Origin of the sequence: Virgibacillus senegalensis (assembly GCF_000821245.2) — a bacterium.
GTDB classification, from domain to species: domain Bacteria; phylum Bacillota; class Bacilli; order Bacillales; family Amphibacillaceae; genus Sediminibacillus; species Sediminibacillus senegalensis.
Genome location: NZ_LN611425.1, coordinates 688,883 through 736,952, shown reverse-complemented (window position 1 = coordinate 736,952; position 48,070 = coordinate 688,883). Strand labels below are relative to the sequence as shown.

Genomic DNA, 48,070 nt, shown 5'->3' with positions numbered 1-48,070 from the left:
ACACTAAGAAAAGAAGCCCTTACAGGGCTTCTTTTTATTGGAACGATTATTTTGGCCTATAAACAGTGAAGGCGTGAAAATCAACAAGCAAGAATCGCCTGTGTTAAAATGAAGTTTGGATAGAAGGGAGCAGATCGAATTGGCATATATCGAGAAAGATAATAGATCAATTACCCAACAACTAGAACAATGGACAACGATCAGTCAACCGCCCCCATTTACTGAAGTAGAGGTACTTCGAATCATAAATGATTGGCAGCAGGGAGAGCAGGAGATTTCAACATATCATAAAGCAATTGCTTATATGAATGTTGCCTATTATCGTTTGCAACGGAATAAGGAAGATGATCACATTGTCGATCTTCTTCTGAAAGAAACAGCTTCAGTAAATGAGCAGCCACAGGTTTTGTATGAATTAAAAAATATCAAAGCCTATTTGAATTTTCATGCAGAGTTGGAAAAACTTCCTTTGGCGGAGTGGGCTATTCGGGAAACCGATTTTGATCCCGCCAAATTAAAAAAGATACGCGAACTCGAAGAGAACATAGAAGAATTTTTGGAAACAAGTCGTTCGATTCAGGAGAAAAATGATGGGGAATCTTTTCAGCAGATTGGATCACAAATCGTGGAGCGATTACAGCAATTGCTGGACATGCTAAAAGAGTCCGGGTATGCGATTGAAAATAAAAAAACCGGTCTTCCGGTTCATCAATTAAACCAGCAAGTGAAAGAGATTGTTGAATGGAGGATAGAGTTATCCACCCATTTTCCTGATGTCTTTAAAAGGGATAAGCAACAGGATCCCTTGAAAATACTGGATGATTTAATTGGGTTGAAAGAAATAAAACGATATATTCACCAATATTATCATTATTTAAAATACCAAAAAGAGCGAAAACAGCTTGGCTTCCATATGGTAGATGAACCGGGTTTGCATATGATCATTAGTGGAAATCCGGGAACTGGCAAGACAACAATCGCCAGACTTCTGGCGGCAATATATCATGAACTGGGATTGCTGGAAACAAACCATGTCACAGAAGTAAACAGAGCACATCTGGTCGGTTCCTATGTCGGACAAAGCGAGGAAAATACAATCAATTATGTACGTCAATCGATAGGCGGGGTATTATTTGTTGATGAAGCCTATAGTTTGAAACGGGAAGGGCAAAGCGGCAGTGACTATGGACAAGCGGTTATTGATACGTTGGTTTCCAGTATGACCAGCAAGGAATATGCAGACCGGTTCGCAGTTATTCTGGCAGGCTATCCTGAAGAAATGCGGCAATTTCTATGGGCGAACCCTGGATTACGCAGTCGTTTTCCGGAGCCAAACCATATAACGCTTCCTGATTTTAAAACTGATGAATTATTACAGATTGCTGAAAAAACGGCGTTGAGCAATGATTACTTCTTTACCGAGAAGGCTCTGCGTAAGCTTGAAGGATTAATAGATCAAACCCGGGTAGATGAAACCTTTGGTAACGCAAGAACGGTGAGAGATTTAGTATTAAAGGCAATATTTCAAAAAGGAGCATTTGAACAGCGGACTTCCGTCGAAAACTGGCTTGACCATATGCGGATTGATACGAAGGATTTAGAGGATTTGAATGACCATTCTGATGATCAGCATCCTATGCAGCGGTTGGATAATCTTATCGGATTGGAAAACGTGAAAGAAGAAGTCAAAAAGCTTTCTTCTTTTGTCAGGATGCAACAACAGCGAAAACAACATGGAATGCCGACCGTCCCGATCCAATTACATGCTGTGTTTTCCGGAAATCCCGGAACAGGGAAAACAACCGTTGCCAATATTTATTCCAGGATATTGAATGAATGTGGATTGTTAAAAAGGGGACACTTGGTCGTCGCTTCACGAAGTGACCTTGTCGCTGGATTTGTCGGTCAAACGGCCATCAAAACAAAGCAAAAGGTCAGGGAGGCACTTGGCGGTGTTTTGTTTATCGATGAGGCATACAGCTTATATCGTGGTGATAAAGATTTTGGAAAAGAAGCTATTGACACGCTTGTGGATGAGATGACCAAGCATAATGAAAATTTAGTCGTTATTCTTGCTGGTTATAGTCGGGAGATGGAGCAGTTCATTGCCAGTAATCCGGGACTGGAATCCCGTTTTAAAAAGTACTTTCTTTTTCCGGATTATCAGGCAGAAGACTTAATGAAAATAACCAAGTTACATCTGGAGGATTATCATTACCAATTGGATAATGAAGCAGCTGATTATTTGAACGAACAATATCAGAGCCACGAGATTGACGGAAACGCCAGGTTCGCAGTTAATCTGGTCGATGAAGCTGTCCAGTTTCAAGCTATGCGAATAATGGAAACACAATCATCAAGTGCCGAAATTGACCAGCTATTGAAAAAAGAAGACTTCACGAAAGCTTGGAATGCTATTAGGGGGAAAAGAACATGAAAGTAGTAACAATGCCGATAAAGGTAAGATACCAGGAAACAGATCAAATGGGAGTCGTTTACCACGCCAATTATTTAGTATGGTTTGAATTGGGCAGGACTTCTTTTATTGAAGAGTTGGGATTTAAATATCATGAAATGGAGAACCTAGGTGTAGTTTCCCCAGTGGTGGACGCCGATTTATCCTTTCAACAACCAATTCGTTATGGCGAGGATGCCTATATCGATACATGGATCAAAGAATATGATGGAATAAGGGTGTCCTATGGATATCGTATCTATAATGCAGAAGGGCAAACAGCGGTCACGGGTTCTACAAAACATGTAGTGGTGAAAAAGGAATCATTCCGACCGGTATCCATAAGAAGATCGCTTCCGGATTGGCATCAAGCATACCTTCATGCCATGAAAGGAGAATAAACAGTGGCATTTGGATTAAAAAGAGAAGAGCTTAACCAATGGAAAGTAGATGTTGCGAACGGAGAAATTGCTTTTCTGACTCATTATTGGCTGGATTCCAGATTTCCCGGGTGCGATACGGTAACGAAAGTAGGTTGCGCTGACTTGGATAAATTGATCAAGTGGGGGAACAAATACGACCTTGACCCTCGCTGGATCCATCGTGATGAGAAGTATCCCCATTACGATTTATTTGGGGAAAGGCAAAAACAAATATTGACTTCCGAAAATCAATGGGGTCAATTGAAAAGATTCCGTATCTAACCCAATTTCTTTGTTTGTTTAAAAACCCTATCATCTATTTCAGTATAAATATCAAGAATCCCCTTTTTTAGCGAGAAAGGGGATTCTATCAATTCCGCTCTTTAAACACAAGCCTCAAACAGGGAGCCACTAACTTCTATTACTTATACAGAAACTCCGGTTCCTCTTGTTCCTTTTCTAATTGGACGAATAAATCTGCTCCATCGAAATACCACAAATCTTCATTTTCAATGAAAAAAAGTACACCGTCCATGTTTGTTTCAGCGGCAGGATTTTCCGGTTTCTCATTGGCAACACCGAGCGAAAATCCTGGCTGGTGACCGCCGATACCTCCATAACGTACAAAAAAACGAACATGATCATTTTCCTGCAACTCCAATTCATCTACATACCATTGTGCTGCCGAATCCGACATTTGCAACTTCATAACAAACAACTCCTTTCCTCTACCATATCATATATATGGACTTCAGCACCTGCTGTAAAACTTCTTTTCCAATTTTGAAGCCCTTTGTAGAATATTGGATAAATGGAAGGAAATAAAGCGGAAAATGGAGAAATACTTTAAGAACAGATTTATTCGTCCTGTCTGATCCTGCTTTGTAAAGTTGAAAAACATACTAGTCATGTTGCCTGTCTTTCCACTATGCTTTAAGAAATAAATGAGCGAGAAGAAGGTGGCGTTTATTTTTGAACTCTCTTTATTGCAATGGATGATTGTCATTCTTTGTGCGCTTTTCATCGGTTTTGCCAAAGCTGGAATTCCCAGTTTAGGAATCTTGGTTGTAACCGTTATGATGTTTGTGTTTCCTGCTAAACAATCTGTTGGTATCCTGGTTCCGATGTTGATTATCGGGGATATTTTCGCTGTTACGTACTACAGGAGAAACGTTGTTTGGAAGTACTTGCTTTCCCTACTCCCATGGGTAATGGCAGGGATTTTGTCAGGGTATTTTGTCCTGGATTACATCAATAGCGATCAACTAAAACCGTTGATTGGCGTAATCGTTCTTTCCATGGTGATTTTGCATCTTTTCCAAAGTAAAATGGGGGAAAAATTCAATCAAATGCTGCCTGAATCGAAATGGTTTACGATATTTATGGGGATGCTGGGAGGATTCACAACCATGGTTGGAAATGCGGCTGGGGGTGTAATGGCTGTTTATTTATTGGTGAAGGGTCTGCCGAAGCAGGAATTCATTGGAACAGGGGCTTGGTTTTTTCTAATTGTCAATCTTATCAAGATCCCTTTTTATATATCTTTAGGTTTAATAACAATCAACTCGGCACTTTTCAATTTATGGATGGCAGCAGCAATTATTGTCGGTGCATTTTTAGGTGTTTATTTAATAAAGCTAATTCCCCAGAAAACCTTTCAATTTCTCGTCTTGTGTTTTGCCGGTCTTGGAGCGGTTCGCTTGCTGTTTTAAAAGCCGGGAAGCGAAACAGAATTAACCGGTATTTATATTAAAAGGAGCAGTTTAGGATGCCTTTTCGAAATTATCGTGGAAGCAATTATGTTATTAAAAAAGAAGGAAAAGGAAAACCGGTGATTTTTTTACCGGCAGCAGGTTTTACAGGAATAGAAGGGTTGAATATTGCAGAAACACTTGCTCCATCATGTTCTACCCATCTGCTGGATCTTCCTGGATATGGGCAAAGTGCTGGCATTATGGAAAAATGTACATCTAAACAGCTGGCAGACTGGCTGAAGTTTTATCTGGATCATCAAAACATCCAGACAGCAGATCTTGTAGGCCATTCGCTGGGTGGAGCAATTGCTTTATCATTCTCTGTTCACTATCCAGAGAGAGTAAAACAGCTTATTTTATTGGATGTTGGTCATAAACCTTTTCCCCGAATACCTTTCCAAGAATTCGGACCATTCGCCATTCTCTTTCCAGTTTTAAATTTGGGCTACCATATTGCAGGCAGAACGTTTTTGAAAAGACTGACAGGGGTTTTCTCCGACGGCAGTCAAAATGAGAAAAAGGAAGAAGCCAGGATAGAGCAGTTTTGTGAGATTGTCGGTATCGATAACAGCAAATATGTCCGGGAGGCTTTTCAGCAATCCCCTCAGCTGACGGCTACCGGATTAAACCTGCTGTTCGGTTATTATAATTTAAATCTTCCTGAGTTGACGAAGAAATTGACCGTACCGACTACTCTTCTATACGGGACGTTTAAAAACCGAAATGAGAAGGAATATAAATGGACAAAAAGAGGAATCAAAAAGCTTCAAAAATACAAAGAACTTCCGATTGAATACGTTCCCGTTGATAGCGGGCATTACGTACACTGGAGCAGTGATACGGTGCTCCGCAAAATTTCTGATGTCTTGGGAGAACCGTATAAAGTGGGCAGTTTGTAGAAGCATTCGGGATGGATTGTTTTGTTATTTTAAAGGGCAAAACAAATTCATTCTCTCAGAAATAAGAGAATGAAAAAACCTCCGCAAACGGGAGGTCAATGTTTCTTTCTGCTATGTTTTTCGGGAACTGGATCAAAACCACCGGGGTGAAAAGGGTGGCATTTCAACAATCTTTTTATCGTTAAAAAGCCCCCTTTGATAAGACCAAACCGCTCGAGTGATTCCAAACCGTATTGCGAACAAGTAGGATAGAAACGGCAGGTCGGTGGTTTTATCGGACTGATTACCTTCTGATAAACTTTAATAAAAAAGATAAACAATCGTTTCATTGTTACCCCTGAATATCTTTGGTTTTGTCATAGGTTAACGACGCTATCGCATCGTGTAAATGGATTGATTCCTCGTTTCGACAGGAAATCGTGAATTTGTCCACAAAGGGAAGCTCGTACAGATCTGCTGCTACTAGTCTTACGATATCCTCCACGAAGCGCGGATTTTCGTACGCTTGTTCTGTCACCATCTTTTCATCGGGACGCTTTAACACAGGGTGGATTCTCGCACTGGCATTGCTTTCGGCAGCTTCTAACAACGCTTCTTTCCAGTCTGTTTGACTTTCATCAAATGATTCCGATAGAACAGCACTCATTTCTACACGGCCGCGTTGGTTATGGGCACTATACTCACTTATCTCTTTCGAGCATGGGCAAAGCGTCGTAATGGTGCCAGCCAAAGATACCTCAACGTGATGGCCAGTTTCCTGATCGTATATAACTTTTATACCTGCATCGGCATGATTTAGTCCGGATAGTTCCGAAGAAGGTCCCTTCCGTTCAAAAAACCAAGGGAATTGAACTTCCATTTGGGCATCCTTTTGTTTTAATCTGGTTGCTAAGTCCTTAGTAAATGTTTTTAACGTCTGGATATCGAGTGTGTAATTATTTTGGTAATATGCATCAAGCTGTTCCGTAAAACGGCTCATGTTCGTTCCTTTACTGTCCTTGTCGATACGGGAGGTGAATCGGAAAGTACCAATGGTTGTCTGGTTGTTTGGTCTTAATTGGCTGGAAATATTAATAGGATTTTTAACATTGGCAATCCCGACCGCATCTATATCAAACAAAAAGTCCTTTTTAGAATTTTGAAGGTCAGCCATTTTTTCTTTTTCGACCGGTTTGGTTTTCGGTCCAGGTTCAACAGATCCGAATAATTTATGTCGTTCAGCCTTGCTTGGCAATGTCTTTTTGGTTCTCAATTCTGTATTGTTCATAGCAGTGGCTCCTTTCAACCATTTCAGCTAACAAAAGTATAGTAAATGGAGGGTGATTATTCAATTTTTCAGCTTGTAAGCAGAATAATTTTAAAGTTTTTATTAGGATGTAATAATTATAAATAATAGGGCTGACAATATGGGAAAAGGACCCGGCTGACGCCTGATCCTTTCTGTAGTTACATCCAGGTGATTTTTGGCTCGGTTTTATTAATGATTCGTTTTATGTTGGCCCTATGCCGGTAAAAAACAAAGAGCGTCAACAAGGAAGTCACAATGAACAAACCTGTTTCTTGTAAGAAGATTGTGACCGTAACAGTTACGATTCCGGTAATCATCGATGAAAGGGATACATATTTCGTCAAATAAAGGCTCACGAAAAATGTGGCCAGCATGATGAGAAATAATAAAGGATTTACTCCTAAGATCACACCGCCTGAAGTAGCGACTGCCTTGCCGCCCTTGAATTTCGCGAAGACAGGATACATGTGGCCGATTACCGCAAATATGCCGATGATCAGTGCGTTTAAATGATCTGCAAAGACTACTGGGAGTATAACCGCCAAGGTCCCCTTCAAAATATCGCAGACTGTTACTAGAAGGCCGGCTTTGAAGCCAAGTACCCGAAAAGAATTGGTCCCGCCGAGATTTCCGCTCCCATGCTGGCGGATATCGATTTTGTAGCCGAGTTTACCGACAATTAGCCCAAATGGAATCGATCCGATAAGATAAGCAATAACTGCAAAAATAACATAATCCATAAACAAAACTCCTTTTTCAATGGCCAGCTTGTAATTCTATTTTATCATGAAGGGGAAGCAGTTACATCAGAAACTTTGGCTTTTATTTTTTCATGACTTGCCCCAAGATTTGTTTCCAAACATACTCACATGGGTAAAGCCGAATTAACTACTAATTTAGCAAGGGAGAAAGCGATGATTCAATTTGAAAATGTATCCAAAATATATTCAGACGGTACCGAAGCAGTCAAACGGTTGAATTTAACGGTGGAAAAAGGGGAATTACTCACCCTTATCGGTCCCAGCGGATGCGGGAAAACAACAACCATGAAGATGATCAACCGACTGATCGAACCAACTTCTGGAACCATCCGCATACATAACCAGGATGTCTTGGACTACAACATTCACGAGCTCCGCTGGAACATCGGATATGTGCTGCAGGAAATTGCACTATTTCCGCATATGACAATAGAAGAGAACATAACGATTGTTCCGGAAATGAAAAAATGGAATAAGCAGGAAATCGGGCGCAGGGTCGATCAATTGATGAAAATGGTTGGACTCGATCCTGAAAAATTTAAAAATAGAAGACCGAATGAACTTTCCGGCGGACAACAACAGCGTGTAGGCGTGCTGAGAGCGCTCGCTGCTGATCCGGATATCCTATTGATGGATGAACCATTCAGTGCCTTAGATCCTATAACGAGAGAACAGCTGCAAAAAGATATTCGGGCCCTTCAAAAGGAAATCCAGAAAACGATTGTGTTTGTGACTCATGATATTGATGAGGCCATGGCTCTTGGAGATCGGGTATGCCTGATGAAAGACGGTGAAATTGTTCAGGTGGACAAGCCACAGCAGTTGATTCTACAGCCGAATACAGAGTTTGTAAGGGATTTTATCGGTGAAAAGAAATCTCCTTGGCAAACTGCTGTGGATGTGATCATGGACCAGTCTAAAAGCAGCGTGATATCCCATCTGCAATTCGAGCGGAAAAACTTCAATCCCAATGGCGTTTACATCATCGTAGATGATAACAATCAATATCTGGGAACATACAAAGACGGACAAAAGCTAGAGCATCCGGAGTTGCCTAACGATATACAATTAGTCCATACGACTGAAATCTTTTTAAGAAACGAGATTGACATATTGCCGGTCGTAAAACACAACAAGGTAATTGGGACGCTATCCTATGGGGATATTGTCCATTACTTGGATAGTAAGACAAAAATGGAAAACGGGGTGGTGCAATAATGGATCAGTTTTTGGAAGTTTTCCATTCTCGTCATTCCATGCTATGGGAAAAGATTTGGGAGCATTTGCAAATATCGGTTATTTCCTTGTTGATAGCTGTTGTCATAGCTGTACCGCTTGGAATTGCACTGACAAGGCTGAAGAAAATCGCTGAACCGATTATTGGTATTACTGCTGTGTTGCAAACAATACCCAGCCTGGCAGTATTGGCTTTTTTAATCCCATTTTTAGGGATTGGCAGACAGCCCGCTATTGTGGCATTGATCGCATACGGACTATTGCCGATTTTAAGGAATACATATACCGGAATCAAAGAAGTTGATCCGGCTTTGAAGGAAGCAGCAACAGGGATGGGGATGAATACTTTTCGGCGTTTGTCTAAAGTAGAATTGCCCCTGGCAATGCCGGTTATTATGGCAGGAATCCGAACATCAATGGTTTTGATCGTCGGGACTACCACCATTGCAGCCTTGATAGGGGCAGGAGGACTTGGCGAGCTGATCTTGCTGGGAATCGACCGGGGTGGAGAAATCAACCTGATTTTATTAGGAGCCATTCCTGCTGCTTTATTAGCTATTTTGCTTGATTTTATTTTACGGATAGTTGAACGTTATTCAGCTAAGTCTGGCTTTCAATCTTTAGCTGCTGTTCTGGTGGCAGCAGTCTTAATAATAGTAGGTCCCCTGTTGGCGGGAAAAATGACACAAGAGCAAACAGATTTGATTATCGGCGGGAAGTTGAATGCCGAACCTTCCATTTTGATTAATATGTATAAAATTCTTATTGAAGAAGAAACTGATTTGAACGTGAAGCTGGAAGAAGGGCTTGGCAAAACCTCCTTTGTGTTTAGCGCTTTGCAAGAAGGGAGTATAGATATCTATCCCGAATTTACAGGCACTGCGATTGTTACCCATTTGGAAGAGCAGGCAGTAAGTAACGATGCAAGAGAAGTATATGAACAGGCGAAGAAGGGGATGCAGGATACGTACGATATGGCGTTTTTGGAGCCGATGGCTTATAACAACACTTATACTATAGCAACAACTCGTGAATTTGCGGAAGAAAATGGGTTAGAAACCATCAGTGATCTGAATTCTATCGATGATGATATCACCGCCGGATTCACGCTGGAATTCAATGACCGCGAGGATGGTTATCAAGGAATCAAGGAACTCTATGGAATTGAATTTGGTGATGTGAGAACCATGGAACCAGGTATTCGCCAGGAAGCGATAGACAGTGGACAGGTTGATCTCATTGATGCTTATTCAACAGATAGCTATATGGTGGAATTAAATTTAACCTCCTTGAAAGATGATAAACAGCTGTTTCCACCATACCAAGGGGCACCTTTGATGAGGCGGGAGACGCTTGACCGCTATCCGGAGCTTGAAAATATCTTGAACCAGCTTGGCGGTAAGATTACAGATGAACAGATGAGGGAAATGAATTATCAAGTTGATTATGAAGATAAAAGTTATGAGGAAGTGGCACGCAATTTCCTGAAGGAACAAGGATTGATCCAATAAAGAAAGGAGACAGATCATGGCATACCAAGCACCAGGTAAACAAGAGATGAAAAGCGTATTGGAGGAGGCAAAGACCATTGCTGTAGTTGGCCTGTCAGACAAGCGGGAAAGAACTTCTTATCAAATTGCCAAGGCAATGCAGGATGCGGGTTACCGAATTATTCCGGTCAATCCGGAAATAGACGAAACACTTGGTGAAAAGGCTTATGACTCATTAACGGAAGTAGAGGAGGACTTCGATATCATCAATGTTTTCCGCCGCTCGGAATACCTTGAAGATATAGCGAAGCAGGCAGTTGAAACAAACGCCAAAGTATTTTGGGCGCAGCAAGGTGTGTTCAATGAGAAGGCATACGAATTCTTAAAAGAAAACGGATTTACCGTTATTATGGATATGTGTATCAAGGTGGCGCATTCGATAACAATCGGAAAATAGCTCTTACCTTACCATTCCCCCTCAATAGGGGGTTTTTTTCTGGAATCTTAAATTGTTCCAATAATTTTCTTATTTTGCTTGCGGTGCATTAAGGGTACAACAGTCCCTTTTCCTCAAGAAAGACGAGGAAAACGTGGACAAGGCAAGCTTTATAGATGCTTACTTCTCTTCTGGTCAACATGTAATTCATGCATCGGGGATTGACTTTCTAGATACTTTTTCCTTAGGATATAAAAGAGAATGAAGGGGTATTTCCTTCTTGTCCGTTTGCGTATCCTGAAAAAAAGGCTAAAATAAGAAATGCACTTAAAATTTCCTTATGAAAAAGTAATACCAGAAAATCGGACAAGGGCGATTTTCTAAGCAATTGTTTACAGAAGCAAACATTTGTTCTATTATGATGCAAAGAGAGTAGTTTGAAAGGAGCCGGTGTTCGATTGGTAAAAGAATCTATGCAATATTCGGATGATTCCATACAAGTCCTGGAGGGCTTGGAGGCTGTTAGGAAAAGACCGGGAATGTATATCGGAAGTACTGATTCCCGAGGCCTTCATCACCTCGTTTATGAAATCGTCGACAATGCTGTCGATGAAGTACTGGCAGGCTATGGCGATCAAATCCGAGTAACCATACATCAAGACAATAGTATTTCCGTAGAAGATAAAGGGAGAGGCATGCCGACCGGAATGCATAAAACCGGCAGGCCGACACCCGAGGTCATTTTCACCGTACTACACGCTGGCGGAAAATTCGGTCAGGGCGGTTATAAGACAAGCGGCGGGCTGCATGGCGTTGGTGCTTCGGTAGTCAATGCTTTATCCGAGTGGCTCGAAGTGACGATTTACCGAGATGGAAGCATTTATACCCAGCGCTTTGAAAATGGTGGAGTACCTGTTACTTCTCTCGAGAAAAAAGGCGCAACACGAAAAACAGGCACGACGATTCATTTCAAACCGGATCCGACTGTTTTTACTTCGACGACTTATCAATTCGAAATGTTGTCTGAACGGCTGCGCGAAGCAGCGTTTTTGTTAAAAGGATTGCAAATCGACATTTTCGACAAGCGCAGCGGAGAACAGGAATCCTACCAATATCCGGATGGTTTGGAGTCATTTGTGGCTTATTTAAATGAGGAAAAGGATACATTGCACCCGGTAGTATCCTTCGAAGGAGAACAGCAAGACATCGAAATTGATTTTGCCTTTCAATTTAATGATGGCTTTGCCGAAAGCATGCTGTCTTTTGTCAACAATGTCAGAACCAAAGATGGCGGGACGCATGAGTCGGGCGCAAGAACGGCTATTACTCGTGTTTTTAATGAATATGCCAGGAAAAACAGTTTATTAAAAGAAAAAGATAAAAATCTTGAAGGAAACGATATAAGAGAAGGCTTTACTGCCGTCGTATCGGTAAGAATACCGGAGGACAAGCTCCAATTTGAAGGGCAGACCAAAGGAAAATTGGGAACGGCAGAAGCAAGATCTGCCGTCGATGCCGTGGTTTCAGAAAAGCTTTCCTATTTTCTCGAAGAAAATGCGGATATAGCAGGGATGCTCATAAAAAAAGCAATTCGTGCCAAAGAAGCGAGAGAAGCAGCACGAAAAGCGCGGGAAGAAGCAAGAACGGGCAAAAAGAAAAAACGTAAAGATGCTTTGTTAAGTGGTAAATTGACGCCTGCTCAATCGAAAAACGCTGCCAAAAATGAGTTGTATCTTGTAGAGGGTGATTCTGCCGGTGGATCGGCGAAGCAGGGAAGGGATCGTAAATTCCAAGCCGTTTTACCGTTACGTGGAAAGGTTATCAATACAGAAAAAGCCAAGCTTGCCGATGTGTTTAAAAATGAAGAAATCTCCACGATTATCCATACAATCGGCGCAGGGGTTGGTGGCGATTTTAATTTGGAAGATGTCCAATATGATAAAATAGTCATCATGACGGACGCAGATACGGACGGAGCTCACATCCAGGTCTTGCTCTTAACCTTCTTCTATCGTTATATGCGGCCGCTTATCGAAGCAGGAAAAGTTTATATTGCCCTTCCTCCGTTGTATAAAATTTCCAAGGGGAAAGGCAAGAAGGAAACCGTTCGGTATGCATGGGACGAAGAAGAGATGAAAGCAGCGGCAAAAGAACTGAAAAACGGGTATATTTTACAGAGATACAAAGGACTAGGCGAGATGAATGCGGATCAGCTATGGGAAACGACAATGAACCCGGAAACCAGGACATTGATCCGGGTGACGATCGAAGATCTTACGAGAGCGGAACGAAGAGTGACAACGCTTATGGGAGACAAAGTCGAACCACGCAGAAAATGGATTGAGTCCCATGTTGAATTTGGTCTCGAGGAAGAAAGTAATATATTGGAAAACGAAAATATTCATACGTAAAACCAGTCGTTTGAAACGGGGGGAGCCTACTTGGCTGAAACAGAACAATATTTAGATTTACCCTTGGAAGATGTAATCGGGGACCGGTTTGGAAGGTATAGTAAATATATTATCCAAGACCGGGCGCTCCCTGACGCAAGGGATGGATTGAAACCAGTACAAAGAAGAATCCTTTATGCCATGCATGAAGAAAGGAATACCCATGAGAAACCGTTCCGTAAATCGGCAAAAACCGTAGGAACGGTAATTGGTAATTATCATCCGCACGGAGACAGCTCTGTCTACGAAGCGATGGTTAGATTAAGCCAGGAATGGAAAGTACGCAACGTGTTGGTGGAAATGCACGGGAACAACGGAAGTGTTGATGGAGACCCGCCAGCAGCGATGCGTTATACAGAGGCAAGACTTTCGAGCATTGCGTCTGAATTGATACGGGGCATCGAAAAAGAGACTGTAGAATTTGTACCGAACTTCGACGACACTATCAACGAGCCGGTCGTCCTGCCGGCCAAGTTTCCTAATTTACTTGTAAATGGTTCTACCGGAATATCTTCCGGATATGCCACCGAGATACCCCCGCATAATCTGGGGGAAATTATTGATGCGGTCATCCGAAAAATCGATAATCCCTCGGTGACAGTGGATGAATTGATGCAAGTAATCAAAGGTCCTGATTTTCCTACTGGCGGTATCATACAAGGTGTAGAAGGCTTGAAGAAAGCGTATGAAACAGGCAAGGGTAAAATAATTGTCCGCGGCAGGGCTGCTATTGAAAAGCTAAGGACCAGCCGGGAACAAATTGTCATCGATGAAATACCATATGAAGTTAACAAAGCCAGCCTGGTAAAACGGATGGATGAATTACGAATCGATAAAAAAGTAGAAGGGATAGCAGAGGTACGGGATGAAACGGACCGTACTGGCCTTCGTATCGTGGTTGAATTGAAAAAAGACGCCGATAGTGAAGGGATTCTTCACTATTTATATAAAAACACCGATTTGCAAATCTCTTATCATTTCAATATGGTTGCAATCAAGGACAAAACGCCAAAACAGCTAAACTTGCCCATGATGCTTGAGGCTTATATCGATCACCAGAAAGATGTGGTCACCAGGCAGTCCCAGTTTGATTTGCGCAAAGCGAAAGAACGGTCGCATATCGTGGAGGGGCTGATCAAAGCCATATCGATACTCGATGAATTGATTGCGACGATCCGGGCGTCAAAAGACAAACAGGATGCCAAAGCACGGATTATGCAGGCGTATGATTTTTCTGAAGCACAAGCAGAGGCGATCGTGAATTTGCAGCTTTATCGGCTCACCAACACAGATATCACCTCTCTAGAGAAAGAAGCAGATGAATTAAGAAGCAAAATTAAAGAATTGGAAGAAATTTTGGCAAACGAAAAAAGACTGTTGAAAGTAATAAAAGATGATTTAAAGGGCTTAAAGAAAAAATATGCCGACCAGCGAAAAACGGTTATTCAACAGGAAATTGAAGAGTTGAAAATCAATTTGGAAGTGATGGTAGCTAGTGAAGATGTCCTAGTTTCTGTGACCAAAGACGGTTATATTAAACGGACAAGCCTCCGTTCTTATGCCGCATCGAATGGAGAGGATCTGGCCATAAAAGAGGAAGATCATCTTATTGCATTGCAAGAAATCAACACTACGGACAAATTACTGTTGTTTACAAACAAAGGAAGATATTTGTATTTGCCGGTCCATGAACTTCCGGATATTCGCTGGAAAGACCTCGGGCAGCATATTTCGAACATTGTTTCCATCCAGAAGGATGAAACGCTTGTTAAAGCCATTCCTATACGGGAATTCAACTCTGACCAGTATCTTGTATTTTTTACGAAAAACGGCATGGTCAAGCGAAGCGAGCTCAAATTATACGAAGCGCAACGCTATTCCAAAGCTCTTGTAGCTGTTAACCTGAAAGGTGACGATATTGTACAGAGTGTCCACCTTACGGATGGCAAGGCAAATATTTTTGTTGCTTCAAACAAAGGTTACGGTCTCTGGTTTGAAGAGCAGGAAGTTTCACCGGTAGGCCAGCGGGCTGCTGGTGTAAAAGCAATGCAATTGAAAAAAGATGAGTTTGTAGTAGGCGGGGAAGTCTTTTCACCAGAGAGTGAACCCAATATCGTTCTTTTAACCCAACGTGGTGCCTGCAAAAGAATGAAATTATCTGAATTTGAACCTGGAGGCCGTGCTAAAAGAGGATTGGTCATGCTTCGCGAATTAAAGCGAAAGCCACATCGGATTGTTGGTTTTTACCTTGTTCATGAAAACGAAAAATTACAATTCAAGACAACAACAGGCTCCATTCATTCTGTATTACCGCTTGACCTTCCGAAGAGTGATCGGTACAGCAACGGATCTTATGTGGTCGATTCGGACCAACAAGGTGAAGTAATGGAAGTTTGGACGACGGCCAATTATGAACAGCCATTTTCAGAAGAAGATAAACCATAATAATATTATGTAAACAAATAATCGATACACAAAGTATTCAATCATCAGCATTTTATTTTATGCTGATGATTTTTCTATCAAGTCCTGATTTATTTTCCATCTGTATAAGAAATCGAATTTAGCTTGCCTAATAAGTTCGTCTGGGTTAGGGAAAAGATAATTGTTTTTTTACAAATTTATGATAAAATGCTAACTGTGAGGAGGTGGAACGCCCCTCATCTTTTTGCCCATTACAGCAGCAATTCCTCATCACTTTAATTACTCACCTTAGATTAACTTGCCGCCTTTTCGTCATTTTTTTTAACCACTTCAGTAAGCGCTTACAAAATTCGGAGGAAAACGAAAGTTTACGCAGCTCTTTGAGAAAAAGGGGGAAACTGGATGAATTTTGATTTAACAGAAGAACAACAAATGACGCAGAAAATGGTACGTGATTTTGCGCAGTCTGTGATCGCTCCGCGGGCAGAGGAAATTGATAGCTCTGCTGTTTTTCCGGAGGATATTTTCGAAGAACTGGGAAAATTGGGTCTAATGGGCATCCCTTTTCCAGAAAAATACGGTGGAGTAGGAGGAGGCACGGTTACTTATTCACTCGCTGTGGAGGAAATCGGCCGTGTGTGCGGCAGTACGGGTTTAAGTTATGCTGCAGCAGTGTCCCTGGGTGCGAGTCCTATTTTTTATTTTGGTTCTGAAGAACAGAAAGAAAAATACTTAACGCCTTTGGCAGCCGGTAAGAAACTGGGCTCCTTTGGTTTGACAGAGCCCAACGCAGGTTCAGATGCCGGCGGAACCCAGACGACTGCGGTTGCAACCGGTGACAGCTACGTGATCAATGGAGAAAAATGCTTTATCACCAATGCTTCCTATGCAAGCACGATTATTGTAACTGCCGTAACAGGCAAGGAAGACAACGGCAAAAATATAATCTCTGCTTTTATAATTCCGGCAGATACACCGGGACTTACCATCACGAGCAATTACCAAAAACTTGGTGTTCGTGGTTCCAATACAGCCGCTATCATTTTGGAGAACGTGGAAATACCGGCTGATCATTTATTGGGAGATCCGGAAAAGGGGTTTAAACAATTTCTATATACTTTGGATGGGGGAAGAATTTCGATAGCAGCTTTAGCCTTGGGAATCGCCCAGGCTTCCCTGGATAAGGCGCTTGATTATGCAAAAGAGAGAAAGCAGTTCGGAAAGCCGATATCCTCCTTTCAAGCGATCCAATTCAAATTGGCGGATATGGCGATGGAAATAGAGCTGGCAAGAGGAATGGTACGTAAAGCGGCATGGCTGAAAGATCAAAACCGCCCATTCGCGAAAGAGGCCGCTTTTGCCAAGCTGTATGCCAGCGAAACTGCCACACGTGCAGCAAACCAGGCTATACAAATCCTTGGAGGGTATGGTTACATGCAGGAATATCAAGTGGAACGTTATCTTCGAGATGCAAAACTGATGGAAATCGGTGAAGGTACATCGGAAATACAGCGGCTGGTTATTGCACGGCAGTTAGGATGCTGAGTGAATCGTCATTTCGGGAGGGATAATATGTTCCAAAAAATATTGATTGCCAATCGCGGTGAAATTGCAGCCAGGATAATCAGGTCATGTAAAAAATTAGGGATTAAGTCGGTAGCGGTATTTTCAGAAGCCGACAGACAATCGTTGTTTGTCGAAATGGCCGATGAAAGCTACTTTATCGGACCATCTCCCGTCAGTAAAAGCTATATGAACATAGAAAAAGTGATAGAAGCGGCCAAAAGCACTGGTGCCGAAGCAATCCATCCTGGATATGGGCTGTTGAGTGAGCAAGCGGCCTTTGCGGAAGCATGTGAGAAAGAAGGGATTGCGTTTATCGGTCCGAAATCTGCCGTCATCGATAATATGGGCAGCAAGGTAATGGCGAGACAAACCATGGAGGCTGCAGGTATTCCGATCATACCCGGAAGCAAGGCACCAGTTTCCTCTGAGGAGGAAGCTGCAGCAATCGCCGAAAGAATCGGCTATCCGGTGATGATCAAAGCATCGGCAGGAGGCGGGGGAATCGGAATGGTTCTCGCAGAAAAGGAAGAAACGTTAAAAGCGAAGTTCCAGGATACCAGTAAGCGGGCTGCTATGCTGTTTGGAGATGGAACCATGTTTATAGAAAAGGTGATTGCAGGTGCCAGGCATATTGAGGTTCAGATTCTTGCAGATACTTACGGGAATGTTGTCCATTTATTTGAACGAGAATGCTCGATTCAACGTCGCCACCAGAAAGTGATTGAAGAAGCCCCGTCCGTTTCGGTTCCTCAAGCAGTAAGAGAAAAACTGGGGATGGCAGCTATAAAAGCCGCCCGATCGATTGGCTATGAAAACGCAGGAACAATCGAGTTCCTGATGGATGAAAACCTAAACTTTTATTTTCTTGAAATGAACACGCGTCTCCAGGTAGAACATCCAGTTACAGAAGAAATAACCGGAGTGGATATTGTTGAGGAGCAGATTAAAATAGCAGCTGGAAACAAGCTTGACATAAGCCAAGATAATATGGAAATGGCGGGTCACGCGATTGAAACGAGAATTTATGCAGAAGATCCATCGACCTTTTATCCGTCTCCAGGACGTATCACCAATTTAAAGTTGCCAGAAGGAGAAGGGATCAGGCATGAATTGGCCGTAAAAGCCGAAACCGTCGTTACACCGTATTATGATCCGATGATCGGCAAACTCATCGTATCAGCTTCTAATCGAATGGAAGCAATCAAGTTGTTGAGGGAGGCCTTGGATCAATACCAGGTAGAAGGGATAAAAACCAACATACCGCTACTAAAGAAAATAGTTTGTCACGAGCAATTTCAAAAGGGAAATACACAAACTAGTTTCATAGAGGAATATTGCCTGAACCGTTTTGACAATCACAAGGAAAAGGAGAAAAGCAAATGACAGAAATTCAAGCAACAATGGCAGGTAGTGTGTGGAAAATCATCGCAGAAAATGGAAAAACCGTTACATCGGGGGAAGATATTGCCATTATGGAGTCGATGAAAATGGAAATACCCATAACGAGCACTGCAGATGGTGTCCTGAAAGAATGGAAAGTAGCAGAGGGAGACTTCGTCGATGAGGGAGATACGATTGCTATCATCGATTAACCGAAATGCCGGGAGGGTGCAGGATGAGAAGTGATATATCTAAACGAATAAACGTAAAGGAAGTCGGTCCGCGTGACGGTCTGCAAAATGAAAAAATCATTCTGCCATCAGATGAGAAAATCCAATGGATCAATGCTTTGTCGAATACGGGCCTTTCTTATATCGAAATAACGTCCTTTGTCCATCCTGATTGGATTCCCCCATTAAGCGATGCGCAAGATGTAGCTGCAGGGATCGAACGTCATCCGGAAGTTACATATGCCGCTTTAGTTCCAAACCAGAGAGGACTGGAACGAGCACTAATGGCGGGAATCGATGAGGCTTCCATATTTATGTCCGCAAGTGAAAGCCACAATCGGAAAAACATTAATAAAACGATAGAAGAGACCTTTCCGGTTTTGCAAGAAGTGGTGAGCACAGCGAAATCAGAGGGGAAAACAGTTCGTGCTTACTTGTCAACTGTATTCGGATGCCCATATGAAGGGCCGGTTGCACTAGAAAAGGTTCTGAATATCTGCGACCGATTGTTTACGATGGGGGTCGATGAATTATCGTTGGGCGACACGATCGGCATTGCTAATCCGCTTCAAGTAGATGAAGTACTAACAAAGCTTCTTCCCCGGTTTAAGGACGGGAAAATTGCCTTACATTTCCATAATACCAGAGGGATGGCTTTAGCAAATGTGTGGTCCGCTTTGCAGCACGGAGTGACAACTTTCGATGCTTCTTTAGGCGGATTGGGCGGCTGCCCTTATGCCAAGGGTGCGTCTGGAAATTTAGCTACGGATGATCTGGTATTCATGCTGGAAGAAATGGGGCTGGATACCGGGATTGACGAGAACAAGTTACGGACAGCAGCAGATTTTATTGAAGAACGTCTTGGCAAACCGCTGCCTAGCCACCAAAGACAGCTGCAAAAATTAAATCAAGGGGGTGCCAGGTTTGCAAAATGATTTGATCAGTCTGCAAAAATTAAATGAAACGATTGCGGTACTAACCCTTAACAGACCAAGCGCGGCCAATTCCTTCTCAACTGAATTACTTCGGGAAATGAATGATGTACTGTCTAAAATTAAGCAAGATCCTTCTTTGCGTTGTTTACTGATCACCGGTGCTGGAGGGAAAGTTTTCTGTGCGGGAGCCGATTTAAAAGAAAGGAGAGAAATGACAGAACAGCAAACGAAAGAAGCGGTACATTTTATCGGCAGTACCCTGTTAAGAATAAGTGAACAGGAAATCCCTACCATAGCGGTTATCAATGGAGCTGCCTTTGGAGGGGGATTAGAACTGGCACTAGCATGTGATTTAAGGCTTGCTGCTTCCCACAGCAAATTGGCATTGACGGAAACCTCCCTCGGAATCATTCCGGGAGCGGGCGGCACGCAGAGATTAAGCCGCCTAATAGGTGTTTCCAGAGCTAAGGAGCTGATTTTCACAGCCAGACCTATTTCAGCAGAAAAAGCGGAGGAAATAGGATTGGTCGATTATGTTCATGAACAAAAAGATTTAATGGTTAAAGCAGAAACGTTAGCGAAAGAAATTGCCAAAAATGCTCCTGTCGCTTTGAAACAGGCCAAACTAGCTATTGATAAAGGTCTGGATATGGAGCTTACAGAAGGTTTGGCATTTGAAAAGCAATGTTACCAACAAACGATAGAGACAAAGGATCGATTGGAGGGACTCCAGGCATTCAAAGAAAAACGGCCAGCAGTATTTATTGGAGAATGAAGAACTGGAGGAATAATCATGGACAAAACCGAAAATAAAACCATACATCCAGACCAGATCAAAAAAGGCGGAGNGAAAAACATTAATAAAACGATAGAAGAGACCTTTCCGGTTTTGCAAGAAGTGGTGAGCACAGCGAAATCAGAGGGGAAAACAGTTCGTGCTTACTTGTCAACTGTATTCGGATGCCCATATGAAGGGCCGGTTGCACTAGAAAAGGTTCTGAATATCTGCGACCGATTGTTTACGATGGGGGTCGATGAATTATCGTTGGGCGACACGATCGGCATTGCTAATCCGCTTCAAGTAGATGAAGTACTAACAAAGCTTCTTCCCCGGTTTAAGGACGGGAAAATTGCCTTACATTTCCATAATACCAGAGGGATGGCTTTAGCAAATGTGTGGTCCGCTTTGCAGCACGGAGTGACAACTTTCGATGCTTCTTTAGGCGGATTGGGCGGCTGCCCTTATGCCAAGGGTGCGTCTGGAAATTTAGCTACGGATGATCTGGTATTCATGCTGGAAGAAATGGGGCTGGATACCGGGATTGACGAGAACAAGTTACGGACAGCAGCAGATTTTATTGAAGAACGTCTTGGCAAACCGCTGCCTAGCCACCAAAGACAGCTGCAAAAATTAAATCAAGGGGGTGCCAGGTTTGCAAAATGATTTGATCAGTCTGCAAAAATTAAATGAAACGATTGCGGTACTAACCCTTAACAGACCAAGCGCGGCCAATTCCTTCTCAACTGAATTACTTCGGGAAATGAATGATGTACTGTCTAAAATTAAGCAAGATCCTTCTTTGCGTTGTTTACTGATCACCGGTGCTGGAGGGAAAGTTTTCTGTGCGGGAGCCGATTTAAAAGAAAGGAGAGAAATGACAGAACAGCAAACGAAAGAAGCGGTACATTTTATCGGCAGTACCCTGTTAAGAATAAGTGAACAGGAAATCCCTACCATAGCGGTTATCAATGGAGCTGCCTTTGGAGGGGGATTAGAACTGGCACTAGCATGTGATTTAAGGCTTGCTGCTTCCCACAGCAAATTGGCATTGACGGAAACCTCCCTCGGAATCATTCCGGGAGCGGGCGGCACGCAGAGATTAAGCCGCCTAATAGGTGTTTCCAGAGCTAAGGAGCTGATTTTCACAGCCAGACCTATTTCAGCAGAAAAAGCGGAGGAAATAGGATTGGTCGATTATGTTCATGAACAAAAAGATTTAATGGTTAAAGCAGAAACGTTAGCGAAAGAAATTGCCAAAAATGCTCCTGTCGCTTTGAAACAGGCCAAACTAGCTATTGATAAAGGTCTGGATATGGAGCTTACAGAAGGTTTGGCATTTGAAAAGCAATGTTACCAACAAACGATAGAGACAAAGGATCGATTGGAGGGACTCCAGGCATTCAAAGAAAAACGGCCAGCAGTATTTATTGGAGAATGAAGAACTGGAGGAATAATCATGGACAAAACCGAAAATAAAACCATACATCCAGACCAGATCAAAAAAGGCGGAGCAGAGAAATATCATGAAAAAAACATGGATAAAGGAAAATTATTCGTAAGAGACCGTCTGAAACAACTTTTTGATGATGACATTGAATTAGAGGATGGTTTGTTTGCCAATTGTCTGGACCAAACGCTGCCTGCCGATGGCGTGGTTACCGGGATTGGAAGAATCAATGGCAGCACGGTCTGTGTCATGGCCAATGATTCCACTGTCAAAGCGGGTTCCTGGGGCGCTAAGACCGTTGAAAAGATTATTAGAATACAAGAAACGGCCGCAAAGTTAAATGTGCCGATGGTCTATTTGGTAGATTCGGCCGGTGCGCGGATTACGGATCAAATTGAGATGTTTCCTGGAAAACGAGGGGCTGGCCGTATTTTTCACAATCAAATTAAACTTTCCGGAAGGGTTCCGCAAGTCTGTTTGTTATTTGGACCTTCTGCAGCCGGAGGGGCATACATACCGGCTTTCTGCGATATTGTGGTTATGGTAGACGGGAATGCATCCATGTATTTGGGGTCGCCACGTATGGCTGAGAAAGTGATTGGGGAAAAGGTTACCTTGGAGGAAATGGGCGGTGCTGCCATGCACTGTACTGTTTCCGGATGTGGAGATGTATTAGCAGGTTCAGAGCAAGAAGCAATTGAGTTTGCAAGATTATACTTGCGTTATTTTCCGGAAAATTATCAGGGACGTCCACCGCGATTAACGGCGGTTCCCCCAAAATCCAGTGAAAAAACAATGGGGGAACTGATACCGGAAAACCAAAACGCCCCTTTTGATATGTATAAGTTGATCGACCATCTTATTGACGAAAATTCCTTTTGTGAAATAAAGCGACTGTTTGCCCCGGAATTAATTACCGGTTTAGCAAGATTAGAGGGGGAGGCAGTCGGTATAATCGCCAACCAGCCGAAAGCGAAGGGCGGAGTGTTATTTCCTGATTCAGCAGATAAAGCGGCTAAATTCATTCAACTCTGTGACGCTTTCCATATTCCTTTGTTGTTTTTGGCCGATATTCCTGGCTTTATGATTGGAACCAAAGTGGAGCGGGCGGGAATTATCAGACATGGTGCCAAAATGCTCGCAGCGATGAGTGAAGCTACGGTGCCGAAAATATCGGTAGTGATTCGAAAAGCATATGGGGCAGGATTATATGCCATGGCGGGACCTGCATTTGAACCACATTGCACATTGGCTCTGCCCACTGCACAAATTGCTGTCATGGGACCGGAAGCTGCTGTCAATGCTGTATATGCCAATAAAATAGCTGAACTGCCGGCAGAAGAAAAAGCAGCGTTCATCCGTGCCAAACAGGAGGAATACAAAGCGAATATCGATATATACCGGCTGGCATCCGAAATGGTAGTGGACGCAGTAATCGAACCGGAGGAACTGAGAGAAGAACTGGTAAGACGATTTGCTTTCTACAGCAGTAAAACGCTACAATTCACCGAAAGAAAACATGGCGTTTATCCTGTTTGATGGAATAATAAAAAAGGGCTTCCCGATAAGTTGTAAAAACTTATGGGCAGCCCTTTTTTATTATTTTTGTCTTAGAGAGGTTATTTCTTCGAGAATATCAGGGTTGACAAGCGCGCTTAAATCACCGGGAGAATCCCCGAGGAAGGCTGTTTTCAAGGCACGTCTCATCACTTTGGCATTCCGTGTTTTGGGTAAATCGGAGAGAAAGTACAGCTGTTTGGGTGCTAGCGCTTTTCCTAAACGGTTTTCTAAATGGAAGAGCAATTCTTCTTTTTGTTGTTCCGTGGGTTGATAGACACTTTGGAGGACAACGAAAGCAGCAGCAGTTTCTCCTTTTATCTTGTCGGGCAAGCCGATTACACCGGCTTCAGCGACGGCAGGATGGCTTACCAGACATGATTCTATTTCTGTGGGTCCGATTCTTTTCCCTGCAATGTTTAGCGTATCATCGGAGCGGCCGGTGATCGTAAAGTATCCATTAGCCTCTTTTTTTACCCAGTCACCGTGAACCCATGTATTTTCCCAGCGATTCCAATAGGTGGCCTCATAGCGTTCGTTATCCTTGTGAAATCCTTTGGTCATCCCTACCCAAGGCTGTTGTAAGACAAGTTCTCCCACTTCTCCGGTAACTGGCAGCCCCTCCTGATCGAATACATTTACGGCCATACCTGGAAGTGCTGCATTGAAATTCGCCGGTTGAATCGGTTTTACTAACACATTCCCCAGGATACCACCTGACGTTTCTGTTCCGCCGGAATAATTGAAAATGGGAATTTTTTGTTTTCCAATTTCTTCAAACAACCAGACCCAAGGCTTTTCATTCCAAGGCTCGCCAGTCGAAGCAAATAACCGTAAACTACTCAATACGTACGACTCCAATGGTTTTGTCCCGTATTGCATCAAGCTTCGGATTAGAGTGGGAGAAATACCTAAATGGGTGATCTGGTGTTCTTCTGTCAGCTGCCAGAGCCGGTCTGGTCCGGGGTAATCAGGGGTGCCTTCAAACAAGACGATTGCAGCTCCGTTCATCAAACCTCCATAAACCAGAAACGGCCCCATCATCCAGCCCATATCCGTCAACCAAAATAATGTGTCCTCTGGCCGAACATCCATGCAAATTCCCGCATCGAATGCTGCTTTAATCGGAAAGCCTGCATGGGTATGAACCGTTCCTTTTGGTTTACCAGTAGTGCCTGATGTGTAAATAATCATGAATGGTTCGTCGCTGTCAGCTTCTACTGCCTTGAAATCACTGTTATCCCGTACCAGGGTATCCCACGAAATATCTCTTCCGCTTTGAAGCGTTTCCAGTCCTCCGATTCTTTCTACAACGATCATTTTTTCAACCGAATTTAATTGATTGGCCGCTTTATCTGCTTCCTGTTTCATATTGACTATCTTTCCACGACGATAATATCCATCGGCAGTCACAACAAATTTTGCTTCGGAAGCTTGCAGGCGAGTGGAAAGAGCATCTGCCTTATATCCAGAAAAAGCCGGAGTAAATACTGCTCCAATTTTGGATATGGCCAGCATCGCAATTACCGTTTCCGGTATCATCGGCATGTATAAAAATATGATATCTCCACGCTTTACACCTAATTGCTTGAAACCGTTTGCTGCTGCATTTGCAGCAGCATTTAATTGTTCGTAAGTATATGCCTTTTTTTCCTGGTTGTCACCTTCCCAAATAAGTGCAGTCCGATGGCGGGAAGACGGGATACCAGCCCACTTTTCTACCGCATTATACGCTGTATTCAACCTGCCGCCTACAAACCAATCGGGATACATCATTCCCTTGGATAAATCCAGTGTTGTGTTTGGATTGGAGAACCATTCGATATCCAATTCTTTTACAGCCTCATACCAAAACCAATCGATTTCTTTTACTGTTTTTTGGTAAAATGAATCATAATCTGAAAATCCCAGCTTCTGCATCCAGCTTCCAAGCCGGGAATTCTGCAGGATTTTTTCCGAAGGCACCCATGCAGCCTTTGTCGTTTTAGCCAAAACAACCGACCTCCCAACAGTGTAAGTGCTTACATTTATATTATACATTAACGGGAAAGGTTTAGCAGGGGGGTAAGAACTCTTTTAAAAAACAGCCGGCAGGAAAGCAAGATGATTCCAACAACTTGCTTTCCATGATACGCTTGAAAAAAAGTGGATAGCGAAGCCCTCCATACAAGAGACCACATTCTGAAGCTAATTAAAAATAGATCGAGGTGTCATGATGCAAATCAACGAATTTATGATCCGGGATGTCGTAAAAATTGAAGAGCATGTTACCGTCAAGGAACTTCTGGAAATTCTTGTCGCAAACAAAATCGGTGGTGTACCTGTCGTTGATAAACAGGGCAACCTGCAAGGGATGATCAGTGATGGGGATGTGATCCGTTTTTTACAACCGCAAGGAAGAACGATATATGACATTTATACCCTGGTTCTGGTAAGTGAACAACAGGATTTGAAAGATAAACTGCAGAGTTCGATCCATTTGCCGGTAGTAGACATGATGAAAAAACAAAAGCTCTACAGCGTTAAGCCGAATGATAAGTTGGAAAAAGCATTAGAGATCTTAGCTGAGCATGGTTTCAAAAAAATCCCGGTAGTAAATGATGCCGGGAGAGTAGTTGGCGTGATCAGCAGAGGAGACTTGATTCGCTATATTTCCAACCAGTTAATCAAAGAATTGGATTAGCTTTTGACACTATTTTTAAAATGATGTGCAGTCACGGTTTAAAAAGAACTTGGACTGTGGATACAAGCATGTTGTACAAATGGACAAGATAAAATCACTTTAATAACTAGAGAAGGATACACACATGAAAAAAGTCACCACAAGCTTTTTAGAATTCAGAGGAAGCCACAGCCAATTCGGTTACGAACAAGGAAAACGGTTGAAAGACTCGGCTTTACAAAAGAATTATGAGCGTGTCAACCAACCAAGGAAAAGACCTAGATATGTTGTCGACTTTGACAAAGCAAGGCGGAATATAAAAGCATTCTCCCCCCATTTGTGGGAGGAGTTAAAAGGACTTTCAGAAGGGCTGGAACTGCCGATGGAGGAGACAGTACGGAATTATAGCGGGTATCAGCAGGAGTGGCACCCATCTGGTTGTTCCATTTTGACTGGTACGGATTACCTGGTTCGTAACTATGATTATCACCCAAAGACATACGAAGGCCGTTTTGTATTGTTTCAACCGAAAGACGGATATGCTACCATTGGCCCCAGTCAAAGAATAACGGGAAGAGCAGATGGTATGAATGAGCACGGCCTCAGTATCGGGTATAATTTTGTACACCGCAGGAAACCAGGGGATGGTTTTATCTGTAACACCATTACACGGACAGTTTTGGAAACTTGCAAAGACAGCGAAGAAGCTGCCGAAATGCTTAAGCGGGTTCCTCACCGGCATTCCTTTAATTATGTCCTGTTTGATAGTACAGCAAATGCAAAAGTGGTCGAAGCAACACCAAGAGGAGTTGTTGTCAAAGATGAACCATTAAGTACGAATCATTTTGATGTATTAACAGAGGAAAATCGGTACCATTTGCAGGATTCAAAACGGAGAAAAGAGCTGTTGTTGGGGGAAAAAGACAAATTAGACTCTGCTTACGAGGCGTTTCGGTTATTCAATGACAAAGACAAAGGGATATTCTCAGAAAAATATAATCAATGGGCTGGCACCCTTCACACCTCCGCTTACATTCCGAAAAAGCTTGGCGTTTGGTTTGCGGTAGGCAGTGACAGGGAACCATTTATGTTATCCTTTAAAGATTGGTTAGAGGGGAAGGATACAAAAATAAAGCATTTATTAGGGTATCTGAATACAAATGAAGAGTTACCGTTCATGGAATTTTAACCCGTCTGGGATTATCCGCTATAGTCAATTTTAGGAATACCGCGTATAATACTCATGTTACAAGAAAAATGATCTTACTAATCGTTGCTTGCACGCAGATGCAAAGGATGTATATAGGAACCATTCCTTCTCTATTTGAATGGGAAGCGTGTAAATCAGTCTTAACGGCACTTCCATACGCTGGTTTGCACTCTTTTCGGCATAAGCAAGCAAGTCCCATGTTTTTTACATAAAGGGCCATTGAAGTGATTTTTCATTAGGGCCGCAGAAAACTTCTTAATCTAGTAAAAGAGGGAGTATAAACATAAATGAACAGCACAGTAAGCCAAGCGACGATACAATATATAGCGGGTTTGTATGCCAAATTTACAGAAGCCGGTCAATCAGATTTAGCAGACAAGGCGCTGGAATTGTTGGAAAAAATAGATACTAGTGAGTTCACCATTTGTTTTGCGGGGCATTTTTCGGCTGGTAAGTCGACGATGATCAACCATTTGCTCGACAGTAATATATTGCCTTCCAGTCCGATACCCACTAGTGCCAATGTGGTAAAAATCCATGCAGGCAATGGAACTGCACGTGTGTTTTTTAAAGAGGAAGCCCCATTGCTGTATAAAGAGCCTTTTGATTTCGAAACGATTCAAGCGCATTGTAAAGATGGTGATTCGATTAAAAAAGTGGAAATAGCCACCCAAAATCAGCATCTGCCGAAAGGGGTTGCATTGCTCGATACGCCGGGGATTGATTCAGTAAACGATGCCGACAGGGTAATTACGGAATCTTCCCTGCATTTAGTTGATGTGCTTTATTATGTCATGGACTATAATCATGTGCAATCTGAAGTCAACCTTTCGTTTATGAAACAAGCCCAGCAAGCAGGAAAACGTGTTTATGTCATCATCAATCAAATTGATAAACACAATGAACGGGAACTGTCCTTCCAACAATTTGAAAATAGCATAGCTTCTGCTTTTAAAAAATGGGAGTTGGAACCTGAAAATATTTTTTATACAAGCTTGAAGGAACCGAAACATCAATTTAATCAATTTCGTCCATTGCAAACAGAAGTACAGCAATTAATGGACAAAAAAAACGAATTGGTATCGGAAACGGTGGAATCTTCCGCTGAAAAACTGGCCTCCGATTATCTCTATACTTTCAAGGAAAAAATTGATCAGGCAAAAGCGGAGTATTACCAGCAATTATATCAATTGGATGACCAAGAAGACGCCGACTCAGTAGAAGAGGTCCAAAAAGAAAAAGAAATGGCAAGACTGGACGCTTTACCGGAACAAGCAGAAAAAGATTTAAAGAAGGCAGTAGAATCAACATTGAAAAATGCCTACCTCATGCCTTTTGATCTTCGCGAACAAGCGGAAGCCTATTTGGAATCGATGCAGCCAAAATTCAAGCCTGGAATCTTTGCCGGCAAGAAAAAAATCGAACAAATACGAGAACAACGTTTGCGAGCGTTTTACGAATCGCTTAACAAAACAATAGAAGCAGCGATTGATTGGAAAATCCGTGATAAAATGCTGGAAACGGTTAAACAGTGGCAAATAAGCGATGCGTCTTTGATGGAATCCATTCAACAATTTACTGTACAATTTCCAAAAAGTCGTTTGACCGAATTGATAAAATCTGGTGCGACGATGAACAGCGAATATTTACTGGTTTATACAGAAGATATCGCTCAAGCCGTCAAGCAGTCTGCCAAACAATTGGCTTTGCCGATAATGGAAGAAGCATCTAACCACATCAGGCAACAAGCAGAATTAGAGAAACGCAGTCTGGAAAAGGTTTTAAAAAGGGCAGAACAATACAGCGAAATAGAAGAAAAGCTTCTTGAATTGGATCAGCGTTTCGAGGAAGAAGAAGCGGATTTCATTCAGATACGGAAGAAACCTTCCTCAGATGACCAGACGTTGAAGACGATGAGACAACGATTGAAGCAGAAAACGGATGCTGCCATATTCCGTGAGTCCAACAGGGAACCTATTAAACAAGAAGAGCCGGCGGTTTCTTCTGAGAAAAAACGAACGGAAGCAGAACATAGGCCGACTGACCACCGGTCGGTAAAGCAAACGGTGGAGTTGGTACAGGAGACAATGAAGGAAATTCGGGGACTAACGGGGTTCAAGTCCATTTATAAAGACTTATCCATTAAGCGGGAAAAGCTGACCAGACGGGATATTACCGTTGCGTTATTCGGAGCATTTAGTGCAGGAAAGTCTTCTTTTGCTAATGTCCTGCTTGGCGAGCGTGTTTTACCTGTGTCACCAAACCCAACTACCGCAGCAATAAATAAAATTTGTCCGCCTACGGAAGCGTTTCCGCACGGAAGTGTAAAGGTAAAATGCAAAAGTGAGCAGGAAATCCTCTCTGAATTGACGGAAATCCTGGACGAAGCTAATTCCAGTGTGCCGAAATTTCAAACATTGGCAGAGGTTGTTGATTGGTTGAAGAAAGACAAGAATGGCCATTTAAACGGTTTAAAGGAAAAGCATCAATCCTTTTTAACTGCAGTCGTCGAAGGTCACCAACAATTGAACACGCAGTTGGGAAACGAGCAAATCGTATCGCTGACAGAATTTCCGAAATTTGTTTCCGATGAATCGCTTGCCTGTTATGTGGAATGGATGGAGCTATACTATGATTGCCCTTTAACTCGTCAAGGCATCACGTTAGTCGATACACCGGGAGCTGATTCCATTAATTCCCGGCACTCGGATGTTTCCTTTCAATACATTAAACAAGCAGATGCGATTTTGTTTGTCACATATTATAACCATCCTTTTTCCAAGGCAGACCGGGACTTTTTAATCCAACTCGGAAGGGTGAAGGATGCATTCAGCCTTGATAAAATGTTCTTTTTGGTAAATGCAGCAGACCTGGCAAGTGATGAAGAGGAATTAAGCCTGGTAACAAACTATATTTCCGATCAATTGCTCGGATTTGGAATTAGAAATCCTCGTCTGTTCCCAGTATCCAGTCATTTGGGTATGAAGGAAAAAGAGGAGCAGAAAAAGTTGGAGGTTAAATCCGGTATCGAATCGTTTGAAAAGGCGTTCTATCAATTTTTAAAAGAAGAGATGATGGAGCTGATGATTCATTCGTCGGTTCATGACATCCAACGGGCACAAACACAGCTGGCAGCCTACATTGCTTCGGCGAACATGGATCAAAAGGAAAAAAATCAGCTAAAACTTCACTACCAACAAGAACGTGATGAAATGAAGAAAACCGTTGAAGCAAACGATTCCCGGCATGTGAAAAAAGAAATAGATCAAAAACTGGAAAAGCAGCTTTATTACGTTCACGAACGGATGACTATTCAATTCACTGACCGATTTAAAGAATCTTTCAATCCGGCCACGATTTCGGGGGATGGAAGAGAAGCGAGCCAATATTTAAAGCAGGCCTTAGATTCGTTATTGAAGGATATCGGATTTGAACTTGCTCAGGAACTGCGCGCCGTTTCGCTGAGAATGGAGCGTTTCATGAACCAAAAGGCAGGGGAATGGAGTGTGCAGTTGCAAAAATCTTGTTGGAAAATCGAGTCGGATATAAGTTTTTCGGAGGGAACCGAATACGCTTTTAAAACTCCGGCTTTTTCACCAGCCTTGGAGGATGTGAATATCCAACGATTTAAGCCTGCACTTGACCTGTATAAATCTGCAAAACACTTTTTTGAAAAAAACGGCAAAGAAAAGATGAAGCAGCGCTTACTTGATGAACTGTCACCTCTAGTCGAGCAATTCCTTTTGGATAAAAGGCTGGAGATAGCAGAATGGTATAACGGACAGTGGGAAAATTGTTTAGCCACTATCAAAACGGAATACTTGAATTCGATTTCCCAATATTACGAGGGACTGCTATATAGTCTGACAGAGGATGTGGATGTGGAAGCATTGGAGAAAAAGAAACAAAGCATTGATGCGTTATTAGCTTGATGGAGTATAGACAATTCCTGCTTAAAGGTTTAAAAAGGACAAAATACGTAAATGTAATAAGTAGGTAAGATACTTTAATCAAGGAGGCTAACCATGGCTGACAAAGATAACGTCACAAATAACCAAAGCAAAGAACTATCAGAAAAAAATTATCAGGCTGAAAAATCCAATGAGACCGATGTCGAAAAAGGCCTGGATAAAACGCATAAACAAGTCGAGGGCGGCCTTACGGATGGTACTATAGATCGCAGTGAGGAAAAAGATAACAAGGAAAAAAACAAATGATATGACAACCATTAAAAAGTGCAGTTCTCTCGTTAGCAGGAACTGCACTTTTTCTAGTTATCTATTTATATATATAGGAAGGTGACCAGTCCGGATTACAGCAGCCCTCTAATAGCAAAACGTTAAAAAAATAATTTGAGATTTATCGTTTTACCCCTCCTGGTAATCGATAGGGGAGTTCTGGCAGACGTTGAAAGCCGCGCGCAATATGATTGGCTTGATGACTGTCAGAACCAGGCACAAGCGGAATCGCCAATTCAGCAGCTTTTCGGATAAATGATTCAGAGGGATAAATGGATTGACAGTGCTCCTTGTATAGTCCTGCGGTATTGATGTCTAGTTCCATTCCCTTTCCCGCCACAAGTTCAAGGATTTCGGATATTTCCCGGTCGAACTTTCGACTTGGAGGAAAAGCCTGTCGGAATTTTTCCACAAGAGTGATATGACCGAGCCGTTTTGGCTTAAACAGGCCTAAGTCAGTTTCAATCGCTTGCCTCAACGTTCGATAATAAGTTGCATAAACAGCATCGACAGATCCAAAAACAGAGACAATCGAGGAAAATTCCCTGGCACTATAATCCAAACAGAAAAACCGGCCTTCGGGACTGCGGAGCATGTGTACCGAAAGAATCGCATCATCTATCAATGGTCCCCATTTTTCCAACAACATCCTGGTTTCTTTCTCGAACCCTTCAATAAAATCAACTTCAAACCCTACCTGGATAACTAATTTATCACGATATTTCTTTTTCAATCGCCGCGCTTCCTGCAAATACGTTTCCACTGCATCTGCCGGCATACTGCTGTCTTTGCCGGGAGCAGGATCGGAAAATCCGTTTGGCAGCGGTGCGTGCTCCGTGAACGTTAAATATGTCAGCCCTCTCTCTATTGCCTGGTTGATATAGTCTTCCATCTTATCTTCGGTGCCATGTTGACAAAATGGAGTGTGGACGTGAAAGTCACCAGAAAAATTCATCGATTACCGCCTCCTATGTATATTTCTTTCGTTTCATTCTAGCAGAAAATTCAAGCTCGCTTGTTGACGCTAGCGTATAAGTATGATAAGTTCATCATAACAATTCACTTTATCTAAGTAAAGTGGTAGAGTGGTAAAACGTTAAAGTAATCAATTACAGGAAGTGGTGTTTTTTATGTTTTTGCCAGCAGGAAGCCAAGACGAAGTCGGACAACAAATTAACAACCGATTTCGGGCGTTTGAAGTTTTTAGCGAGATTACCGAAAGGCGGAATTATCAACTGATTTCAACACCTGTGGTGGAATATGCCCAAACGTTTACGAATCCCTACGCAGGGATGGCCCTGCAGACGATGTTAAAATGGTTTAACCATGAGGGTGAAATTGAAGTACTGCGCCCTGACTGGACAACTGCGGTTGCGCGTGCCTTGGTGAAACAGCCGCAATCAGAGCATAAATGGTGCTACCAGGGCTCGGTGTTCCGGAGCGACAAACAAGGAATGGAAAGCAGGCAGGCTGGAATCGAAATTGTGCATTCTCCTGCATTCTTGGGCGAAAGTGAATGTTTACTAACAGCGATCGATTATTTGAAAGCATTGGAAGTCGATAATTACTTGATTGAATTGGGTCATTCCCAAATCTTTGATGAACTGACCGCCCCCTTGAATCTTAATGCTCAACAGTCCGAAAAACTGAGACAGGCAATGCATGACAAACGAAAAGACGAAGTTTTTAATCTGGCAAGCCTCGCAGGATCGAAGAAAATTGCATCAGAATTGACGGATTTGGTTGACGCATATGGAAATGTCGAGATATTGGAAGTATATGAGGAACGGTGGAAGCATAATCGACAACTTCTCGGGATTATCCAGCATCTTAAAAGGCTCGCACAGTTATTGAATGACTGTGGCATCAAAGAAATATTGGTAGACTTGGGCAGGGTGAAAAATCTTCCTTATTATTGTGGGACCATGTTTAGAGGGTATTTGCGCGATAATGGATCCACTTGCTTTTCCGGTGGCAGATATGATGATTTATATGAGCAATTTGACGAACGCCATTCAGCAGTAGGACTTGCATTTGATGTAGATATATTATCCAATCAAATAACCTCTTCCCAAAATAGGGAAAAAATTTGTCTTTTGGCTTCGCCGGAAAATCATGCATTTGCTGAAGCAGCCAGATCTGATTTTTCGGATCAAATTGTAGACATCCGTTATGATTTACCGGACAAAGAGCGTGCAGTCTATGACCGGATTTATAAAATATTGAAAGAAGACAATCTTTGGAAAGTGGTGGAACAATGAAACCGTGTATCGCATTGACAAAAGGACGGTTAGAAAAACAGTTTCTTGAATTTTTTCAATCATTGGACTTTGATATCGCTCCATTGTTGAACAAAGGAAGAAAACTTCGAGTCGAGACGGAAGAGTTCCAATTCGTGTTTGCCAAAGGTGTCGATGTTACGACGTATGTAGAACACGGAATTGCCGATTTAGGCATAGTCGGGGAAGACATCCTTGCCGAATTTCAGCCTGATGTCTTCAACTTGCTGCCATTACCATTTGGAAAATGCCGAATGGCTCTTGCAGCCGAAAAGGGAAACGACTGGCCGGAGCGGAAGCGTACCATCGCTAGTAAATATCCCAACATAACGAAAGAATTTTTTCGACAAAAAGGAGAATCGGTCGATATCGTAAAACTCGAAGGTTCAGTCGAGCTAGCCCCTATCCTCGGATTGGCCGATGGAATCGTCGATATAGTCGAAACGGGTACGACTTTGAAAGAAAATGGGCTCGTTATAAAAGAAGCGTTTCACCAGTATAGTGCGCGCTGTATTGCAAATCGTTCCTCCTTGAAAATAAAGAAGGACCTCCTTGCGCCAGTAGTAGAAGCATTGCAGAAAGGAGTGCCCGCCCCATGATATCTGTTTACTCACCAGAGGAATTTAAACAGCAGTTTTTAATAAAGCAAAAAGGGAGCAGGCTTGATAACGATATTTTGCTTACTGCCAAACAAGTGATTGACGATATTCGGACCGACGGTGATCAAGCGCTAAAAAAATATGTGAAGCAATTTGACGGAGAAATAGCTGTTACCTGGCAAGTTGAAAAACAGGAACGTGAGCAGGCTTGGGAAGTGGTACCGGAAGAAGTAATCGAATCATTGAAAGCAGCGGCAGACAATATAAAGTCATTTCACCAAAAACAGTTGCAAAACACGAGAATGATGGATATGACCGAAGACATTATGTCCGGACAATTGTACAGACCGATAGAGCGGGCTGGAATCTATGTCCCGGGCGGAACTGCCAGTTATCCATCCACCGTCCTGATGAATGCAATTCCTGCTGTCCTGGCGGGTGTGGAAGAAGTAATCATGGTTACACCGGCAAGGAATGGAAAAGCCATCTCCCCGGTTCTAACGGTGGCTGCCGATATAGCAGGTGTTGATCGTATCTACAAAATTGGCGGAATTCAGGCCATTGCCGCTTTGACTTATGGAACGGAGTCGATTCCTTCTGTAGATAAGATCGTCGGTCCTGGAAATGCATATGTTGCCGCTGCAAAATCGTTGGTTTTCGGAGACGTGGGCATCGATATGATTGCCGGCCCTTCTGAAGTGGCCGTCATTGCAGATGAAACGGCAAATCCGGAATTCATTGCAGCAGACATGATTGCGCAGGCAGAGCATGATAAAGATGCGAGAGCAGTATTGTTTACGACTTCCCGCGTCTTGGCGGAAGCTACCACTTCTCAATTGAAACAGCAGTGCGCGAACCTGCCTAGACGGGAGATTGCAGAAGCATCGCTCATTGATAATGGAGCTATTGTATTGGTTGATGATTTGGAAGAGGCGTTTACCCTGTCGAATCAGCTTGCTCCGGAACATTTGGAAATACAGACAGCCGAACCGGTTCAACAGTTGGGAAACGTGCGGAACGCGGGGTCTGTCTTCCTCGGCAGCTATACTCCGGAAGCACTGGGAGATTATTACGCCGGTCCAAACCATGTGTTGCCAACGTCCGGTACAGCAAGATTCTCTTCCGGTTTGTCTGTTGATGACTTTATAAAAAAAACGACGTTTCTATATTATTCAAAAGAGGCTTTGCAAAAAGCGTCCGCCCATGTAGCCACTATTGCAGAGATAGAGGAGCTTGAAGGCCACTCACGCGCTGTAAAACAAAGAACAAAAAGAGGTGAAAGAATATGAGGAAAGCCAGTAAACAAAGAAAAACAAATGAAACAAAAGTTTTCGTCGATTGCAATCTTGATGATGCATCGGTCATTTCGATCAATACCGGAGTTGGTTTTTTTGACCATATGCTGGAATTGTTTGCCCGGCATGGAAGGATAGGCCTCCAGATTGAAGCAGACGGCGACCTCCATATCGATAGTCACCATACGGTAGAGGATGTAGGGATTGTATTGGGACAAACGATAAAGTCCGCATTGGGTGAAAAACAGCAAATAAATCGATATGGCCATGCATACGTGCCGATGGATGAATCGCTGGGATTTGTCGCCATCGATATAAGCGGACGGCCGTTTCTCGTTTTTGATGCATCATTCACTGCTTCTAATCTCGGAAACTTTGATACGGAACTAGTAAGAGAGTTTCTACAGGCATTTGCTTTTCAATCTGGTATTACCTTGCATGCGAAAGTCATTCATGGTTCCAATACTCACCATAAGATAGAATCGATTTTTAAAGCATTGGGGAGGGCTCTTGCAGAAGCAATTGCAGTGAACCCGGAAATACAAGGAGTTAATTCAACAAAGGGGATTATCGAATGATAGCGATTGTGGATTATGGCATGGGAAATGTTGCAAGCGTATCGACCGCTTTCCGGAAACTTGGTTACGAAGTGGAAATTACCGATAACAAGGAAAGGTTGCAAAAAGCTTCCCACATTATCCTTCCAGGCGTAGGTTCTTTTCAGGCAGCTATGGAGGAGATTGAGGCAAGGGGCTTGAAGACATTACTGCGTGAATTGGCTGAGCAAAAACCTTTTTTAGGCATCTGTCTAGGAATGCAGCTTTTGTTTACGGAAGGTTTTGAAGGCGGTAGAACAGAAGGGCTTTGCATCATCCCGGGAACGATTGAAAAAATGGAAACAGAACTTTTACTTCCGCATATCGGGTGGAATGCGCTGTTGGCAGAAGGAGAACGAAACCCCTTTTCACCATTTACAGGGAAGCACGTTTACTTTGTCCATAGCTTTGCTGCAAAAACAGATCAAGCGTACGTGGCCGCAACAGCCGAATATGGTCTCACTGTTCCGGCCATCGTTAGAAAAGGAAACGTATATGGAATCCAATTTCACCCGGAAAAAAGCGGGGAAATCGGTGTCGACATTTTAAAGACATTTCTTCAGGAGGAAGCATAATGAAAATTATCCCAGCTATAGATTTAATCGATGGAAAATGTGTTCGCCTATATCAAGGAGATTTTTCCCGTACTACCCAGGTTGGAATGGATCCGGAAGCACAGCTGGCTGAATTCATCCGGAATGGGGCTGAAATGATTCACATTGTCGATTTAGAAGGAGCACGGACCGGCAAAGGAAGCCAACTGGACTTGATCACTCGCCTATGTCGTTTATCCACTGTCCCGGTCGAAGTCGGAGGCGGAATCAGGACGATGGAAACAATCAACCGGTTAATCGAAGCAGGTGCTTCCAGATTGGTTCTTGGAACATCTGCTATTGAAGATAAAGCTTTTTTAACTACTGCCCTTAAAGCATACCCTGAACACATTGTGATAGGGATCGATGCAAAAGACGGCAAGGTCGCAACAAGAGGATGGGAAACGGTATCGAAAATTGATTATATCGATTTTGCCAGACAAATGGAGGATCTGGGCGTAAAAACTATTGTGTTCACGGATATCTCTAAAGACGGTACATTGAGCGGACCCAATCTCCAGGCATTACAACAAATCTCAACAGCGGTCGGCTGTAAAGTTGTCGCCTCTGGAGGAATTAAGGATATGGCGGATATCAAGCAACTGGAAAAAATCGGTATAGAAGAGGCGATTGTCGGTAAAGCAATCTATGACGGACGAGTTGCCTTAAGGGGGGCAGCAGATTGATTGTTAAACGAATTATCCCATGCTTGGATGTAAAAGAGGGGAAGGTAGTAAAGGGCACCAATTTTGTTTCGCTTAGAGAATTGGGAGATCCAGTGGGAATGGCTGCATCTTATTCTAAAGCGGGCGCGGATGAAATTATCTTCCTTGATATCTCAGCGACCAATGAAGGCAGACAGACGATGATTGATATCGTCAAGAAGACAGCCGAAACTGTTTTTGTCCCTTTCACTGTAGGTGGAGGAGTCAAGTCAATCGAAGACGTAACCAGACTACTTCAGGCCGGAGCGGACAAGGTGGGAATGAACTCGGCGGCTGTCGCAAATCCTGCTTTGATCAGGGAAGCAGCTGATCGATTTGGCTCCCAATGTGTGGTTGTCGCTGTCGATGCCAAGCGCTTTGAAGATGGCTGGCATGTCATGACACATGGCGGCAGCAAGGACAGTGGAATAAATGCATTGGAATGGGTAAAAGAAGCAGAACGGCAAGGGGCTGGAGAAATTTTATTGACAAGCGTTGATACAGATGGGGTGAAAGACGGTTTTGACCTGGAATTGACCCAGGCAGTAGTGGAATCTGTCCGTGTACCGGTCATTGCTTCAGGAGGATGTGGCAGTCCGGAGCATTTCCGTGAAGTTTTTCAGAAAACCGATGTCTCCGCCGCATTGGCTGCATCGATTTTCCATGAAGATACTTTTTCCATTCAACAAGTGAAACAAACCTGTGCTAGACAAGGAGTGGATATACGTGAAGCCGGACTTTTCTAAAGGGTTACTCCCTGCAGTGATCGTAGATGATTTTTCAGGAGATGTGTTGATGGTGGCCTATATGAACGAAACAGCCTACCGCAAAACCATGGAGTCGGGACAGACGTGGTTCTATTCCCGTTCACGCAAGGAATTGTGGCACAAGGGGGCAACCTCGGGAAATTTTCAAACGGTCAAATCGATTCGACTGGATTGTGACGGAGACACCTTGCTTATCCGGGTTGATCCTCAAGGCCCGGCTTGCCATACCGGAAAAAATAGCTGCTTTTTCCATGAAGTGACCGATGAAGGAACAATCGAAAAAAACGATGAACAGGTTAGAGGAAACAACATCTTTGACCAGGTAATGGAAGAGATCGAAAATCGAAAAGAAAACCGAGTGGAGAATTCTTATACCAACTATTTATTTGATAAAGGAATCGATAAAGTCGGGAAAAAAGTGATTGAAGAAGCGGGTGAAGTCGTTATTGCAGCGAAAAATAACGATAAGCAGGAATTAATTAATGAAGTTAGTGATCTGCTTTACCATAGTCTTGTTTTGTTAGCCGAGCAAGAGGTCCCGCTTGATGCAGTAAAAGCAGAGCTGGACAGACGAACGAACAAAAAAGGGAACAGTAAAGGTGACAGGCCTGAAATTAAAAACTGGTAAATGATAGGAACACGTTAACCCTATGTGGCTGACGTGTTTTTAAACGTACATGGAGGTCAGTTATTTGGCTCAATTAAGGCATACTAGTAAAATAAGAATCAAAGAAAAAGAATAGAGTCGAACGGGGGAAGCTGCAGTGGAGATAAAAGTTGATGGACACGCCATTTATTGTCGTACATATCAGCCGGATGATTTTGGTCAAATCCAGCAATTGAACCAAAGCGAGGGCTGGAATAATTTAACCGGAAATCCGGATTCGACAAAACGGGCATGGGAGCATTCAGAAGTTTCCTATGTTCTAGTCGACAGGAAAATGTAGTCGGATATGTCAAAGGACTGACAGATAAGGCGGTGACATTGTACATTTGTGAACTGTTGATTGCTAAGGCGTACCGTGGGTCAGGACTCGGGAAAGCATTACTTGCCCATGTACACCATTTGCATCCAGAAACACGAATGGAAATGCTGGCAACGAGCAGTTCAAAGGAGTTTTATGAAAAGAACGGTTTCCGGCCGTTTTACGGATTCAGAAAAACAATTCAGGAATATTAAAGAACAATCTGTAGAGAAGAGGAAGTGGCAGCAATGAAGCTAAGTATACTGGACCAGTCTCCCATTTCACGGGGGGAGTCGCCAGAACAAGCGTTACAACACACTGTTCAACTTGCACAGGAGGCAGAAAGGCTCGGCTATACCCGCTATTGGGTTGCGGAGCATCATAGTACCGGCGGATTGGCCAGCACTTCTCCGGAAGTTTTAATCGGCCAAATAGCTGCTAAAACGGAAACAATCAAGGTAGGTTCTGGAGGCGTCCTGCTGCCCCAGTACAGTCCGCTCCATGTAGCGGAAAACTTTAAAATGCTCGAAGCATTTTATCCAGGCAGAATCGACTTGGGATTGGGAAGATCGCCGGGTGGTAATCAAACGACAAGATTAGCCTTGACCGACGGGGTGAAGAAAAGCCTTAGTTCTTTTCCACGCCAGGCCGCTGATTTACTAGGTTTCCTGCATAATTCCCTGCCGTCTGACCACCCGTATAAAACCGTCAAAGCTGGTCCGCGCGTGGATTCTGCTCCAGAGATGTGGATTTTGGGCCTTTCCGAACGTGGCGCTAAAAATGCTGCAGCTTTGGGGGTAGGTTTTACATACGGACATTTTATTAATCCGGAAAATGGGAGAGCTGCTTTCCAAGCGTACCGGGAACGATTTAAGCCATCATCCAATCAAACGGAACCACAAGCGAATGCTTGTGTTTTTGCCGTATGTGCAGAAACAGAAGAGCAGGCAGAAGAATTGGCGCTTAGCCAGGATGCATGGCTGTTGAATGTCGGAAAGGGTAGAGATACAAAAGTTCCTACGATTGAGGAAGTAAAAAGTAGATCTTTTTCGCTTGAAGATCAAGAAACGATAGCAAAGAACCGGAAACGAGCTGTAATCGGGAATCCTCAACAGGTGAAACAGCAGCTGGACATGCTAGCAAATGAGTACCAAACAGATGAATTGATGGTCATCACCAACATCCATGATTTCCAAGCCAAACTACACTCCTACCAGCTGTTGGCAGAGGCGTTTTCCTTAACGGCCAAGAACTAGTCCGACAACTAGGCTCTTATAATTTTATTATGTAAACTTAACTGAGTTATTCGATAAGTTACTTAAAGGACGTATGATACAACCTGGCTAATACACCGGGTCATGGATTTCGAGCGTGAGAACATTTAACAAAGAAGAGGAAGGACCACCAGAAATATAGAGTACGCTTATTCAAAAATCCCTTAAATTAAGAAGTATTTTAGGGTCTCTGTCAAAAGGGGAGAGTGTGATCTGTCAATCCGTCTACTTGTTAACTTGGATCGAAAAAGCGTAGCAGAGGAAAATTAGCGAGACTTCTTCGGAAAAACGGGTTGCCGAGACCCAACAACGCGTGTTGCGAGGAGGCTCGGACGTTCGTCCACGGGGACACGACCACGTTCCGTATAGAACCGTATTATATTGAAACAAAAACAAATAAAGAACCACACGTTTCTAAAACGTGTGGTTCTGTCATAATTCCTTCTTCTGTTACCATTACGGAACTATTGTGATGGAAAGGTACCTGAGCTCCGTAAGTGGGAACTGCAGAAAGAAATAGGATCTGGATTATCAAGACCAATGGCTTTCAATAAATTCGTCTCTGCCGGATTTAGCCCTGTCTTCCTGGTAAGCTTTTTTATTTTTCTTATAGAAATCTTGATGATACGTTTCGGCAGGATAAAAAGTGCCGGCAGGAAGAATTTCAGTAACGATTGGTTTCTCAAACCTCCCGCTGTCTATAATCGCTTGCTTGGATTGCTCTGCCAGCTGTTTTTGTTCGTAATCATGGTAAAAGATAGCGGCCCGGTACTGGCTGCCCCTGTCGTGAAACTGACCTCCATCATCCGTTGGATCTACTTGGGGCCAGTAAATATCCAATAGCTTCTGATAAGGGAAAACTTCAGGATCATAGCTAATTTGAACCACTTCAAAATGGCCGGTCTCTCCTGTTTTCACTTGTTCATATGTTGGGTCGGCAACATGTCCACCCATATATCCTGAAACCACTTGATGAATGCCGTCAAATTGATCGAACGGTTTAACCATGCACCAAAAGCACCCACCTGCGAATGTTGCAAAAGCAGTTTGTTTACTCATGTTCTGCCACCTTCTGTCTTCTAAATTGTAAGATTAACTATATCATAGAAAAAAGAAAACTATCAATTTAATTGTTTTTTATGGAGCCTTTTCTTATCAGTGGTGTTTGTATGTTAAAATATAATAGGAAATGATTGATTTCACTGTAAATAAGGGAGTAAATAATATGAACAAACAACATAACGTTTTATTAGTTGATGGGATGGCGTTATTATTCAGAGGTTTTTATGCTACATCCTTCACAGGTAATTTCATGGTTAACAGCAAAGGAATACCGACGAATGGTATTTTCGGCTTTTTAAAATATTTCCTGGATGCTGTAGCAACATTTCAACCGAGCCACGTGATCTGCTGCTGGGACATGGGCAGTAAAACGTTTCGTAATGAGCTTTATGCTCCTTATAAAGCGAACCGGGGCGAACCACCTGTCGAGTTAATCCCTCAGTTCGATTTGATTAAAGAAGTAATGGAAGCTTTCGATGTTCCGAATGTCGGTACCAAAGGATACGAAGCGGATGATTGCATTGGAACGCTTGCACAACAATACGCCAAAGATCATCAGGTGATCATTCTGACTGGTGATCAGGATATACTTCAATTGGTAGACGAGCAAGTTTCCGTAGCCATTATGAAAAAGGGACAAGGAAATTATGAAGTATATCAAAAGGAAACCTTCTTCGAAGCAAAAGGAATATCACCACAACAAGTCATTGAAATGAAAGCATTAATGGGAGACACTTCTGATAACTACCCTGGTGTGAAAGGAATTGGCGAAAAAACAGCTTTGAAATTACTCGTGGAATTCGGTTCTATAGAGGAAATCCTTGCTAATGTGGAAAACCTTTCAAACGGAATCAGAAAGAAGATTGAAGAGAATCTCGATATGCTACATTTATCGAGAAAATTGGCAGAAATCCACTGCGAAGTCCCAATTGAATGTGCGCTTGAAGATGCAATATGGAAAGTGAACATAGAGATGATTCAACAAAAATTTGCAGAATTGGAACTTCGCGGTTTCACTAAAATGCTAAGTCAGGTTGGGTGATTTGCCATTTATCGATTTTTAGGTTTAGACTGGAGGAGAAACGATGATCATCGGCAAGCATGAGGTGCGTGGCAAAGTGATGGACAGTTTCACCCGGTGCGAGCACTACCACTCAGAGCTCGATATTGTAGCGATAAAGTTTGCCTGCTGTAATACGTATTATCCCTGTTATCGCTGCCATCTGGAAACCGCTGGACATACTGCTGAAGCATGGCCAAAAGCAGATAGTAATAAGAAAGCTATTTTATGTGGCAGCTGCCATAACGAAATGTCTATTGAAGCATATAAAAAGGCTGATTCTTGTCCATTCTGCCATGCCGATTTTAACCCAGGTTGCGAAAACCATTATCACTACTATTTTGGATAAATCAGCAGTGTATCTGCCAAGCTATTGTTGGAGGTGCTAAACAATGGCGAAAGAAAAGAAACGTGACAGGGGACAAGCAGCCCCTAGCGTCAACCCACAAGGACTTTCAGAGGATACCGCTGATCAAAGGCCGCACTCTGATTTAGAAGCAAAAGCCAAAAAAAGCAACACCAAACGATAAAAGCCCGTAATCCGGGCTTTTATTTTTTATGTCACGGTCTTTTCAATATTGTCATGATCACATGTAAAAAAGAAGGATAAGAACCGTCAACCGATGGCATGAGTCCGTGTTAGCAACCTTTATTAGGAGAGTATTGTTCATTGAAATTGTTCCAGCACAGAAAAGAAGTCCTGGACGAATTCATAAAATACTTTTTCCGAAGGTGCAAGATTTCTTGTAGCAGGCTTGATAATTCCGACCGTCCTCCGCAGATGAGGTGTATCTATTTTTATTTTTTTGGTAAACCTCGGAGTTGATTCAGAAAAAACACTTTCCGGAAGCAGAGTGACTCCGATTCCTGCAGAAACCAGCCCTTTAATCGCATCCAAGTCTTCTCCTTCGGAAGAGATCCTGGGTGTAAATCCTGCCTGGCGACAACCATCCATGGCTATTTTTCGTAGAATAAACCCTTCCGGGAACAGTACGAATTCTTCGTTTCTCATATCTCTTAAATGGAGGCTTTGCCGCTCGGCCAAACGATGAGAAGCTGGCACAAGCGCCGAAATATCTTCTGAAAAGAGAATCCGCCCATCTATTTCCGGATCATTTGTCAATACCGGTCCTAGGAAGGCTAAATCCAGTTCCCGTTTCTTCACGGCTTCAACCAAATAGTTATAGGAACCTTGCCTGAGTTGGAAAGCGATGTTCGGATAATTTTTCTTGAATTCCGATATCACGGCAGGTAATAGATGACTGGCCAGACTAGTTGGAAAACCGATTTTAATCGTACCGCGTTCAGGGTCAAGGTGTTCATCGATTTGTTTTTTTGCATGATCGATAGCTTTCATCGCTGTTTTCGCATGTGTCAAAAACACCTTGCCGATTTGGGTCAGTTTAACGTTCCTGCCTTCCCGTTCAAATAACGCGACGCCCAGCTCCGATTCTAAATTGGCGATTTGCCGGCTGATGGCCGATTGAGCTACATGTAAGTGGATGGCGGCTTCCGATACGTGCTCCCGCTCAGCAACTTCCATAAAATACCGTAATTGTCGTAGTTCCATAAGCTCATCCTTTACCACTTATCTCATAATGAGATAGTTTTAATCTATATTATATATTGTTTGGATGAATAAGAAAACCTAAAATGAAAATAAGACACCTTAATTGGAATAGAGTAAACGGGGGCGTAGATTATGACTTTCAATCAGATGCCTAAGGCACAAGGTTTATACAATCCTGAATTTGAACGTGATGCATGTGGAATTGGTTTATATGCTCATATCAAGGGATTAGCAACACACGATATTGTAAAAAAAGGATTGCAAATGCTATGCCAGCTTGACCATCGCGGTGGTCAGGGAAGCGACCCATTAACTGGAGACGGGGCAGGATTGATGGTGCAAGTACCGGACGCTTATTTCCGTAAAATATGCACGGACATGGAACTGCCAGAAGCGGGTAAGTATGGGGTAGGCATGGTATTTTTCTCAAGAGATGAAACGGAACAGCAACAATTGGAAGGCTATGTTAATCATATCATTGAACAAGAAGGGCAGAAGCTGCTCGGATGGCGAGATGTGCCCGTAAATGTCAGAAATATCGGAATAAAAGCACAGGAAACTTGTCCGGTTATCCGTCAGGTATTCATTGGTGCTGCGGACGATTTGGCGGACAATCTCGCTTTCGAACGCAAGCTGTATGTCATCCGCAAGCAGGCGGAAAACTGGGCACTTGACCAAGCGTATCGCTTTTACTTTGCCAGTTTATCCAGCAGGACGATTGTATATAAAGGTTTGTTAACGCCTGAACAAGTCGACGAATTTTACGTGGATTTGAAGGATGAGTCATTTGTTTCTGCTTTTTCCTTAGTACATTCACGTTTCAGTACCAATACTTTTCCGACATGGGAGAGGGCGCATCCGAACAGATATTTGATTCATAACGGTGAAATAAATACCATGCGCGGAAATACCAATTGGATGAAAGCTCGGGAAAAACAATTTGTTTCAGAAGCTTTTGGAGAAGACTTGAAAAAAATTCTTCCTGTATTGAATGGGGAAGGGAGCGATTCGGCGTTACTCGACAATGCGTTGGAATTTTTCACTCTGGCCGGAAGGAAGCCGGCACATGCTGCTATGATGCTGATTCCGGAACCGTGGAAGAACAACCCGCATATCTCTGCTGAAAAACGTGCCTTCTATGAGTATCACAGTACCTTGATGGAACAGTGGGACGGACCGACTTCGATTACCTTTACGGACGGTCGCCAGATCGGTGCAATTCTTGATCGGAATGGTCTGCGGCCTGCCCGTTATTATGTCACTAAGGATGACTATATTATTTATTCTTCGGAAGTAGGCGTTATCGATGTCGAAGAAGAGAATGTGTTATATAAAGATCGCCTAAGTCCGGGAAAAATGCTGCTGCTGGATTTGGAAGAAGGAAGAATTATCTCAGACGAAGAGATCAAGTCAGAAATGGCGCAAGAAAAGCCGTATCAGGAGTGGCTGGATAATCAGCTTGTAAAAGTTTCGAATCAGGTCGAACAAGCAGGTGCCGAACTGGCAGACGATTTATTCATCCGTCAAAAAGCTTTTGGCTATACGTATGAAGATATCTATAAATACCTTGTTCCTGTTGTGATGGAAGGAAAAGATCCTATCGGTTCAATGGGCAGTGACATGCCATTAGCCGTCCTATCAGACAGACCGCAGTCACTATTTAATTACTTTAAGCAATTGTTTGCCCAGGTGACCAATCCGCCGATTGACGCTTACCGAGAGCAAATTGTTACGTCTACCATGACGTTCCTCGGTCCGGAGGGAAACATTTTACATCCAGACCAAAGCAGCTGCCGTCGTATTCAATTGGAAACACCAGTGCTTTCCAATTATCAACTACAGGAATTTGCCGAGGACAAATATGAAGGATTTAGAAGCAGAAAGATTGATTCCCTATTTGAGGACGATTTAGAAATCGGACTCGAGAATCTTTTCAAAAAAGCAGACGAAGCCATAGTCAGTGGAATCAACTTGCTAATTTTATCGGATAAGAAAATGACAAATCAAAAACCTGCTATTCCGGCATTGCTGGCAGTAAGTGCTTTGCACCAGTATCTTGTCAGACAAGGAAAAAGAACAAAAGTCAGCATCCTGATCGAGACGGGAGAAACGCGCGAAGTTCATCATTTTGCCGCTTTGATCGGTTATGGTGCCGATGCAATCAATCCTTACCTAGTATTCGAAACTTTCAAACAAGTAATTGCTGAAGGAAACCTGGAGCTTGGTTATCAAAAGACAGTAGAAAAATACATTGCTGGTGTAACCGAAGGCGTAGTCAAAGTGATGTCTAAAATGGGTATTTCTACTATCCAAAGTTACCGAGGAGCACAAATTTTCGAAGCTGTCGGTATAGGCAAAGATGTCATTGACAAATATTTTACCGGCACAGCTTCCCAAATCGACGGAATCGGCATCGAAACAATCGGGGCAGAAACGAAAAAACGTCATAATGACGCATATGGTGAAACCATTGATGAAACATTGGACTCAGGAAGCGATTTTCAATGGAGAAAAGGCGGAGAACACCATGCCTTTAATCCGAAAACAATCCATACGTTACAGTGGGCATGCAGACGTGGGGATTACAGTCTGTTTAAAGAGTTCTCCAAAGCGGCAGATGGAGAAAGACTTAACTTTTTAAGAAACTTGTTTGCTTTTAAAAATGTTAATAAGACTATTCCGATTGAAGAGGTCGAGTCTGTTGAATCGATTGTCAAGCGCTTTAAAACCGGAGCGATGTCCTTCGGCTCTCTAAGTCAAGAAGCACATGAGGCGCTTGCGATTGCAATGAATCGTCTCGGTGGAAAAAGCAACAGCGGAGAAGGCGGCGAAGATCCGAGACGATTTACGCCGGATGAAAACGGAGACTCTCGGAAGAGCGCAATCAAACAGATAGCTTCCGGTCGTTTCGGTGTTAAAAGTCATTATTTGGTGAATGCTGAAGAATTGCAAATTAAAATGGCCCAGGGAGCGAAACCTGGAGAAGGCGGACAGCTTCCAGGAAACAAGGTATATCCTTGGGTAGCGGATGTCCGGGGTTCCACGCCTGGTGTTGGTTTGATTTCACCGCCTCCGCACCATGACATCTATTCGATAGAGGATTTGGCCCAGCTCATCCACGATTTAAAAAATGCGAACCGCGAGGCGAGAATCAGTGTCAAGCTTGTAGCAAAGGCCGGAGTGGGAACCATTGCCGCGGGTGTAGCCAAAGGAGCTGCTGACGTCATTTCTGTTGTTGGCTATGACGGCGGTACGGGAGCTTCTCCGAAAACAAGCATTAAACATACAGGTTTGCCTTGGGAGCTTGGATTGGCTGAGGCCCATCAAACCTTGATGCTCAATGGATTAAGAGATCGGGTGGTGCTGGAAACCGACGGAAAATTGATGACGGGCAGAGATGTCGTCATGGCGTCCTTACTAGGTGCTGAAGAATTTGGTTTTGCCACCGCGCCGCTTGTCGTGCTAGGTTGTGTGATGATGCGTGCCTGCCACTTGGATACTTGTCCTGTAGGTGTCGCTACCCAAAATCCGGAACTACGGAAAAAATTCATGGGCGATCCAGATCATATAGTGAATTACATGCGGTTTGTCGCACAGGAAGTACGAGAAATCATGGCTGAACTAGGATTCCGTTCTGTAGATGAAATGGTCGGAAGAACAGAGGTTTTGGAGGTAAGCGAGCGTG

Annotated in this window: 44 protein-coding genes and 1 pseudogene (1 of these 45 only partly in view); 37 read left to right on the top strand and 8 right to left on the bottom strand. The window is 43.0% G+C overall.

All coding sequences use genetic code 11. From position 1 onward, the window contains the following. The first annotated feature begins 139 nt into the window (after positions 1 to 139). Genes BN1067_RS14500 through BN1067_RS14490 form a run of 3 tightly spaced genes read left to right on the top strand, consistent with a single transcriptional unit; the run spans position 140 to position 3,159 of the window. Entirely contained in the window at positions 140 to 2,437 is a 2,298-nt protein-coding gene (locus BN1067_RS14500) for an AAA family ATPase (protein WP_053219552.1), read from the top strand. After that, positions 2,434 to 2,856 (top strand): acyl-CoA thioesterase, encoded by a 423-nt coding sequence (locus BN1067_RS14495; RefSeq protein ID WP_053219551.1) that lies wholly within the window; start codon positions 2,434 to 2,436, stop codon positions 2,854 to 2,856. The genes BN1067_RS14500 and BN1067_RS14495 overlap by 4 nt, the downstream gene beginning before the upstream one ends. A gap of 3 nt (positions 2,857 to 2,859) precedes the next feature. Next, complete coding sequence (locus tag BN1067_RS14490; RefSeq protein WP_053219550.1) at positions 2,860 to 3,159, top strand: hypothetical protein; 300 nt, start codon at positions 2,860 to 2,862, stop codon at positions 3,157 to 3,159. 139 nt (positions 3,160 to 3,298) lie between these two features. Here the strand turns inward: BN1067_RS14490 and BN1067_RS14485 are convergent, their stop codons facing one another. Then, on the bottom strand, positions 3,299 to 3,586 hold the full coding sequence (locus BN1067_RS14485) for a HesB/YadR/YfhF family protein (RefSeq protein ID WP_053219549.1): 288 nt from the start codon (positions 3,584 to 3,586) through the stop codon (positions 3,299 to 3,301). Between the two features lie 250 nt (positions 3,587 to 3,836). Between BN1067_RS14485 and BN1067_RS14480 the strand changes: the two genes are divergently transcribed. Beyond that, positions 3,837 to 4,589: a sulfite exporter TauE/SafE family protein gene (locus tag BN1067_RS14480; protein ID WP_324777913.1), complete on the top strand. Its 753-nt coding sequence runs from the start codon at positions 3,837 to 3,839 to the stop codon at positions 4,587 to 4,589. 56 nt (positions 4,590 to 4,645) lie between these two features. Then, complete coding sequence (locus BN1067_RS14475; protein WP_110943508.1) at positions 4,646 to 5,530, top strand: alpha/beta fold hydrolase; 885 nt, start codon at positions 4,646 to 4,648, stop codon at positions 5,528 to 5,530. Between the two features lie 95 nt (positions 5,531 to 5,625). Here BN1067_RS14475 and yidD read toward each other — a convergent pair whose 3' ends face one another. From yidD to plsY, 3 genes are all read right to left on the bottom strand, one after another. Then, positions 5,626 to 5,859, bottom strand: a complete 234-nt coding sequence (gene yidD / locus BN1067_RS14470) for a membrane protein insertion efficiency factor YidD (protein ID WP_110943507.1) — start codon at positions 5,857 to 5,859, stop codon at positions 5,626 to 5,628. A gap of 2 nt (positions 5,860 to 5,861) precedes the next feature. Beyond that, positions 5,862 to 6,797, bottom strand: coding sequence for a GTP cyclohydrolase FolE2 (folE2, locus tag BN1067_RS14465; RefSeq protein WP_053219548.1), 936 nt, complete (start codon positions 6,795 to 6,797; stop codon positions 5,862 to 5,864). Between the two features lie 179 nt (positions 6,798 to 6,976). Further along, positions 6,977 to 7,558, bottom strand: coding sequence for a glycerol-3-phosphate 1-O-acyltransferase PlsY (plsY, locus tag BN1067_RS14460; protein ID WP_053219547.1), 582 nt, complete (start codon positions 7,556 to 7,558; stop codon positions 6,977 to 6,979). Between the two features lie 174 nt (positions 7,559 to 7,732). Between plsY and BN1067_RS14455 the strand changes: the two genes are divergently transcribed. From BN1067_RS14455 to BN1067_RS14395, 13 genes and pseudogenes are all read left to right on the top strand, one after another. Further along, positions 7,733 to 8,797 carry an ABC transporter ATP-binding protein gene (locus tag BN1067_RS14455; RefSeq protein ID WP_053219546.1) on the top strand — a complete coding sequence of 355 codons (1,065 nt, stop codon included), beginning with the start codon at positions 7,733 to 7,735 and terminating at the stop codon, positions 8,795 to 8,797. Next, positions 8,797 to 10,326, top strand: coding sequence for an ABC transporter permease/substrate-binding protein (locus BN1067_RS14450; protein WP_053219545.1), 1,530 nt, complete (start codon positions 8,797 to 8,799; stop codon positions 10,324 to 10,326). The genes BN1067_RS14455 and BN1067_RS14450 overlap by 1 nt, the downstream gene beginning before the upstream one ends. A 16-nt stretch (positions 10,327 to 10,342) precedes the next feature. After that, positions 10,343 to 10,762 carry a CoA-binding protein gene (locus BN1067_RS14445; RefSeq protein WP_053219544.1) on the top strand — a complete coding sequence of 140 codons (420 nt, stop codon included), beginning with the start codon at positions 10,343 to 10,345 and terminating at the stop codon, positions 10,760 to 10,762. Between the two features lie 452 nt (positions 10,763 to 11,214). Next, complete coding sequence (parE, locus tag BN1067_RS14440) at positions 11,215 to 13,152, top strand: DNA topoisomerase IV subunit B (RefSeq protein ID WP_053219559.1); 1,938 nt, start codon at positions 11,215 to 11,217, stop codon at positions 13,150 to 13,152. Between the two features lie 30 nt (positions 13,153 to 13,182). Beyond that, on the top strand, positions 13,183 to 15,636 hold the full coding sequence (parC, locus tag BN1067_RS14435; RefSeq protein WP_053219543.1) for a DNA topoisomerase IV subunit A: 2,454 nt from the start codon (positions 13,183 to 13,185) through the stop codon (positions 15,634 to 15,636). 381 nt (positions 15,637 to 16,017) lie between these two features. Continuing rightward, positions 16,018 to 17,160: an acyl-CoA dehydrogenase family protein gene (locus tag BN1067_RS14430; RefSeq protein WP_053219542.1), complete on the top strand. Its 1,143-nt coding sequence runs from the start codon at positions 16,018 to 16,020 to the stop codon at positions 17,158 to 17,160. A 27-nt stretch (positions 17,161 to 17,187) separates the two neighbouring features. Next, positions 17,188 to 18,564 carry an acetyl-CoA carboxylase biotin carboxylase subunit gene (locus BN1067_RS14425; protein WP_053219541.1) on the top strand — a complete coding sequence of 459 codons (1,377 nt, stop codon included), beginning with the start codon at positions 17,188 to 17,190 and terminating at the stop codon, positions 18,562 to 18,564. Continuing rightward, on the top strand, positions 18,561 to 18,773 hold the full coding sequence (locus tag BN1067_RS14420; protein WP_053219540.1) for an acetyl-CoA carboxylase biotin carboxyl carrier protein subunit: 213 nt from the start codon (positions 18,561 to 18,563) through the stop codon (positions 18,771 to 18,773). Before BN1067_RS14425 ends, BN1067_RS14420 begins: the two co-directional genes overlap by 4 nt. A gap of 23 nt (positions 18,774 to 18,796) precedes the next feature. Continuing rightward, entirely contained in the window at positions 18,797 to 19,726 is a 930-nt protein-coding gene (locus BN1067_RS14415) for a hydroxymethylglutaryl-CoA lyase (RefSeq protein WP_053219539.1), read from the top strand. After that, on the top strand, positions 19,716 to 20,501 hold the full coding sequence (locus BN1067_RS14410; RefSeq protein WP_053219537.1) for an enoyl-CoA hydratase-related protein: 786 nt from the start codon (positions 19,716 to 19,718) through the stop codon (positions 20,499 to 20,501). The genes BN1067_RS14415 and BN1067_RS14410 overlap by 11 nt, the downstream gene beginning before the upstream one ends. A gap of 75 nt (positions 20,502 to 20,576) precedes the next feature. Further along, positions 20,577 to 21,170: pseudogene (locus tag BN1067_RS14405) on the top strand (hydroxymethylglutaryl-CoA lyase); the annotation flags it as partial. Continuing rightward, positions 21,160 to 21,945, top strand: a complete 786-nt coding sequence (locus tag BN1067_RS14400) for an enoyl-CoA hydratase-related protein (protein ID WP_053219537.1) — start codon at positions 21,160 to 21,162, stop codon at positions 21,943 to 21,945. The pseudogene BN1067_RS14405 and the gene BN1067_RS14400, both read left to right, overlap by 11 nt. 18 nt (positions 21,946 to 21,963) lie before the next feature. After that, entirely contained in the window at positions 21,964 to 23,493 is a 1,530-nt protein-coding gene (locus BN1067_RS14395; RefSeq protein ID WP_053219536.1) for an acyl-CoA carboxylase subunit beta, read from the top strand. Between the two features lie 60 nt (positions 23,494 to 23,553). On the opposite strand, the gene BN1067_RS14390 is transcribed toward BN1067_RS14395, so the two are convergent. Then, complete coding sequence (locus BN1067_RS14390) at positions 23,554 to 25,503, bottom strand: AMP-binding protein (RefSeq protein ID WP_053219535.1); 1,950 nt, start codon at positions 25,501 to 25,503, stop codon at positions 23,554 to 23,556. A gap of 220 nt (positions 25,504 to 25,723) precedes the next feature. On the opposite strand from BN1067_RS14390, the gene BN1067_RS14385 reads away from it, so the two are divergent. From BN1067_RS14385 to BN1067_RS14370, 4 genes are all read left to right on the top strand, one after another. Further along, a complete protein-coding gene (locus tag BN1067_RS14385; RefSeq protein ID WP_234400705.1) occupies positions 25,724 to 26,194 on the top strand; it encodes a CBS domain-containing protein in 471 nt (156 codons plus the stop codon). A gap of 124 nt (positions 26,195 to 26,318) precedes the next feature. After that, positions 26,319 to 27,362, top strand: coding sequence for a C45 family autoproteolytic acyltransferase/hydolase (locus BN1067_RS14380; RefSeq protein ID WP_053219533.1), 1,044 nt, complete (start codon positions 26,319 to 26,321; stop codon positions 27,360 to 27,362). A gap of 308 nt (positions 27,363 to 27,670) precedes the next feature. Beyond that, entirely contained in the window at positions 27,671 to 31,315 is a 3,645-nt protein-coding gene (locus BN1067_RS14375) for a dynamin family protein (RefSeq protein ID WP_053219532.1), read from the top strand. A gap of 93 nt (positions 31,316 to 31,408) precedes the next feature. Continuing rightward, complete coding sequence (locus tag BN1067_RS14370) at positions 31,409 to 31,600, top strand: DUF4025 domain-containing protein (protein WP_053219531.1); 192 nt, start codon at positions 31,409 to 31,411, stop codon at positions 31,598 to 31,600. Positions 31,601 to 31,742: 142 nt separating this feature from the next. Here the strand turns inward: BN1067_RS14370 and hisJ are convergent, their stop codons facing one another. Beyond that, entirely contained in the window at positions 31,743 to 32,576 is an 834-nt protein-coding gene (gene hisJ / locus BN1067_RS14365; RefSeq protein WP_053219530.1) for a histidinol-phosphatase HisJ, read from the bottom strand. A gap of 175 nt (positions 32,577 to 32,751) precedes the next feature. Here hisJ and BN1067_RS14360 point away from each other — a divergent pair, with 175 nt between their 5' ends. From BN1067_RS14360 to BN1067_RS14315, 11 genes are all read left to right on the top strand, one after another. After that, on the top strand, positions 32,752 to 33,882 hold the full coding sequence (locus tag BN1067_RS14360) for an ATP phosphoribosyltransferase regulatory subunit (protein ID WP_053219529.1): 1,131 nt from the start codon (positions 32,752 to 32,754) through the stop codon (positions 33,880 to 33,882). Beyond that, positions 33,879 to 34,499, top strand: a complete 621-nt coding sequence (gene hisG, locus BN1067_RS14355; RefSeq protein WP_053219528.1) for an ATP phosphoribosyltransferase — start codon at positions 33,879 to 33,881, stop codon at positions 34,497 to 34,499. Before BN1067_RS14360 ends, hisG begins: the two co-directional genes overlap by 4 nt. Continuing rightward, positions 34,496 to 35,788 carry a histidinol dehydrogenase gene (hisD, locus tag BN1067_RS14350; RefSeq protein WP_053219527.1) on the top strand — a complete coding sequence of 431 codons (1,293 nt, stop codon included), beginning with the start codon at positions 34,496 to 34,498 and terminating at the stop codon, positions 35,786 to 35,788. The genes hisG and hisD overlap by 4 nt, the downstream gene beginning before the upstream one ends. Next, the gene (hisB, locus tag BN1067_RS14345; RefSeq protein ID WP_053219526.1) at positions 35,785 to 36,372 is read left to right on the top strand and encodes an imidazoleglycerol-phosphate dehydratase HisB; all 588 of its coding nucleotides are present in this window, start codon (positions 35,785 to 35,787) and stop codon (positions 36,370 to 36,372) included. The genes hisD and hisB overlap by 4 nt, the downstream gene beginning before the upstream one ends. Next, positions 36,369 to 36,965: an imidazole glycerol phosphate synthase subunit HisH gene (hisH, locus tag BN1067_RS14340; protein ID WP_053219525.1), complete on the top strand. Its 597-nt coding sequence runs from the start codon at positions 36,369 to 36,371 to the stop codon at positions 36,963 to 36,965. The genes hisB and hisH overlap by 4 nt, the downstream gene beginning before the upstream one ends. Next, on the top strand, positions 36,965 to 37,669 hold the full coding sequence (gene hisA, locus BN1067_RS14335) for a 1-(5-phosphoribosyl)-5-[(5-phosphoribosylamino)methylideneamino]imidazole-4-carboxamide isomerase (protein WP_053219524.1): 705 nt from the start codon (positions 36,965 to 36,967) through the stop codon (positions 37,667 to 37,669). The genes hisH and hisA overlap by 1 nt, the downstream gene beginning before the upstream one ends. After that, on the top strand, positions 37,666 to 38,433 hold the full coding sequence (gene hisF, locus BN1067_RS14330) for an imidazole glycerol phosphate synthase subunit HisF (RefSeq protein WP_053219523.1): 768 nt from the start codon (positions 37,666 to 37,668) through the stop codon (positions 38,431 to 38,433). The genes hisA and hisF overlap by 4 nt, the downstream gene beginning before the upstream one ends. Next, a complete protein-coding gene (gene hisIE, locus BN1067_RS14325; RefSeq protein WP_053219522.1) occupies positions 38,414 to 39,082 on the top strand; it encodes a bifunctional phosphoribosyl-AMP cyclohydrolase/phosphoribosyl-ATP diphosphatase HisIE in 669 nt (222 codons plus the stop codon). The genes hisF and hisIE overlap by 20 nt, the downstream gene beginning before the upstream one ends. A gap of 136 nt (positions 39,083 to 39,218) precedes the next feature. Next, positions 39,219 to 39,401 (top strand): hypothetical protein, encoded by a 183-nt coding sequence (locus tag BN1067_RS20520; protein ID WP_324777908.1) that lies wholly within the window; start codon positions 39,219 to 39,221, stop codon positions 39,399 to 39,401. Then, positions 39,353 to 39,634 (top strand): GNAT family N-acetyltransferase, encoded by a 282-nt coding sequence (locus BN1067_RS14320; RefSeq protein ID WP_324777907.1) that lies wholly within the window; start codon positions 39,353 to 39,355, stop codon positions 39,632 to 39,634. The genes BN1067_RS20520 and BN1067_RS14320 overlap by 49 nt, the downstream gene beginning before the upstream one ends. A gap of 33 nt (positions 39,635 to 39,667) precedes the next feature. After that, on the top strand, positions 39,668 to 40,675 hold the full coding sequence (locus BN1067_RS14315; protein WP_053219521.1) for an LLM class flavin-dependent oxidoreductase: 1,008 nt from the start codon (positions 39,668 to 39,670) through the stop codon (positions 40,673 to 40,675). Between the two features lie 549 nt (positions 40,676 to 41,224). Here the strand turns inward: BN1067_RS14315 and msrA are convergent. After that, positions 41,225 to 41,752 carry a peptide-methionine (S)-S-oxide reductase MsrA gene (msrA, locus tag BN1067_RS14310; protein ID WP_053219520.1) on the bottom strand — a complete coding sequence of 176 codons (528 nt, stop codon included), beginning with the start codon at positions 41,750 to 41,752 and terminating at the stop codon, positions 41,225 to 41,227. Between the two features lie 166 nt (positions 41,753 to 41,918). Between msrA and BN1067_RS14305 the strand changes: the two genes are divergently transcribed. From BN1067_RS14305 to sspL, 3 genes are read left to right on the top strand one after another with little or no spacing between them, the layout of a single operon-like run. Continuing rightward, complete coding sequence (locus BN1067_RS14305; protein ID WP_053219519.1) at positions 41,919 to 42,797, top strand: 5'-3' exonuclease; 879 nt, start codon at positions 41,919 to 41,921, stop codon at positions 42,795 to 42,797. A 43-nt stretch (positions 42,798 to 42,840) separates the two neighbouring features. Then, positions 42,841 to 43,164 carry a CHY zinc finger protein gene (locus BN1067_RS14300; RefSeq protein ID WP_053219518.1) on the top strand — a complete coding sequence of 108 codons (324 nt, stop codon included), beginning with the start codon at positions 42,841 to 42,843 and terminating at the stop codon, positions 43,162 to 43,164. A 43-nt stretch (positions 43,165 to 43,207) separates the two neighbouring features. Next, on the top strand, positions 43,208 to 43,345 hold the full coding sequence (sspL, locus tag BN1067_RS14295) for a small, acid-soluble spore protein L (protein ID WP_110943505.1): 138 nt from the start codon (positions 43,208 to 43,210) through the stop codon (positions 43,343 to 43,345). A 137-nt stretch (positions 43,346 to 43,482) separates the two neighbouring features. Here sspL and BN1067_RS14290 read toward each other — a convergent pair whose 3' ends face one another. Continuing rightward, positions 43,483 to 44,385, bottom strand: a complete 903-nt coding sequence (locus tag BN1067_RS14290) for a LysR family transcriptional regulator (protein WP_053219517.1) — start codon at positions 44,383 to 44,385, stop codon at positions 43,483 to 43,485. Between the two features lie 132 nt (positions 44,386 to 44,517). On the opposite strand from BN1067_RS14290, the gene gltB reads away from it, so the two are divergent. Continuing rightward, positions 44,518 to 48,070: the 5' portion of a glutamate synthase large subunit gene (gltB, locus tag BN1067_RS14285; protein WP_053219516.1), read on the top strand. It continues 1,004 nt past the right edge of the window; 3,553 of the gene's 4,557 nt are visible here — the first part of the coding sequence; its start codon is at positions 44,518 to 44,520; its stop codon lies beyond the right edge, outside the window.

What these genes read in the sequence shown, in the direction of transcription:
- BN1067_RS14495 (WP_053219551.1), top strand. Translation starts at nt 2,434, where the DNA reads ATGAAAGTAGTAACAATGCCGATAAAGGTAAGATACCAGGAAACAGAT.
- BN1067_RS14485 (WP_053219549.1), bottom strand. Translation starts at nt 3,586, where the DNA reads ATGAAGTTGCAAATGTCGGATTCGGCAGCACAATGGTATGTAGATGAA.
- BN1067_RS14475 (WP_110943508.1), top strand. Translation starts at nt 4,646, where the DNA reads ATGCCTTTTCGAAATTATCGTGGAAGCAATTATGTTATTAAAAAAGAA.
- yidD (WP_110943507.1), bottom strand. Translation starts at nt 5,859, where the DNA reads ATGAAACGATTGTTTATCTTTTTTATTAAAGTTTATCAGAAGGTAATC.
- folE2 (WP_053219548.1), bottom strand. Translation starts at nt 6,797, where the DNA reads ATGAACAATACAGAATTGAGAACCAAAAAGACATTGCCAAGCAAGGCT.
- plsY (WP_053219547.1), bottom strand. Translation starts at nt 7,558, where the DNA reads ATGGATTATGTTATTTTTGCAGTTATTGCTTATCTTATCGGATCGATT.
- BN1067_RS14455 (WP_053219546.1), top strand. Translation starts at nt 7,733, where the DNA reads ATGATTCAATTTGAAAATGTATCCAAAATATATTCAGACGGTACCGAA.
- BN1067_RS14450 (WP_053219545.1), top strand. Translation starts at nt 8,797, where the DNA reads ATGGATCAGTTTTTGGAAGTTTTCCATTCTCGTCATTCCATGCTATGG.
- BN1067_RS14445 (WP_053219544.1), top strand. Translation starts at nt 10,343, where the DNA reads ATGGCATACCAAGCACCAGGTAAACAAGAGATGAAAAGCGTATTGGAG.
- parE (WP_053219559.1), top strand. Translation starts at nt 11,215, where the DNA reads ATGCAATATTCGGATGATTCCATACAAGTCCTGGAGGGCTTGGAGGCT.
- BN1067_RS14430 (WP_053219542.1), top strand. Translation starts at nt 16,018, where the DNA reads ATGAATTTTGATTTAACAGAAGAACAACAAATGACGCAGAAAATGGTA.
- BN1067_RS14425 (WP_053219541.1), top strand. Translation starts at nt 17,188, where the DNA reads ATGTTCCAAAAAATATTGATTGCCAATCGCGGTGAAATTGCAGCCAGG.
- BN1067_RS14420 (WP_053219540.1), top strand. Translation starts at nt 18,561, where the DNA reads ATGACAGAAATTCAAGCAACAATGGCAGGTAGTGTGTGGAAAATCATC.
- BN1067_RS14415 (WP_053219539.1), top strand. Translation starts at nt 18,797, where the DNA reads ATGAGAAGTGATATATCTAAACGAATAAACGTAAAGGAAGTCGGTCCG.
- BN1067_RS14395 (WP_053219536.1), top strand. Translation starts at nt 21,964, where the DNA reads ATGGACAAAACCGAAAATAAAACCATACATCCAGACCAGATCAAAAAA.
- BN1067_RS14385 (WP_234400705.1), top strand. Translation starts at nt 25,724, where the DNA reads ATGATGCAAATCAACGAATTTATGATCCGGGATGTCGTAAAAATTGAA.
- BN1067_RS14380 (WP_053219533.1), top strand. Translation starts at nt 26,319, where the DNA reads ATGAAAAAAGTCACCACAAGCTTTTTAGAATTCAGAGGAAGCCACAGC.
- BN1067_RS14375 (WP_053219532.1), top strand. Translation starts at nt 27,671, where the DNA reads ATGAACAGCACAGTAAGCCAAGCGACGATACAATATATAGCGGGTTTG.
- BN1067_RS14370 (WP_053219531.1), top strand. Translation starts at nt 31,409, where the DNA reads ATGGCTGACAAAGATAACGTCACAAATAACCAAAGCAAAGAACTATCA.
- hisJ (WP_053219530.1), bottom strand. Translation starts at nt 32,576, where the DNA reads ATGAATTTTTCTGGTGACTTTCACGTCCACACTCCATTTTGTCAACAT.
- BN1067_RS14360 (WP_053219529.1), top strand. Translation starts at nt 32,752, where the DNA reads ATGTTTTTGCCAGCAGGAAGCCAAGACGAAGTCGGACAACAAATTAAC.
- hisG (WP_053219528.1), top strand. Translation starts at nt 33,879, where the DNA reads ATGAAACCGTGTATCGCATTGACAAAAGGACGGTTAGAAAAACAGTTT.
- hisD (WP_053219527.1), top strand. Translation starts at nt 34,496, where the DNA reads ATGATATCTGTTTACTCACCAGAGGAATTTAAACAGCAGTTTTTAATA.
- hisB (WP_053219526.1), top strand. Translation starts at nt 35,785, where the DNA reads ATGAGGAAAGCCAGTAAACAAAGAAAAACAAATGAAACAAAAGTTTTC.
- hisH (WP_053219525.1), top strand. Translation starts at nt 36,369, where the DNA reads ATGATAGCGATTGTGGATTATGGCATGGGAAATGTTGCAAGCGTATCG.
- hisA (WP_053219524.1), top strand. Translation starts at nt 36,965, where the DNA reads ATGAAAATTATCCCAGCTATAGATTTAATCGATGGAAAATGTGTTCGC.
- BN1067_RS14320 (WP_324777907.1), top strand. Translation starts at nt 39,353, where the DNA reads ATGGGAGCATTCAGAAGTTTCCTATGTTCTAGTCGACAGGAAAATGTA.
- BN1067_RS14315 (WP_053219521.1), top strand. Translation starts at nt 39,668, where the DNA reads ATGAAGCTAAGTATACTGGACCAGTCTCCCATTTCACGGGGGGAGTCG.
- msrA (WP_053219520.1), bottom strand. Translation starts at nt 41,752, where the DNA reads ATGAGTAAACAAACTGCTTTTGCAACATTCGCAGGTGGGTGCTTTTGG.
- BN1067_RS14305 (WP_053219519.1), top strand. Translation starts at nt 41,919, where the DNA reads ATGAACAAACAACATAACGTTTTATTAGTTGATGGGATGGCGTTATTA.
- BN1067_RS14300 (WP_053219518.1), top strand. Translation starts at nt 42,841, where the DNA reads ATGATCATCGGCAAGCATGAGGTGCGTGGCAAAGTGATGGACAGTTTC.
- sspL (WP_110943505.1), top strand. Translation starts at nt 43,208, where the DNA reads ATGGCGAAAGAAAAGAAACGTGACAGGGGACAAGCAGCCCCTAGCGTC.
- BN1067_RS14290 (WP_053219517.1), bottom strand. Translation starts at nt 44,385, where the DNA reads ATGGAACTACGACAATTACGGTATTTTATGGAAGTTGCTGAGCGGGAG.